Source organism: Streptomyces sp. NPDC057099 (assembly GCF_042671245.1).
Taxonomy (GTDB): Bacteria; Actinomycetota; Actinomycetes; order Streptomycetales; family Streptomycetaceae; genus Streptomyces; species Streptomyces purpurascens.
Window position 1 is genome coordinate 1 of the sequence record NZ_JBHUTX010000009.1, and the last position, 56403, is coordinate 56403.

Below are 56403 nucleotides of genomic sequence, written 5' to 3' on the forward strand. Positions count from 1 at the left end.
GCCCCGCCCTGCGCTGGCGGGGCCCGGCGGTACGGGTCGGTCCCGGTCAGACACTGACGCCGAAGTCGGAGGCGATACCGGCCAGCCCGGAGGCGTACCCCTGGCCGACGGCACGGAACTTCCACTCCTCGCCGTTGCGGTAGAGCTCGCCGAAGACCATCGCCGTCTCGGTGGAGGCGTCCTCGGACAGGTCGTAGCGGGCGATCTCCTGACCGCCGGCCTGGTTGACGACCCGGATGAACGCGTTGCGGACCTGTCCGAAGCTCTGGCCGCGGTTCTCGGCGTCGTGGATGGACACCGGGAACACGATCCTGTCGATCTCGGCGGGCACGGCGGCGAGGTTCACCTTGACGGTCTCGTCGTCGCCCTCGCCCTCGCCGGTGAGGTTGTCGCCGGTGTGCTCGACCGAGCCGTCCGGGCTCTTCAGGTTGTTGTAGAAGACGAAGTGCTGGTCGGAGGGGACCTTGCCGGAAACTTCCAGGAGCAGGGCGGAGGCGTCCAGGTCGTAGTCCGTGCCGGTGGTCGTACGGACGTCCCAGCCCAGGCCGACCAGGACGGCGGTGAGGCCCGGTGCCTCCTTGCTGAGCGAGACGTTGCCGCCCTTGGACAGGGAAACTCCCACGGGTACTCCTTCTTGAGGTGTGCGTTCTGGTTCTCGACGGGTGCGATCCGCGCCCGGGAAGAACCCGGAACTAGAATCTACAACACTGTAGAAGGTGAGGGGGTCGGTCCCGCGGATCTATACGATGTCGGCACGGGCAACGCAGGGCGGTGGAAGGGAGGCAGGGCGGTGACGGATCCCCGGCAGCGACCCCGGCGGGGGCAGGGCGAGCTGGAGGCGCTGGTGCTGGAGGCGCTGCGGGAGGCGGACGGTCCGGCGACGGCCGGCTGGGTGCAGGAACGCCTCGGCGGTGACCTCGCGTACACGACGGTGATCACGATCCTGACCCGGCTGCTGGGCAAGGGCGCGGTCACCCGGGAGCGGGTCGGCCGGTCCTTCGCCTGGACGCCCGCCTCGGACCAGGCGGGCCTGGCCGCGCGGAAGATGCGCAAGGTGCTGGACGCCGAGAGCGATCGCGAGGCCGTGCTGGCCAGTTTCCTCACCGGCCTCGGCCCGGACGACGAACGGCTGCTGCGCGACCTGCTGGATCAGGCACATGGCGAAGGGGAAGACTGAAGCCTCATGGGGGTCTTCGTCTTTATGCCACTGGTCCTGCCGCTCACGGCATGGCCGGTCGCCCGCCTGGCCGAACAACATCTGCATCCGCGCACCGCGACCCGGCTGCTGACCGCGATGGCCGCGGTGCTGGCGCTGTGCAGCACGGTGTGCCTCGGCCTCGTCATGGTGGTCGGCACCGCCCAGCTCCCCGGCAACCCGCTGCCCGACGGCTGGTCGGACCCCGAGGTCCGGGCGGCGGTGCCGTACGACGAGATCGTCGGCAAGGCCGCCATTCCCGCGCTCTGCGCGGTGCTCGTCGCCTGCGGCCGAACCCTGTGGCGGCACGCCCGGATACGCCACCGGGCCCACCGCGCCCTGTCCGGACTGCCGGACACGGAGGTGGCGGTACTGCCGGACGCCGTGCCGTACGCGTATGCGCTGCCCGGGCGTCGGGGCGGGGGTGCCCGTCGCCCTGTCCGTGGCCCGCGTGCGGGGCGCGTCGTGGTGACCACCGGTCTGCTGGACCAGTTGCGGTCGGCCGAGCGCCGGGCCCTGTTCGCGCATGAGCGGGCGCACCTCGCCGCCCGGCACGACCGCTTCCTGCTCACCGTGCAGCTCGCGGCCCGGGCCAACCCGTTCCTGCGCCCGCTGCGTACGGCCGTGGCCTACACGGCCGAGCGGTGGGCCGACGAGGAAGCGGCCCGGGCGATCGGCAGCCGCCGCACGGTGGCACGGGCCATCGGCACGGCCGCCCTCGTCTCCCGGGGCACCCCGGCACCCACGCTCGCGGGCCTCGCCGCCCCGGGCCCGGTCCCACGCCGGGTGGCGGCCCTCCTCGGCCCCGCCCCCGCCGTCCGCACCTGGCCCCCGGTGTTCACCTCGGTCGGCCTCGCGGCGTGGGGCGCGGCCGCGGGAACGGCCGTGTCGGCGATGTCGTCCGCGAACTCGGCCGTCACGATGGTGCTCATCCTGCATGCGGCGACGCCTTTGTGAGGCCTGTGGGAGGCGGGTGGGTCACAGCCCGGGGAGGTCGGCCGTGGCCCTGCGGTCAGCCCGGGCCACCTGCCCGGGTGCCGACGCTCGCGGGTATCGCCGTCTCTGGGCCAGCCGCCCCGGGCTAGTGCTGGCCCGGGTGGCCTGCCTGCCGGACTCTCGCCCGGGCCGCAGCAGCCCGGACACCGCGCCCTACGCGAACACCGGGCCCCGCCTCGGTCCGGCCTCAGCCCTCCGCGACGGCCTTGTGAGGCCCTCGGAGGCTGATGGGGCGCGGCCCGGCGGTCGTCCGGGGCTCTGTGACTCGGGCTGCTGCCCAGAGCGCCCGCCCTGGTGCCCGCGCTTGCGAGACTCGCCGCCCCGGGTCAGCGCCCCAGGCGAGTGCTGGTCCGGGTGGTCTGCCCGCCGGGCTCTCGCCGGGGATGCGGCATCGCGGGCACCGGGCCGTGAGGGGGCACCGGGCCTGCCTCGGTCCGGCCTCAGCCCTTCGCGATGCCTTTGTGAGGCCCGCAGAGACGGGTGGGCCACAGCCCGGCGGCCGGCCGGTGCCCTGCGGCTCGGGGTTTTGCCCAGGGCCCCCGCTCGTGGGACTCGCCGTCCCGGGTCAGCGGCCCCGGGCTAGTGCTGGCCCGGGTGGCCTGCCCGCCTGACACCGGGCCGACCCGCCTCAGCCAGGCCCTCGGACCCGCCTCAGCCCTCCTCTTCCTCCTCGCCCTCGAAGAAGTCCCCGACCTCGTCGATGACTTCGTCGGCGACCATGCCGCCGGCGACGCCGACGGCGAGTCCGGCCGCGCCTGCGGCGACGGCCGTTCCCATGCCGGGGCCTGAGCGGTGGCCGTCGTGATGATCCCCGTGACCGTGACCGTGACCGTGGCTGTGGCCGGCGGGGGCGAACGCGGTGGGGGAGCCGAAGCCCACCGGGGAGCCGTACGACGCCCGGTGTTCTACGAGTTGCTGGACCCAGCCGTCGACGATCGCGGGCCAGTCCTGGTGCTCGACACCCTCGTGGGAGACGTTGAAGCGGGTGAGCGCGTCGTGGCCGGAGGACAGGAAGCCGCCGCGCTTGTCCGCCTCCAGGACGACCTCCATGCCGCCCGGGTTCGCCAGGAACGTCAGCTCGATCTCGTTGATCTGCTGGGCGTACCGGGGTGACGGGAGGAGCTCGATCTCCTGGTAGAAGGGCAGCTGCTGGCCGGTGCCGCCGATGCGCCCGTACTCGAGGTCGGCCGACTTGAAACCGAACCCGAGCCCGCCGAGGGCTTCGAGCACGGCCTCCTGCACCGGCAGCGGCGCGACGACCAGCTGGTCCAGATCGCCCTTGTCCTTGGCGCCCGCCACCGACAACTCGGTGCGCACACCGAGGACGACGCCCAGGCTCTGCCCGTGCAACTGGGTGGCCGGCGTCTCCCACGGCAGGGTCACGCTGAACGGCACATCGCGCTGCTCGCCCTCGGCGAGCCGGAAGCCGCCGCCGACGGTGAAGCGGTCGAAGGCGACGACGCCCTCGCTCTCACCGCCCTCGTGCTCCGCCTCGACCCGGGCCACCAGCTCCAGGGTGATGTGCTCGATGTCGAAGTCGGCTTTGCCGCCAACGAGTTGGACCTGCCCGGTGAGCGTGCCACCGGGCAGGACGGGAGACGGGTCGAGGATCGTGTCGACGGTCGGGCCGCCCACACCGAGCGCGCCGAGCAGTCGTTTGAACACCATGGTGGCGTCCACTCCTTCGCATGCGTGTACTGATTCTCTACAAGCATGTAGAAGTATAGGGCTCCTCCGCAACCGCCTCCCGTCACGGCGCGGCTCAGCCCACGACCCGGCCCAGCTCGATCCGGTCGATGTTCGGCGCCCAGGCGCTCGCGTTGCCGAACGTCACCTTGTTGGCACCCTTCTTCAGATCGACCGGGACGCCGACCGTCCAGTAGTCGTCGAAGCTCCAGGTGTTCTTGAAGGTGACCTTCACCGGCGCCGCGGAACCGACCGTGACGTCCGCCGTACGGGACATGATGTCCGTGTTGTAGGCGTGGCCGTTGTCCCTGCGGTCGTTGTGCGCGTAGTGGACGACCAGCACATAGCGGCCGGACCGGGGCGCGTTCGCCGTGAACTCGGCCGTGCTGGAGGCGCTGTTGCCGAGCCAGCCGATGTACGAGCCGGCGGACGCGTGCGGGGAGTCGACGAGCTTGGCGCCGCCCGCGAGCGTGGCCGAGGCGCCCTCGTAGGAGAGGGTGCCGGAGGCCGAACCGTCCCCGGAGACGTCCAGGGAGCGCACGGCGGCGTGGCCCGACGTCATGGCGACCCGGTTGTTGCCCGCGACCAGGTAGAGCCGCAGCGGGCGGCCGGGCGCGGCCGTGACCGTCTCCCCGTGCAGCGCGAGCTTCACCGCCGCCGATGCCCGCGGCGTCACCGTGTAGTAGCCGTCACGCGGGGCGTACACGTCGAACACCGCCTTGTCGCCCGAGCGCAGCACCAGGGCGCCCGTGCCCACACCGGCCGAGGACGAGTAGTCGTACGACGGCTTGCCGCCGATGTCCGCCAGGGTGGCCTCGTACGACGCGGAGGCCGCGCCCGTCCGCGTGGTCAGGTCGATCCGGTCGAGCGTGACCTCGGCGTCGCCCTTGGACAGTGTCAACTGGTGCGTGCCCGCCTTGAGCTGGACTCCGACCTCCTTCTTGGCGCGGTAGGTCCAGTTCTCGGTGGAGGGGTAGCCGACCGTCACCGGGTCGCCCCCGTCGATCGACAGCTTCTGCGTGGCGGGGCCGCCGGACTGGTTGCCGTACAGGATCGCCAGGTCGTACGTGCCGTCCTTCGGCACCGTCACCGTGAAGGCGACCTTGCTGCCGGGCTGGTTGAGCGAACCGACGTCCTTGGTGCCGGAGGCCGCGTAGCCGTTGGCGTTCTGCACGGTGCCCTGGGTGTACACCTTGCCGTCGGTGATGGCCGCGTCCTCGGCCTCGTACGACGCCGACCAGGGGACGGACGCGGCGGACGGGGTGCCCGAGCCGCCGGGGGTGAGGACGATCCGGTACGCCGACATCTTGTGCAGTCCGCGCAGCGGGACGGTCACCGAACCGTCGTCCGCCACCTTCACCTTGGTGCGCGCCAGGACCCGCGGCGCCGCGTGCTGCCCCTCGTAACCGGACCAGGCCGCCTCGGCGACCGTAGCGGTGACCGTACGGCCGAACACCGACCGCGGGACGTCGCGCACGACCACGTCCGAGTCCGCGGCGGAGCCTCCGAGCAGCACCTGCGCCTGGCGGCGGGAGGTGTCGAGCGAGGCGAGGCCCTGGAGGGTGTCGATCGAGTCGGGCTGCGGCGGCGTCACCTTCACGGTGTTCCCGGTCATGCCCGCGTACCAGCGGAACAGCCACCAGCCGCCGTTGGGGATGTTCGAGCGCACCACATGGCCGCTGAGATTGCCGGCGGCGTCCCAGTAGGCCATGTTGGCGTACACCTTGTTGCGCTCGAACATGGACACCCACTGCACGAGCTGCCCGGGCACGGACAGGTCGCGGCGGTTGGCGTACTCATCGATGTTGATCTTCAGCGGGGCGATGCCCGCCTCGCGCTCCAGGGAGCGGTAGTCGTCGTAGTGCGCTTGGAAGTCGCGGAGCGACCCCGAGCCGAGCTCGTGCCAGGTCATCACCTGCGGCAGCACGTTCTCCCGCTTGGCGAAGGCGAGGAAGTCCTTCAACAGGCGTGTGTGGTAAGCCGCTTCATTGGGTCCGGCGATCCGGGCGTCCGGGTCGATCGCGCGGATCCGCTGGTACACCGTCTTCCAGTCCTTGAAGAACCGGTCGCGGTTCTTCTCGTACTGGGCCTGGTCCTGGACGTCGAGCTTGTACCAGATCTGGTCGGGCTCGTTGAACGGGATGTAGACGAAGCGGTCGCTGTTCGGGTCGGACGAGACCTCCTTGACGATCTTGTCGACCTTGGGGAGGTAGTCGTCGATGCCGAGGTCCTCGTACGGCCACTTGGCGTAGATGTCCTGCATCATCACGTTGACTTCGCCGCCGCCGTTGCGGAAGAACGACTTGGAGACGGTGAGCGCGTCGCCGTTGGGGTGCTGGGCGCCGCCCTCCGGCTTCTGCGAGACGCTGGTGATCTTCAAGGGTGCCATCGCGGCATCGCTGGGCACCCCGTCGTCGCTGAGCCCGTAGAGCGAGCCGTTGGCGCCCAGCATCACCGGGCCCTCGGAGGTCTTGAGGTCGACGGTGAGACGTTGGGGATCGGCAGCGGCGGCAGGGCCTGCCGCGGGGAGGGTGCCTGCCATGGCGGTTGCTCCAAGTAGTGCTGTGATCAAGGCGGTTCTGGTGCGGGATCTGGTGCGGGCGGGGGTGCTCACGCTGTTGGACCTCCAGTCACTTGACGGCTCCACTGGTGATTCCGGACACGATCTTTCGCTGGCCGACCAGGAACACGGCGACCATGGGCAGGCTCATCACCACGACGTACGCGAAGACGAGATGCCAGTTGTTGAGATAGAGCTGCGCGCTGGCGACCTGGTAGAGGTTGAGCGGCAGGGGCGCCCGCTCTCCGCCGCCGAGGACGAAGAACGCGTAGAAGACGTCGCTCCAGGCGTAGAGCATCACCATGATCGTCGCGGTGGCGATCACCGGCCGGAGCAGCGGAAGCACGATCCGCCAGAAGATCCGTGACGGCGTCGCCCCGTCCATCCGGGCCGCCTCCTCCAGTTCCGTGGGGATGGCGCGGATGAAGCCGGTCATGAAGAAGATCGACGTCGACAGATACATGCCGGTGTAGACGGCGATCATGCCCGGCCTGGTGTTCGCCAGGCCCATCTGCCGCAGCTCCATCACGATGGTGATGACGGCGGGCGGCAGCAGCAGGCCGCTGATGCACAGCGCGTACGCCGCCGAGACCAGCTTCGACTTGCGGCGGGCGAACACCCAGGCGGCGCCCGCGCCCAGGATCAGCACCAGGACCACCGAAGGCACCACGACCAGCAGCGAGTTGAGGAAGCCGCGCAGCATCTCGCCCTCGCTGACGGCGTCCACGTAGTTGCGCGCGGGCTGCCAGTGCCCGGGCAGGTCCAGGTTCGGCTCGATCGCCTCGGCCTGCGGCTTGGCCGAGGTGACGGCGACCAGCCACAGCGGCACACCGACGGCCAGTGCCGCGAGCAGGACGACGAGGGAAGGGCGGCCGTACCGCCACACCGCGGTCACAGCAGCTGCTCCCTTCGCCGGAGCCCGACGACCAGCGGAATCGCCACGGCGACCACCACCAGGAACAGCACGAGGCTCATCGCGGAGGCCTGGGCGTACAGGCCCTGTCCGAAGATCCGGAACATGTAGATGTTGAAGACCTCCGTGGAGGCCGCGGGGCCGCCGCCGGTCGTGGCCTGCACGATGTCGAAGGTGTTCATCGAACCGATCAGCGCCGTGGTGACGTTGAAGGTGACGGCCGGCGCGAGCATCGGCCAGCGCACCGACCAGAAGGTCCGCCAGGGCCCGGCACCGTCACACTTCGCGGCCTCCAGCATCTCGCCGGGGATGCCCTTGAGCCCGGCCAGATAGATCAGCATCGACAGGCCCATCCACTTCCAGCCGTGGATGAGCGTGACGATCACCAGCGTCCAGGTCGTCGAACCCAGCCAGGGGATGTCCGTGCCCAGCAGGGAGTTGACGGCCCCGTCCTGGTCCAGCAGCGCCTGGAAGACATAGCCGGTCGCGAGGGCCGAGATCAGCACCGGCAGGAAGAAGACGGCGCGGAAGAACCGGTTGAAGCGGCTGTCGTCCTCCAGCAGCAGCGCCAGCACGAGCCCGAAGCCGTTCTGGAACAGTGCGGCCAGCAGGGCGTACACCAAGGTCGTCCGGATCGCCCGCAGCAGCGAGCCGTCCTCGGCGATGGTCTTGAAGTTGTCCAGGCCCGTGAAGGCGATGTCCGCGTGGTACGAGGACCAGTTGGTGAACGGGTAGTAGAAGTTGAGCAGGTTCGGCAGCAGGAAGAAGCCCGCGAAGACGACGATCGCGGGCAGCGCGAACCACCAGGGGTGGTGCACGGCCGCGCGTGGCAGCCGCCCCACCTTCTTCGGCGCGCCCCTGACCGGCGCGGGCTTGGTACGTACGACCGTGTCCGCCATCGTCAGAACCCGGGCGCGCCCTGGGCCTTGGCCACCTGCGCGAACTGGTCCTGGATCGCCTGCGCGACCTGCTGCGGGCTCTTCTTGCCGAAGATCATGTCGGCCAGGTAGAGGTGGGTGTCCGGGGCGACGATCGCCTTGGCCTGGAAGACGCCGATGGCCTTCGGCAGCGCCGCCACCTGGGCCTTGGACGTCTCGGGCAGTCCGCCGGGGGTGGGCACGTCCGGCTGCACGGACGGGATCTTCATCGTCTTGATGTAGTCCGGGTAGTCCGGCCCGAGCCAGAAGGCGAGGAACTGCCGGGCCGCGTTCTGCCGCTTGTCGTCACCGGTCTTGAAGGCGACGACACCGTTGGTCTGGTCGGGGGAGTACAGGCCGGTGGCCGAGGAGTTGGCGACCGGGAACCAGCCGATCTTCTTGTCGATCTCGGCGGTGGAGTACTTGGCCTGCAACTGGCTCTGGAAGGAGGTGACGTTGAGGACCATGCCGGCCTCGCCCTTCCACAGCGCGTCGGCCTGTCCGGTGAACGTGCCCGTCCGGTAGTTCTTCTGGGCGAGCCCGGCGTCGAGCAGCTTCTCCTTGTACTTCTTGATCGCGCCGACGACGACCGGGTCGGTCCACTTCTTCTTGCCCGTGTTCAGATCGGCCCACCACTGCTGGTCGAGGTCGGTGAGCTGGACCTGCATCTGCCACTGCAGCGGCCACTTGTCGCCGCCGGCCTCGTAGAAGGCGGCGGCGTCGGACTTGTCGACGACCTCGCGGCCGAGGGCGAGCAGTTCGTCGTAGGACGTGGGGAAGTCCTTCTCGCTCAGCCCGGCCTTCCGGAAGACGTCCTTGTTGTAGTAGACGCCGAGCATGGCGGGGCTGGTGACGATCGCCGCGTACCGCTTGCCGTCGATCATGCCGAGCGACTTCTCGGTCCCGCCGAGCTTGGCCTCCCACGGCTCCCCGTCCAGGGTCAGGAGATTCTGCTTCGGCTGGATGAACGGCAGGGTGGAGATCGACGGCTGCCAGAACATCAGGTCGGGGCGGTCTCCGGACGCCAGCTTCGTCGGCACGTTCTGCTCGTAGAGGTCCGGGATCGCCTGGGTGTCGACCTTGGCGCCGGTGGCCTTCTCGAAGGCGTCGATGACCTGCTTGGGCGCGTTGACCGTGTTCTGCGCGGTCCACATGGTCAGCTTCACGCCGTCGAGGCGGGCGGTGGGGTCGACCTCCGCCTTCTTCCCGCCCGAACCGGAGTCGCCGGAGTCCCCGGCGGTCGGGTCACTGCACGCGGTGGCGGCCAGGCCGGCGGCGCATATCAGCGCCAGGGCGGGGAGAGCTCTTCTCTTCATCTCGTGCCTTTCCGGAGCAGGTGGTTCAGGTTCAGGTGGCGGGACTCACAACTGCTGTGCGGATGAGCGGTGTTCAGTGACCGGCGGGCGGTGGCCCCGAGCTCTCCCGCACCACCAGCTCGGGTACGGACACGGGATGCGGGGCGACCTGCGCCGACTCCTCCAGCACCCCGTGCAGCAGGGCGAACGCGGACCGCCCGAGGCCGGTGAAGTCCAGGCGTACGGTCGTCAGGGACGGGGTGAGGAAGGCGGAGTGCGGGGCGTCGTCGAAGCCGGCCACGCTGACCTCGCCCGGCACCGAGCGGCCGGCCTCGTGCAGGGCGCGGAGCACGCCGAGCGCGAGATCGTCGTTGCCGCACAGGATCGCGGAGACGGACGGGTCGCCCGCCAGCTTCAGCCCGGCCGCGTGACCGCCCGCCGGTCCCCAACTGCTCTGTACAGGACGGGATTCCGGGGCGCCGGCCTCCTTCAGCGCCTGCCGCCAGCCGCTGGTGCGGGCGCTGGTGCGGCGGGTGCTGGACGGGATGGCGACGTAGTGCACGGATTCGTGGCCGAGGGAGAGCAGATGCCGGGTCGCCTGGTAGGCGGCCTCGCGGTCGTCGGTCCAGACCCACGGGCGGTCGCCGCCGGGCGGGCTCGCCGGGGTCTCGACGACGCCGACGACCGGCAGCGTCGCGGGCACGGCTCCCAGCGCCCGGACACCGGCCGGATCGTAGGCGATCACGATGAGCCCGCCGCCCGCGTCCGCCGCGCGCTGCACCTCCGCGGCGACGGCCGCGTCGTCGGCGGACTCCAGGACCCCGATCCCGACCGCGTACGACGCGGCGCGGGCGGCCTCCTCGATGCCCTGGAGGATCGAGGCGTAGCCGTAGTGGGTGGTGTTCGCGGTGAGCACGGTCACGGCCCGGCTGCGGCCGCTGGCCAGGGCGAGGGCGGTCGCGTTGCGGCGGAAGCCCAGTTCGTCGATGGCGGCGAGCACCCGCTCCCGGGTGGACGGCCGGACGCTCGGATGGCCGTTGATCACCCGCGAGACCGTCTGGTAGGAGACCCCCGCCGCGGTCGCGACGTCCCTGATGCTCGCCGGGCGCCTTGTGTGACCGGTCACATTCATGCGAGGATTGTGACCGGTCACACTTGGGTCGTCAAGAGACCGTAACGAGGGATTCACGCGGACCGCCGTTCCCGGAGAACGGGGCGGGGTCAGGAGGGGGAGCACCTTGACCGGCACGGCGGATGCGGCGCACATGGCCTCCAACCAGGCGCAGAACGAGTTCACTTGGGGGCATGAGGCCCTTCGGGCGCGGTTCGCCGTCGCCGCCGACGGGACGCTGCGACTGGTCGAACTGGCCGGGCCCGACGACGACAGTCCCGCCACCTCTGACTCCGCGCTCCCGCTCGTGGAACTCACCGCGCTCGGCCACGGCAGCGGCTGGTCCGGCCCGCGCTTCACGGGCACGGCCTTCGGCGCACGGCTCGCCTACCGGGCCCACCGCACGGGCAGACGCGACGGCTGGGACTGGCTGACCGTCGAACTCCACGATCCGAGCACCGGCCTGACGGCGTTCGCCGAGCTGACGTCACCCACCGGCCTGCCCGTCCTGCGCTCCCGCGTCCGGCTCCGCAACGAGGGCCGGGAGCCCCTGGTCGTCCAGTCCGTCAGCAGCCTGCTGCTCGGCGGTCTGCCCTCACCGGACGCCCTCGACGTCCACCGGGCCCGCAATGACTGGCTCGCCGAGTGCCGTTGGTACGCCGAGCCGCTGCGCGCCGGTGTCGCCGACATCAACATGGACGTCCACGAGCACGACAGCCGGGCCGCCGTCGCCCTCACCGGGCGCGGCAGCTGGCCCACCGACGGCCATCTGGCCATGGGTGCGCTGACCGAGCGGGAGGGCGGCCGGGCCTGGGTGTGGCAGGTGGAGTCCCCGGCCGGCTGGCGCTGGGACGTCGGCCAGCGCGCCCACGGCACCTACATGGCGCTGAACGGCCCCACGGACGCGGAACACCAGTGGCGGGTCCGGCTCGCACAGGGCGAGGAGTTCACCACCGTGCCCGGGGCCCTCGCACTCGGCCCCAACGTCGACGCCGCGATGGGCGCCCTGACCTCCTACCGCCGGGCGATCCGCCGCCCCCACCCGGACCACACCGCCCTCCCCGTCGTCTTCAACGACTACATGAACACCCTCATGGGCGACCCGACCACGGCCAAGCTGCTGCCGCTGATCGACGCCGCCGCCGACGCCGGCGCGGAGTACTTCTGCATCGACTCGGGCTGGTACGACGACGACACCCGCGGCTGGTGGGACAGCGTCGGCGCCTGGCAGCCCTCGCCGCGCCGCTTCCCCGACGGAGGAATCCAGGCGGTCCTGGACCGGATCCGGGAGCGCGGCATGGTGCCCGGGCTGTGGCTGGAGCCGGAGGTCGTCGGCGTGCGGAGTCCCGTCGCGTCCGAACTCCCCGCAGAGGCGTTCTTCCAGCGCGACGGGGTGCGCCTGACCGAACAGGGCCGTCACCAGCTCGACCTGCGGCATCCGGCCGCCCGCGCCCACCTCGACAAGACGGTCGACCGGATCGTCGGCGACTGGGGCGTGGGCTATCTCAAGCTGGACTACAACATCCTGGTCGACCCGGGCACCAAGGCACCCGGCGACCTCGCACCGGGAGCGGGCCTCCTCGGTCACGCCCACGCGTACCTCGACTGGCTCTCCGCCGTCCTGGACCGCCACCCCGGCCTTGTTGTTGAGAACTGCGCCTCGGGCGGCATGCGCATGGACGGGGCCACCCTGGCCGTCGCCCAGCTCCAGTCCACCAGCGACCAGCAGGACCCGCTGCGCTACGCCCCCATCGCCGCCGCCGCGCCGACCGCGGTCCCGCCCGAGCAGGGCGCCGTCTGGGCCTACCCGCAGCCGGCGTTCGACGACGACCTGATCTCCTGGACCCTGGGCGGGGCCCTGCTCGGCCGCATCCACCTCTCCGGCCATCTGAACCACATGTCGGAACACCAACTGGCCCTCGTACGGGACGCGGTCACGGTCTACAAGTCGATCCGCGCCGACCTCGCACAGGCCCTGCCCTTCTGGCCGCTAGGCCTGCCCGGCTGGACGGACGAGTGGCTGGCCCTGGGCCTGAGGCTCCCCGACGACCGCACGTCCTACGTCTCGCTCTGGCGCCGCGGCGGACCGTCCGAACTCCACGTCCCCCTCCAGCACCTGGCGGGCCGGGCCGTCCAGGCGGAGGTCCTGCACCCGTCCTCCCCGGAGGCGGGCCGGGCCACCTGGGACGGGGCCGGACTGACGGTGTCGATGCCGCGCACGCCCGGTGTGCTGCTGGTTCGGCTCACGTGGGACGGCTAGGTCCGGCACGCTCGAAGGGGCCAGGTGACGACTGGCGGGCCGACCGCATCGGGAGTGCTCTGCGAGGTGAGAACCCCGCTGTACTGCGGCGCCTGAACGCGGGGTTCGCGGTGATCGGCGATGTGCAGTTCCTGCCGGGCTACTCGGTGCTCCTGGTGGACGACCCCCAGGTGGAGAGACTGTCGGACTTGCCCAGGGGGAAGCGGCTGGCCTTTCTCTCCGACATGGACCAGCTCGGGAGGCAGTCGAGCGAGTGTCCCGGCGCAGGGACGCGGCCTTCCGGCGGGTCAATCTTGAGATCCTGGGCAACACCGACGGGTACTTGCACGCTCACGTATGGCCGCGGTTCGAGTGGGAGCCGACCGAGCTGGTGGGCAAGCCGGTTTGGCTCTATCCCCGCGACAGGTGGGGCGACGAGCAGTTCGCCCTCGGTCCGCAGCACGACTTGCTTCGCAGGGCGATCGGGGACGAGCTGGACCAGCTGCGGTCGGGGAACTGAGTGCCCAACGGATGCTGGGAGCGGGGCGGCCCTGCCGCGGTCGGGGGACCGGTGGGCCGAGCTCGGTGCAGCCGGCGAGAACGTCGTTACCCGGCCGGAACCACTCGAACCGACCCCGCAGACCCACGAGGGCTTCGAGATCGGCGAGCGCGATCTCACGCTGTCGACCGGTGAGGCAGCCGAGTTCGACACGCCCTTGCCCCACTGGCTGGGCAGCGCCGACGGGGGAGTGGTCGAGCTTCTCATCCTGTTCGGCCTCGTTCCGGGCGGGGCGCCGAAAGTCACTCGCGGACAGCTGTCCGTTCGCGTACGGCGTTGCGTTCCCGGGCCTGATCGCGGGCGTCCCGGCGGAACGCCCATGCCATCTCGGGCTCCATCACCCAGCGGAACAGCCGCCGTACCGGTGGGGTGCACAGCGCGGTCACGACGACGGCCGCGACGGCCGTGACGACGAGTTCGCCCAGGGGACGGTGGATCCACGCCGGCTCGTACCAGCCCCAGAACTTGGACCCCTGGGCGACGAAGCCGTGCAGCAGATAGCCGTACAGCGTGCCCGCGCCCAGGACCGTGAACCATGCGTGGCGTCCCGGTACCCAGGAGAGGAAGCAGGCGACCAGGACCAGCGAGCAGCCGAAGATCACCAGGGTCATGAGGGGACCGGACCAGGAGGGCGCGGCGAGTTCCTCCGCGCTGTCGCGGTGGTAGAACCAGGCGCCGGTCATCCGCGGCACCGCCCAGTAGGCCACGGCGAGGGCGGCGGCGAAGACCGGCACGGCGAGGATGCGCACCTTGCGTCGGCGCACCAGCCGGAAGTGCTCCGGCTTCAGGCACAGGCCGAGGACGAAGTACGGCAGGAACTGCAGGGTGCGCTGCAGATCGAGGTCGTTGCCGACGTCCGGCGAGAGCGTCGCCAGCATCGCGATGGCGAGCGCGATCGGCAGTGGCCACCGCACATGCCGCCACACCGGCGTGGTCAGCCGCCAGACGAACAGCGCCACCAGGAACCAGGTCAGATAGAGCGGGTCCAGCAGGCTGATCGGCCGGTCGGGCTCCTGGTCGGTCCACCGGGTGAACAGGGTGTACGCCGTCTCGAAGACGACGTACGGCACGGCGAGTCCGGTGATCAGACGCCTGATGCGCCCGGGGCCGGCGTCGAAGGTGCGCGAGAAGTAGCCCGAGATGATGATGAACGCCGGCATGTGGAAGGCGTACACCACCATGTACAGCGCGCTCGCCGCCCGGCTGCCGTCCCGCAACGGCTCCCAGGAGTGCCCCATCGCCACCAGCACGATGGCCAGGTACTTGGCGTTGTCGAAGAAGGCGTCCCGCTGCCCGGACCGCCGCTCGGGGGCGGCGGTCTCGGACGCGTCCTTCCGCCCTCGCCCGCCGCCGGCCGGTGAGACGGCGCGCATGCGCAGGGTGTCCTCGCTCATCACACCCCCCGCGCTCGGTGGGGGAACCCGGGACGGGTGGGGGCGCATCCTGCCGGAGTGACGGCAGTGGGGTGCCGGTGAGACATCCCCGCCGCCTCACCGCTGCGGGGCCGGGTAAACCGCTTTCCGGCGTGATGTCGTATGGATCACAGCCGCAGCCGCAACCACGGCGACGGTACCGCCGCGCCGGACGCTCGGAAGCGCGCCGGCACCGTCGCACGCGGCGCGGTCAGCTCACCGAGCAGGCCGCGCCGTTCAGCGTGAACGCCGTGGGGCTGGGGTTAGCGGTCGACCGGGTGGCCGTGAAGCCGAGGGTGACCGAGCCCGCCGCGGGGATCGTCGCGGTGTACGAGGCCGCCGCGACGCTGACCTCGGAGCCGCTCTGCGTCGCCGTGCCGCCCCAGAGGTTGGTGACGCGCTGGCTGTCGGGGAAGGCCCAGCGCAGCGTCCAGCCGTTGATCGCCGACGTGCCGGTGTTGCGCAGGACGATCTCGCCCTGGAAGCCGCCGGGCCAGCTGCTCGTCACCCGGTAGCCGACACCGCAGGCCGACGGTGAGCCGCCGGAGGAGGTCGTGACCGTCACCGTGGCCGAGCGGGGCGACTTGTTGCCCGCGGCGTCACGGGCGTAGACGGCGAAGGTGTGGGAGGTGGACGGGGCGAGGCCGGTGACGGTGGCGGAGGTGCCCGTCGTGGTGGTGGCGGTGGTCTCGGTCGCGCCACTGACCCGGACGACGTCATAGCCAGTGACGCCGGTGGCGTCCGTGGCGGCGGCCCAGGCCAGCTTCACGGATGACGACGTCACGTCCGAGGCGGTCGGTGTGCCGGGAGCGGTCGGGGGAGTGGTGTCACCGCCGCCCGAGGAGTAGACGGTGGCTTCCTTCGAGGTCGCGGCGATGCCGTTGGCGCCGTTGAAGACGCGCTGGCCCCAGGAACTGAGCCGGTTGCGGTCGAACCCGATCGCCAGGTCGAGGATCGGGTCGGTGTTGCCGCTCCAGGACCAGGCCAGGTAGCCGAGCCGCAGCTGTTGGGCCACGGCCATCATGGTGTCCTCGTCAGGATCGCCGTACTGGTCGGCCGGTCCGCCGAACTCGCCGATGAGAATGGGGAGTTTGGCGTTGACGAAGGCGTTCAGATAATCGGTGATCTCCTGGGCGGTGTCGTAGACGCTGTACATGTGGATCGAGAAGATCAGGTTGCCGGTGGGGTCGGCCTCGTAGACGGACTTGGCGTTGGCGCGCATCACGCCTTGCCAGTCTTGGCCCCAGTTGGGCGCGTCCACCATGATCGTGTGCGTGAATCCGGCGTTGCGCAGCTTCTTGACGGCGGCGATGGTGGGATCGGTCCACCCCGCGGGATTGGTGTTGCCCCAGGGCTCGTTGCCGATGTTGATGATGACGTAGTCCTCTTGACCGGCGAGCACCTCTTTCAGGCCGATCCAGTAGTCGGCCGCGTGGTCGAGGGTCCCGGCCGCGGACTCCTCTCCGTAGCCGGTGGTGTCGTGCACCTCCAGCACGCAGATGAGCCGGTTGGCCTTGCACCGGGCGATGACACTCGCCACGTCCTGCGCGCTGTTCTTGGTCCAGCGGTGGCCGTCGGAGAGGACGACACGGACGGTGTTGGCGCCCAGCGACTTGACGTCGGCCAGCGACTGCGTCTCACCCGGATACCAGGTGTGGGCGTGGTTGACGCCGCGCATCACGAAGTCGTTCCCGGAGGCTTCCACGAGACGGCCGTTCGCGATGCGGAGGCCGGTGGCGGCGGCCTGTGCCGGTGTGCTGAAGGAGAGCAAGGAGAGCAGGAGTCCCAGGAGGGCGGCGGCCACTCCGGCCACTCGCGGGACGGATGCGGTACGAGATCTCATAGCGGCTCCAGAGAGGAGGAGTTGACGGAGAGTGCGGCCCGCGCCGGGTGTCAGGCGGCCGGGGTCTTCGCCGTGCACGTGACGGTCGCCGCCGGGGTCCCGGCCGTTGCCGGGGTGGTGGCGATGAAGCCGAACGTGGCGCTCGCGCCGGGGGCCAGCGCGCCGTTCCACGCCGCGTTCGTGACGGTGGCCGTGCCGTCGGCGGCCGTCGTGTGGGTGCCGTTCCAGACCTGGGTGAGACGCGCGCCGCCCGCCGGTACGACGGTCGCGGTCCAGCCCGAGGCGGCGGAGGCGGACGCGTTCGTCACCGTCACCTCGCCCTGATAGCCGCCCTGCCAGGAGGAGACGGCCCGGAAGCGCGCGGTGCAGGCCCCGGGTTCCTCGCCGGGGTCACCGGGATCGCCCGGGTCCTGCGGGACGCCCCCGTCGAGGACGGCCGCCAGGGCCGGGTACCAGCGGGCGGCGATCTTGTCGTCGCCGGAGGCGTTGGGGTGCACACCGTCATAGGTGTCGGCGGACGTGCTGAACCCCGTCCACTGGTCGACCACGGTGACCGGGGAGCGGTCGGTGCTGGTCGCCCGGGCCCAGGCGGGAATCGCCGCGTTGAAGTCGACGACACGCTGTGCGCAGGCCGCGCAGCTGCTCGGGTTCATCGGGATGAGCTGCGCGACGAGGATCCGCATGTCCGGATCGGAGGCCCGCATCTGCGTCACGAGCTTGGTGTAGGCGGCGAGGATGCGGTCGGGGGCGATGCTGCTCCACACGTCGTTCGTGCCGAAGTGCATGACAACGATGTCCGGACGGGTGGCGGCCAGCCTTCCCGGCAGCAGGTTCTGGTCGGCGACGTTCGTCACCAACTCGCCGCCATGACCTTCGTTGTCGCCGTCGTGCGCCTGTCCGCACCCCTGCGTGGGGAGGGTGCCGACGAAGTCGATGTCCTTGTAGCCGCTGTTCACGAGCCGGTTCCACAACACCGCCCGCCAGCAGCCCGGCGAGCCGGTGATCGAGTCGCCGAGCGGCATGACACGGACGGGGTCCGCGGCCGGGGCGGCCGTCGCGCGGGGTGTGACGGTCAGGCCGAGGGGGAGGAGCAGGGTGGCCAGGAGGCCGAGAACCGTGACGATCCGTAAGTGCGGGGACGAGCGGGCGGTTCTGTGCATGGTGGTCCCTTCCCTGGGTGAGGTGGGAGCGCTCCCATGACATCAAGCCATTGTTGTCATTGACGCGTCAAGAGGTGGGGCGGACCGGGCCGACCGCTCGGGGCGGGCCCGGCATGCCGAGAAAGCGAGCTGCCTAAGAGGACGCGCCCGATGTGTCGTCGAGGTCCGGCGGGTCTGTCGTGGTCGCCTCGTCGTCCGGTTCGAGCGGTGTGCCGGGGGCGCTCGGACCGGCCGTGCCGGGCGGGGGCGTGGTGGGCTCGGCCTGCGCCTCGCGCGGCCGGTAACCGCGGGGCCGGGACCGGAAGATGCCGTCGTTCATCGCTGCTCCGAGGTGACGAATTCCAGTACTTCGATGTCGTCGAGGCGGACGTAGAGACCCTGGGTCCGGTCCACCCTCGACAGGAACCTGCCGTCCGGGGCGAGCCGCCACGCCGACTCCAGGAACAGGTCGTACGAGGAGGCGGGGTGGGAGGACGCGTAGGAGCCTGCCCCGTACCAACCGCCCACCCAGGAACCGCTCTTGAGGCGGGCGCGCAAGAAGCACGGCCCCAGGCCGGCGAAGACGTGGTCCCAGGCAGAGGGTGCGGCGACGTACCGAGCCGGGCGACCCCGGCGCTGCCACAGCGACACCGCGCACGCCGCGGCGGCCGGGACGACGATGAGCAGCAGCAGCGCGAGCACGGCGGCCGGACGCGGGGACGCGGAGAGCTTCTCCCACCGTGCCGCCGACAGGGGCAGCCGGTCGGTGAGCACCCTCCCGAAGACCAGGACGTACGCGATGTCCAGGACGAGGGAGGCGGCGAGGGCCCGCAGCAGCCGCTCGCCGAGGTCGGCGTGCCGCACGGACGGGCCGCGGGCGTGTTCCCGGGTGAACTGGTAGGTCACGCCCGGCAGTACGGCGACGATCACGACAGCGAGCTGGACGAAGGTCGTGGGCACGCGGTCACCTCCAGTCGCCGTACAACTGGAAGGGCGCCCAGTGGTAGGGGTCGTCGAAGACGAGCCGGTCCGGGGGCAGGCCGTCGAGGTCGGCGAGCACCTGGTCCAGTTCCTCTCGCTCGGCCGGGACCGTGACCCTGGGCCGCCGGGACAGGCAGTACCGGCGTACCTCCCGTGCGGGGGTCCGGCGCAGGGCGAGTTGGGCCTGCCGCAGCGCGTCGGCCCGAGGAGTGCCTCTGCTCAGACGGGCGTAGAAGTCGTCCAGCAGCATGGCCGCCGACAGGTCGTCCACCTGCCAGAGCGTGGCCAGGACGGACCTCGCGCCCGCCTGGAGGAAGGCGCGCACCAGTCCGAAGCGTTCCTCGGCCAGGTCGAGGGAGCCCAAGCCGCTTTCGCAGGCGCCGATCGTGACCAGCCCGACGCGCAGCCGCAGAGCCACCACGTCGTGGGCGGTCAGCCTCTCGTCCCGGCCCAGGACGACGGCGGACGACTCGGGCCTGCCGTGCCGGAACTCCCCGTGGCAGGCCAGGTGCAGCACGTCGAACGGGCGGGCGGACAACTGCCCGAGCAGTTCCTCCTTGCCGGACACAGTGGTGGCGTCGGGGATGTGCGCGGTGACGGCCTGGGTCTCCAGGGAGGCGAAGGCCAGGGCGTCTTCGGAGGTGCGGTCCGCGATGAGCAGCGCGGAGGCGGGGGCGGTGGGTGGTTCGGCGTCGCCCAGGCGGAGTCGCATCAGGGAGGCGCTCGGCGAGAAGCACACCGGGTTGCGGTCGCTCAGGGCATCGCCGTCCGGCAGGCCGACGGCGTGCAGGGGCACGTGGTGGAGCAGCCCGTCGGGCACCAGCCACACCGTCTCCCCGGGACGGCTGTGCCGGACTGCCGCCTCCACCAGCGGACGGAAGGGCGCGTCCCAGGGCGTCGGGGCGAGGTGCCGTTGGTCCGGTTCGATGGCCCGGAGGGCGTCGCGCAGCGCGGCATGGTCCGCCGGGGTGTGTGCGAGGGTGACGAGTCGGGGCGCCGAGTCGTCGGCGCGCAGGAGGAAGACGAGCGTTTCGTCCTCGTCGTGCCAGTACGCCATGAGGAGCGTGTCCGGGGCGACCGTGGCGAGCAGCTCACTCACTTGCCGGAAGTCCGACACGCCGCGGTTCCGGTTCAGCTCCGTGTGCCCGAGGCTGCCTGTCTGAGCTTGGGCGATGGCCTGGGGGGTCAGCACGGCGCGAGCGGGGGCACGGTTGTCCCAGTGCTGTTGCTGGTAGGGGGACCGGGGTTGCGAATTCGACCCGCCGTCGGTCATGGTCCCCAGGGCCAGGTCGGAGCTGAGTTTCATGGCCCGTACGTCCTCGAGGTGGCTGAACGCTTTCCGTAGCCCCCTGTCCGCGTCGGGGTCGGACAGCAACAGGCGCAGGGTCTCGCCGGCGTAGAGACGTTTGGCGGCGAGACCGGACGGCTCCGAGGGGGCTGGGGTGCGCGGGGCGGGTGTCTTGCCGAGCGAGCGCAGATCCCGGTCGATCTGGTCGTGCAACCGGTCCAGGGCATGCACGGATTCCCCGAGCGCGATCATGCTCTCCGCCGCGCCCATGTGCTGCCGTTCGACTCGGGTCCAGGGCTGGTCCGGGCCGTAGCGCTCGATGATCCTGTCCAGCACCACGAGGGCCCGACGCGTCACGTCGGCCGGCCGCTCGCCCCGCGGTGTCCGCATCGTGGAGAGGCCCTCGGTCAGCCGTCGGCCGGTGCCGGGCGTCACCTCCACCCCTGTGGTGGACCGAGCGGTCCGGAAGTACGACGGCCCGCCCAGCGCCTCCCGGAGGTCGCGCTCGACGAAGTAGCGGTTCACGTCGTAGATGGCGGCGTCCCACAGCGCGCCCGCGACCCAGGGCGTCATTCCGTCGGTCTCCAGGTCGGCGAGCCCCGCGTTCGCCGGCAGACCCTGGAGGGAGGCGAGCAGTTCGAGCGCCTCCTCCCGCATGGTGACGTGGTGGGCCACCATGGCGGCCGTCAGCACCGCGTTGTGCTGAACCGGCCCGCCGTGCCGTCCGGCCGTCGTGCGTTCGCGCAGCAGGTCGCGCAGTTCGGCCGCCGCCCGATTGGGGTTGTCCCCGCGCCGTGCGCTCACGGCGGCGGCGCACACTCCGTACAGCGCCGCCCACTCCGGCTTTCCGAGCAGAGTGAAGTCCTGCGCCGCACCTCGCGCCTCCTCGTGGGCCTCCTCGGGCTGGTCGAGGTTGCCCCAGGTCAGGACCGCGGTGGCCTGTACGACGAGGGTGGCCGTGAGGTGTTCGCGCAGTATCGCGGGCCTGGCCCAGTGCGGTACGGCTTCGGGGTTCATCTCGACGGCGAGCAGGGCGTTGTCGGCCAGGATCAACCATTCGAGGGCCTCCTGGGCGCCCTCCCGCAGCAGGAACCCGGTCCGGGCGTCCGGCGTCTTCTCGGTCAGCGCGCCGCGGTAGGACTGCCAGGCGTATGTCGCCAGTGCGATGACGGCCCGGTAGTCGGGCCCGATCGGCCGTGCGAGCACACGGTCGAAGGCCCAGGCCGCCAGTGTGGCGTCGTACGCGGGACCGCTGCCGCCGCGCAGGCGGGCCCACGCCGGCCGCCACAGGACGCTGCGGTCCGCCCGGACCATGGCCCAGGCCGCGAGGACTTCCACGGCGAGGACGAAGACCGTGGCGATCAGCAGCTCACGGCGGGGCTGGAACACCCCGGCGAGCAGGAACATCGTGCTGCCCCGACCGAGGACGACGCGCGGCGCCAGCAGCAGCAACCGCCCCTTCCTGGACCGTACATGGGGTGCCGCCGCCGCTGACAACAGCAGCCCGATGAAGGCGGCGCCGGCCAGCAGCATGCCTCCGCCGACACCGGTCAGCACCGGAACGGAGGACCAGAGGTCTGCGAGCCACTCGCCTGCCGGGGTGGCCGCGACCGCGACGGCGGGGACGATGGCGAGCGGACGCAGTCGCCGCCGCAGGAGAGCCGGACGGAGCAACTCCCGGGTGGCCCAGGTGCTCAGCGCCATCCGCAGCGAGATCAGTACGGCGCAGATCATGGCAAGGGGGAAGAGGGGCGCGGGCAGCGTCGGCAGCAGCGGCACCGCGACGGGCGGTGTGATCGTGGCGAACAGGTGGGACCGGCAGGCCCACCGCAACCGCAGGGGAGGGGCGGCGGAGCGGGCGAGGGCCTTTCGCCAGCGTTCCGGCGCTCCGTCACGTGCCCGGCGGCGCATGACCGCCTCGAACAGACCGTCTTGCGGCAGCACTTGTTCCCCCGTCACCCGCATGGAGCTTGTGTAGTCGAGTCATCACACTCGGTCATCACCACTATAGGTTCGAACGCCGGGGCCACAACTACGACCGGGGCGTCGACGCCGTCGGCGACCTCGACATGGGCCCTGCCCGGCGTGCGCTCCTCTCCGGCTGGTTCGGCCGGGGACTGCTCTCGGCGTGAAGTCCCGGCTCTGTCAGAACTGTTGACCACGTCGTGAAAGCGTTTTAACTTCCCTTCACCGGACAGGCCGAGGTGAGGGGGAGCCGTGGCAACCGACTTACGGGAACGAGCAGGTGCGAAGGGGGTGAGTCCCTCCCGCCGTGGTTCCGACGGAGTGCGGCGTGAACGTAAAGGTTTTCAGAGCCGGGTCCTGTTCCTGCTCATGCTGCCCGGTGTCGCCTACTTCCTGCTGTTCCACTACGGCGCACTCGCCGGCAACGTCATCGCGTTCAAGGAGTACGTGCCGTTCGACGGCCTCCTGGGCAGCCCCTGGGTGGGGCTGGGCAACTTCCAGCGCATGTTCGAGGACCCGGCGTTCTGGGACTCGGTCCTCAACACCCTCTGGATCGCCGTCCTCCAGCTGGTCTTCTACTTCCCGGTGCCGCTCGGTCTCGCCCTGCTGCTGCACACCCTCACCTGGAGCTCGGTGCGCCGGTTCGTGCAGTCGGTGGCGTATCTGCCGCACTTCATCTCGTGGGTGATCGTCGTCGCGCTGTTCCAGCAGGTGCTCGGGGACACCGGCCTGCTCAACAGCGGCCTCGGCGGGGCCGGTCTGCACACCGTCGACATCATCGGCAACCCGGACGCCTTCCGGCCGCTCGTCGTCGCCCAGGTCATCTGGAAGGACGCCGGCTGGGGCACGATCATCTTCCTCGCCGCGCTCGCCCAGGTCGACGAGCAGCAGTACGAGGCGGCCGCCATCGACGGCGCCGGACCCTGGCGGCGCTTCTGGCACGTCACCCTGCCCGCCATCCGCCCGGTCGTCGTGCTGCTGCTCATCATGCGGCTCGGCGACATCCTCTCCGTCGGCTTCGAGCAGATGCTGCTGCAACGCGACGCGGTCGGACCGCAGACCGCCGAGGTCATCGACACCTTCGTCTACTACCAGGGCATCGTCGGCGGCGACTACGGCTTCGCGGCGGCCGCGGGCCTGTTCAAGGGGCTCGTCGGCGCCCTGCTCGTCTACGCGGCCAACAAGGCCGCCCATCGCCTCGGCGAACAGGGGGTCTACCGGTGAGCGCGTCCGCCCGGCCCGGCTGGATGGAGAAGCCCCGGCCGCTCACCCAGACCGCGAAGGCGCTCGCCCTGGCCACGGTCGTGCTGCTGGTGTGCGTGCCGTTCCTGGTGATCGTGTCGACGTCCCTGGCCTCCACGCAGGAGGTCGTCGACAACGGCGGCTGGGTGCTGTGGCCCAGCGAGCCCACGCTCGACGCCTACCGCGACATCTTCGACGGCGGCATCGTCACCCACGCCCTCGGCGTCAGCGCGGGCGTGACGATCGTAGGCACCCTGCTCAGCCTCGCCTGCACGGTGACCCTGGCCTACGCGCTGTCCCGCCCGGGCGTCTTCGGCGGCAGGCCCGTGCTGCTGCTGGTGCTGTTCACATTCCTCTTCCCGCCCGGCATGATCCCGAGCTTCCTGCTCGTCAAGGAACTCGGCCTGCTCGACTCGTACGCCTCGCTCGTGCTGCCCGTCCTGGTCAACGTGTTCAACCTGGTCGTGCTGCGCGGCTTCTTCCAGTCGATCCCCGAGGAGCTGTACGAGGCGGCCCGGCTGGACGGGGCGGGGGACTGGCGGGTGCTGGTGTCGGTGGTGCTGCCGCTGTCCAAGGCCGCGCTCGCCGTCGTCGGCCTGTTCTACGCCGTCGCCTACTGGAACTCCTGGTTCTACGCCTCGCTGTACCTGGAGAGCGACCACTGGCCGCTCCAGCAGGTGCTGCGCACCTACGTGGTGGCCGGGGCCGGGCTCACCGACGCGACGACCGGCGAGGCGACCGTCACCGCTCCGCAGACCGTGCAGATGGCGGTGCTCGTGATCGCCACCGTGCCGATCCTGCTGGTCTACCCCTTCCTGCAGAAGTACTTCACCAAGGGCGTGCTCACCGGCGCCATCAAGAGCTGACTCCAGCAAGAGCTGACTCGAGCCGACACGAGGTGATTCACCCATGCCCAGCATGTCCCGACGCACCCTGCTGCGTTCCGTGGCCGCCGGTGGTGCCGCCGTCTCCGTCCCCGGTCTGCTGACCGCCTGCTCCTCGGGCTCCGGCGACGGCGACGTATCCAACGCCGGGAAGAAGCTCGCCCCCTGGCCCGCCCACCGTCCCGCCACCGGACCGAAGCCGGACCTCGCCCCCACCCAGGAGGGCGTCCAGGCGGGATACACCTCCTACCCCTCCGACCTGGCCAAGTCGGTCTCCCGCACACCGGGCGACGGCTCCACCGTCCGTGTCATGACCGTCTCGTTCGGCACACCGCCCAAGCCCGCCTCGGCGAACCGCTTCTGGGCTGCCGTCGAGAAGGCCCTCGGCGTGAAGATCGAGTACACGATCATCTCCCAGGCCGACTACCAGAAGAAGATGGCGACGGTCATGGCGGGCGACGCCGACGCCCTGCCCGACATCATCAACATGTTCTCCGGCTTCACCCTGCCCCGCGAGGCACAGTTCGTGCGCCGGCGCGCCCAGGACCTCACCCCGTACCTGTCCGGCGACGCGGTCGCCGACTACCCGAACCTCGCCAACATCCCCGTCCACGCCTGGCGCGACATGGGCCGCATCGGCGGACGGATCTACGGCATCCCGCTGGAGCGCCCGCTGCCGGGTTCCACTCTGTGGATCAACCAGGACATGTTCGCCGACGCGGGCATGAAGGAGGGCTGGACGGCCGAGGACTTCACCGCCGTGGCACGGCGGGGCACACGCGGGAAGACGTACATGCTGGGCGCCGCCGCCCAGTCCCTGTTCGGCAACGGCTACCACTCCGCCGCCCACAACGCACCCCAGAGCTGGGCCGTCACCGAGAACGGCACCTTCCTCCCGGCGGCGGCCGACGAACGCTACAAGGCGTCGATCGCCTTCCGGGCACAGCTGCGCCGGAACGGCTCCTACCACCCCGACGCCACGTCCATCTCGCAGATCGACCTGACGACCCTCTACTACAACGGCACCGTCGGATCCATGCAGGACGGGTTCGGCGCCTACCTGCCCAAGTACCGTGAGTCCCAGGGCAAGATGAGCCCGGCGGCCGCCCTCCCGTACAGCGTCGGCGGCGAGCCCGGCGGCATCGTCGCCGCCCGCCGCTCCTTCGGCTACACGGTCCTGAAGCAGGCCAAGAAGGAGCGCGTCGAACTGCTGCTGCGCATCCTCGACTACCTCGCCGCACCCTTCGGGAGCGTGGAGTGGGAACTCACCCACTACGGCGTCGAGGGCGTGCACTTCACCCGCGCCGAGGACGGCTCGCCCGAGTACACCGATCTCGGCGAGGTGGAGAACAACACCAACCTGCCGCTGAAGTACCTCGCCGAAGGCCCCCAGGTGCTGTTCGTGCCCGGCATGCCCGACGCGGTACGCGCCCTGCACACCTGGCAGCGGAAGGTCGTACCGCACGCCGTCCGCAACGCCGCGTTCGGGCTTCAGTCCACGACGCACAATGCCCAGGGCGCCACCCTCCAGACCCTCCTCGACGACACCGCCACCGGGATCATCGCCGGGCGGCTGCCGCTCTCCGAGTGGGACGCGACGGTGAAGAAGTGGCGCAGCCGGGGCGGCGACAGAATGGCCGAGGAATACGCGAAGGACTACGCGGCCAACGCCTGAACAGCGGTGGGCGGAAGAGGAGACGCGGGGGATGGGGAACGACATGGTGTCCAAGGGGCGGGTCACGATCCGCGAGGTCGCCGAGCGCGCGGGCGTGTCGACGGCCACCGCCTCCCGCGCGCTCAGCGGCAACCACCCGGTGCCCGCCGCGACCCGGGCCCGGGTCCTGCGCGCGGCCCGCGACCTCGACTACGTGGCCAACGCGCACGCCCGCGCCCTGGTCGGCGGCGGCCGCAAGATGGCCGCCGTCGTGGTCCGCCAGGTCACCAGCCCCTTCTACGCGCAGGTCGCCGAGGGCGTGGAGGCCGAGGCCGCCGACCGCGGCTGGCTCTGCGTGGTCGGCGCCACCGGCGGGGACGCCCAGCGCGAGATGGAGTTCGTGCAGCTCATGCGGGAGGAGGGCGCCCGGCTGGTGATCCTGGTCGGCGGGGTCGTCGAGGACGACGCCTACCGCGAGCGCGTCGCCCACTACGCGCATGCCCTGGACTCCTCCGGAGCCCGGCTCGTGCTCTGCGGGCGTCCCGCGCCCGACCCGGAGATCCCCGCGCTCGTCGTCGAGTTCGACAACGAGGCCGGGGCCCGCGCCGTCACCGCCCATCTGCTCTCGGCCGGGCACCGCCGGATCGTCTTCCTCGGCGGACTGCCCGGCAACACCGCCCTCGACGCCCGCGTCTCCGGCTACCGCGCGGCCCTCGCCGAGCACGGGCTGCCGCCCGAGGCCGCACATGTCGTCGACTGCGGGCTCGGCCGCGCCGCAGGCCACCGCGCCATGACCGAACTCCTCAAGCAGACAAGGGAGTTCACCGCCGTCTTCGCCGGGGACGACATGGTCGCCGCCGGTGCCCTGCGGGCGATCGCCGAGAGCGGGCTGAGCGTCCCCGGTGACATCTCCGTCGTCGGCTACAACGACATCCCGCTCGCCGAGGACTTCAACCCGCCGCTCACCACCGTCCGCACCCCCGCCGAGGAACTCGGCCGCGCCGCCGTGCGGATCGCGCTGCGCGACCCGGAGCACGCCGCCGGGGCCCACCATCTGCTCGGCACCCACATCGTCGTCCGCGACAGCGTCGGCGCGCCCCCGCCCGGGCGTGCCCTGTGACCAACGGAGGAACCGCACCCGTATGAGCGCGCCGCATGTGTCGCTCCCCGACCCGACGCACTTCCCCCACCTTCCGCAGCTGCCGCCCCCCGACCCGCTGACCTCGCCCCTCACCGGCTGGACCCGGGCCCACTGGGAGGCGATCGCCGACCGCCTCCTGGACGCCCTGCCGCCCTACGCCTCCCCGGGCCTGGCCCAGTACCGGCTCCCCGGGCCGCCCAGCCACTCCGGGCCCTGGTCGGACGGTCTCGAGGGCTTCGCCCGCTCCTTCCTGCTGGCCGCCTTCCGTATCGCCGGATCGGGCGGACAACAGCCGGCACTCATCGACCGGTACGCGGCCGGGCTGGCCGCCGGCACCGACCCGCACAGCCCCGACCGCTGGCCGCCCATCGCCGACCGGGGCCAGCCCATGGTCGAGGCCGCGTCCCTCGCGATCGCCCTGCACGAGAGCCGCCCGTGGATCTGGGACCGGCTCGACGACCGGGTACGGCAGCGGATCGCGGACTGGCTGGGCGGCTTCGTCGGAGCGGTCGTCAACGACTCCAACTGGCGGTTGTTCCAGGTCATCACCGAGGAGTTCCTCGCGTCCGTCGGCGCACCGCACAGCCGCCGCGAGATCGACGCCGGGCTGGCCCGCCTGGAGGACTGGTACCGGGGCGACGGCTGGTACACCGACGGCGACGGCCGCAAGTTCGACTACTACAACGCCTGGGCCCTGCACCTGTATCCGGTGCTCTGGGCCCGTATCGCCGGGCCGCGCGCCGACCCGGCGGCGGTGGCGGCCCACCGGGCACGCCTGCGGTCGTTCCTCCACGACCACCAGCACTTCTTCGGCGCCGACGGGGCGCCCGTCCATCAAGGCCGCTCGCTCACCTACCGATTCGCCACGACCGCGCCCCTGTGGGCGGGTGTCCTCGCCGACGCCACTCCGTTGCCGCCCGGCCGCACCCGCCGCCTCGCCTCGGGGGCGCTGAGGCACTTCGCCGAGCGGGGCGTGCCCGACGCGCGAGGGCTGCTCACGCTCGGCTGGTACGGCCCCTTCCTCCCCGTCACCCAGCGCTACTCGGGCCCGGCCTCCCCGTACTGGGCGAGCAAGGCCTTCCTCGGCCTGCTCCTGCCCGCCGACCACCCCGTGTGGACCGCGACCGAGGAACCCGGCCCGGTCGAATCGGCCGACGTACGCCGCGCGTTGCCCGCCCCGGGCTGGCTGCTGCACTCCACCGCGACCGACGGGATCGTACGGCTCGTCAACCACGGCAGCGACCGCCTGCCGCCCCCACCCGCGCAGGCACAGGACAGCCCGCACTACGCCCGCTTCGCCTACTCCAGCGCCACGGCCCCCGAGACCCCTCCGGCACCGCACACGGGCCCCGACAACCACATCGCCCTGCTCGCCCCCGACGGCACACCGACCCCGCGCGGCCGCATCCACCCCCTCGGCACCGAGGGCGCTCATGCCGCCTCCTGGCACCGGGCCCTCCTCCCGGGCAGCGGCGAAGGGCACCGCATCGAGACGGTCAGCGTGGTGCACGGCCCCTGGGAGATCCGGGTGCACCGCGTCGACGCGCCCCCCGGCACGCCCGTGCGCGAGGGCGGCTGGGCCGTGGCCGACGACACCGGGCCGCCGGCCGCCCGGACCGGCCCTGGCTGGGCATCGGCCCGGCGCGCGGACGGCCTGACCAGCGTGCTGGTCGCACTGCACGGCTGGAGCGACGACCCGGGGACGGTCGTAGCGGCCGAGGGCAGCAACGCGTACGGGCACCACTCGGCGACGCCGCAGTTGACGCTGCCGTCCCACCCCGGCGGGACGCGGCTTCTGGTGACGCTGGTCGTGCTCGGCGCCGATCCGCGCGTACCGGTCACAGGGGCCCGGATACGGGCCGGCGCCGACGGGTCCGTGGAGATCCGGTTCCCCGACGGCACGCGGGAGGCGGTGTCCTAGGACAGGCCGAGGGGGCGCGGCCCGGATGAGCCACGCCCCCACGGCCACCGCGCGTCAGGCCTCCACCCGCCCCCGCGTCACCGCCTTCTTCAGCAGCGGCCAGGCCAGCAGGACCAGGATCACCGCGTACACGGTCACCGCGAACGGTGTGTTGACCAGGCCCGTCACGCTGCCGTCGCTGATCTGCAGGGCACGCCGGAGTTGCTGCTCGGCGTTCGGGCCGAGGATGACGCCGATGACGGCGGGCAGCACCGGCAGGCCGTAGCGGCGCATGCCGAAGCCGATCAGGCCGATGATCAGCAGGATCACCAGGTCGATCACCTCGCCGCCGACCGCGTACGCGCCGACCGCCGCGAAGAACATGATCCCGGCGTACAGGTACGGCCGCGGAATGCGCAGCAGCTTCGCCCACACCGGCGCCAGCGGCAGGTTGAGGGCGAGGAGCAGCACCATGCCGACGAACAGGGAGGCGATCAGACCCCACACCAGGTCGGGTTCGCGCTCGAAGAGCAGCGGGCCGGGCTGGATGCCGTACTGCTGGAAAGCGGCCAGCATGACCGCCGCGACCGCCGTGGTCGGCAGGCCCAGGGTCAGCATCGACACCAGGGTGCCCGCCGCCGAGGCGGACGCCGCTGACTCCGGTCCCGCGACGCCCTCGATCGCGCCCTTGCCCCACTCGTCCTTGTGCTTGGACAGGCGCTTCTCCGTCACGTACGACAGGAAGGTGGGGATCTCGGCGCCGCCCGCCGGGATCGCGCCGAACGGGAAGCCGATGAACGGGCCGCGCAGCCACGACTTCCAGGTGCGGTTCACATCCTCGCGCCCCAGCCACGGCCGGCCCACCGGGATCGGCTCCGGCGCACGGCGCCGCAGATGGGCGGCGACCCACAGGGCCTCGCCGATCGCGAAGAGACCGACCGCGACGATCACCACGTCGATGCCGTCGGCCAGTTGCAGCGAGCCGAACGTCAGACGCTGCTGGCCGGTCATCTGGTCCAGGCCCACCAGGCCCAGGGTGAGGCCGATGAGCAGGGAGGCGAGGCCGCGGATGCGGGACGAGCCCAGCACCGAGGTCACCGCGATGAACGCCAGCACCATGATGGCGAAGTAGTCCGGCGCGCCGATGTCCACGGCCAGTTTCGCGACCGTCGGCGCGAGCGCCACCAGCAGGAGTGTGCCGATCAGGCCGCCCGCGAAGTGCCCGACGGCGGCCGCCGCGAGGGCCTGGGCGCCGCGCCCGGACTTGGCCATGGGGTTGCCCTCCATGGCCGCCACCACCGCCGCGCTCTCACCGGGCGTGTTGAGCAGGATGGAGGTGGTCGAACCGCCGAACATCGCGCCGTAGTAGATGCCGGCGAACATGATGAACGCGCCGATCGGGTCGAGCCCGTACGTCACCGGCAGCAGCAGCGCGACCGCCATCGCCGGGCCGATGCCCGGCAGCACACCGATCGCCGTGCCGAGCAGCACACCGATGACGGCCCACAGGAGATTGATCGGCGTGAGGGCCGTACCGAAGCCGTCCAGAAGGGAGTTGAAGGCATCCATGTCACAGCACTCCCATCAGCGGACCGCCGGGCAGGGGCACTCCGAGCAGATTGTTGAACACGGTGTAGGTCACGAGGGACAGCCCGGCCGCGATGAGCGGATCGCGGTCGATCCTGCGGCTGCCGAGCGCGAACGCCGCGCCCCAGAACAGCAGCGCGCCCGCGACGGGGAAGCCGAGCGGCTCGATGAGGACGGCCGCGCCGAGGAACACCCCGGCGAGCAGCAGCACCGTGCGCCAGTCGGCGGGCTCGGACAGGTCGACGTCCTCGCCGGTCTCGGCCTGCCCCCGGCCGCCGCGCAGGACGTCCACGGCGAGCAGTGCGGCGATCACCAGCAGCCCGGCGCCGACCACGATCGGCACGGTCTTCGGGCCGACGGGGCCGCGCTGGGCGATGTCGACGTCCATGGTGAGCGCGTCGGTCAGGACGAGCACGCCCAGGGCCAGCAGCAGCGCACACACGCCGAGTTCGGAGTGCTCGCGCAGCCACGAGCGCCGTCCGCCGCCGGTCTCGGCGGGGGGAATGTCGGTCCGCGTCGTCACAGTCCCAGCTCCTTCAGCACCGAAACCACGCGCTTGTCCTCGGCGTCGAGGAACGCGCCGAACTTGTCACCGGTGAGGAAGGCGTCGTCCCAGCCGTTCTGCTTCATGGACTTCCGCCACTCGTCGGAGCCGTGCAGCTCCTCGACGAGCCGCACGAGCTTGTCCCGCTCGCCGTCGGTGAGGCCGGGCGGGGCGACGATGCCGCGCCAGTTGGTGAAGTTGACGTCGTAACCGGCCTCCCGCAGCGTCGGCGCGTCGAGCCCGTCGACCCGCTTCGGGCCGGTGACCGCGAGGAGTCGCAGCTCGCCCGCCTTGATCTGGTCCAGGTACTCGCCGACACCGGAGACACCGAAGGCGACCTTGTTGCCGAGGATGGAGGCGAGCAGCTCGCCGCCGCCGTCGAAGGGGATGTAGTTCACCTGCTTCGGCGGGATCCCCCCGGCCCGCGCCATCAGCATCGGCGCGAGATGGTCCGGCCCGCCGGGGGAGGAGCCGCCGCCCACCGGGAGCTTGCCGGGGTTCTCCTTCCAGGCGCCGATCAGATCGTCGATCGTCTTGTACGGGGAGTCCTTGGCGACCACGACGACGTCCTGCTCCTCGGTGAGCCGGGCGATCGGCGTGGTGTCGCCGAGGGTCTTCGGCGCGTCGTTGGAACGGACGGCACCCACGACCCCGAGGCCCATGGACATGGCGAGCTTGCCGTTGCCGTGCTCGCTCACCAGCCGGCTGAGGCCCACGGTGCCGCCGGCTCCGGGCAGGTTGAACACCTCGATGTTGTGGGTCAGTCCGGCGTCCTCGGCGTTCTTCGCGGCCGTACGGGCCGTGATGTCGTAGCCGCCGCCGGGCGTGTTGGGGACCATGAAACGCAGGCCCGGGATCTGTGTGCCGGTCTCGGAACCGCTGCCGGTGGTCAGCAGCGGTGGTCCGACGAGCACGAGCACGGCGGCCCCGAGCAGGGCGAGGGGAGTGCGCAGGCGCACGAGTGCCACCACCTGTCGGTACGTCGATGCGGGTAGGTAAGGGCCCTGTGGGGGAGGGTGATGTGGGCCACATGCTGCCCGGGCGCCGACGAGCTGTCTCTCTTGCGGAACCAACGGAGGTTTTGGTCTTTGCGGTCGCCGGAACAGCCGTGCGCACCCCCGGCCCCGTGGACCGCACCCGTGCACATCTCTTTCCCTCACCGCAGGTGGACGCCATGATGGGCGGCCCCGGCACGGAAGGAGCGACCCGATGACCAGCGAGCCCCGCACGTCCGCCACCACCGGCACGATCGACGTCCTCGTGGTCGACGACGACTTCATGGTGGCCAAGGTCCACCGCGCCTTCGTCGAGCGCGTCGACTCCTTCCGCGTCGTCGGCGTCGCCGGGACCGGCGCACAGGCCGTCACCGCCGCCGACGCGCTCCGCCCCGACCTCGTGCTGCTCGACCTGCACCTGCCGGACGTCTTCGGCCTGGACGTCATCCCCCGGCTGCGTTCCGCGGGCCACGACTGCGACGTCATGGTCGTCAGCGCCGCCCGGGAGGCCGAGACGGTCCGCGGCGCCGTCCGGCACGGGGTCGTCGACTACCTCCTCAAACCCTTCGAGTCCGAGGAACTGCGCGCCCGGCTCGAGCGCTACGCCGACCGGCGCGGCCGGCTGCTCGGCACGGTCGTGCGCAGCCAGGCCGACGTCGACCGGGTGCTGGCCGGAGCCGCCGGAGGAGCCACGCCCGTCGCCGCCCTGCCCAAGGGCATGAGCGTGGAGACCGCCGAGCTGGTCGAACGGGCCCTGCGCGAGACGGACGGCACCCTGTCCGCCAGCGAGTGCGCCGCCCTGACCGGCGTCTCCCGTGTGAGCGCCCGCCGCTACCTGGAGCACTTCCACACCGTCGGCCGTGTGGAGGTCTCCCTGCGCTACGGCGTGGCGGGCCGCCCGGAACGCCGCTACCGCTTCCGCGGCCCCGCCGTGCTCCGGCCCGGGGGCGAGGCGCGGGCCTAGGCCTGTCGGGAGCGGCCGCGCAGGGAGAGCGGCGGCACCGGGTCAGCACAGGGCGCGACGACTCCGAGCGCCCTGCCGAGCCGTAGGGTCGCTCCGTCGGCCCGAGAGGCCCATGGCCCGGAGTCACGCGCGCTGTCCTGGTCGCCTGCCGGAGCAGCGGCGAGCGTCCCGCTACCTCGCCGCGCAGTCGACGTCCTTCGCCGGCAGGCGCCCCGTCGCGAGGTACGCGTTGACCGTGTCGTCGACGCACGGCGCACCGTAGACGCCGTACACCGCGTGCTGATCGGCACCGTTCAGCGTCACCAGACGCGAGGACGGCCACATACCGCGCACGGTCCTGGCGCCGTCCTGGTCGGTGCGCGGGTCCCCGGTGGCGTTGACGAGGAGGGCGGGCAGGTCGTCGCGGATCGTCGTCGGGCGCTCGCGCGGCCGGTCCCAGAACGCGCACGGGTTGATGTTGTGCGTGACGGGCGCGAACAGCGGGTCCTGTGCCCGGCCGCGCTGGACGTCGCGCCAGTAGACCTCCGGGTCACGGGGCGCGGCCCCGTCGCCGCACAGGATCGCCGTCTGCGCGCTGCCGTAGGGGGAGTCGGTGCCCGTGAGCACGAAGTCGAGCACCCCGGCGAGCCAGGGCGACGGCGTGACCCGCTGCGCCTCGGACGCCCGCAGCATGTCCCTCACCCCCTGCGCGAAGTCACCGTAGGCGGCGTCGTTGTGCTGGGAGAGGCCGTTGAAGACGACCATGGGCATCACATGCTCGTCCAGCCGGTGGCCGCCGAGCCGCAGCGGTGTACGGGCCGAGGCCTTCCGGATGCGGTCCACGGCGGCCAGGACCTCACCCCGTGTCCCGCCCAGCCCGTAGGTCGCCTCGCGCGCGGCGGCCCAGGACGCCCACCCCTCCAGCGCGTGCCGGTTGGCCCGCTCGACGCCCCGCAGCAGCCTCGGCCCGTAGCGGTCCGGGTCGATCACACCGTCCAGGACGACCCGGTCGGTGCGGCCGGGGAACATCGTGGTGTACACCTCGCCGAGGTAGCTGCCGTACGAGTAGCCCAGGTAGGAGATCCGCCGCTCGCCCAGCGCGGCCCGGACGACGTCCATGTCGCGCGCGGTGTTGCGGGTGGTGGCGTGGGGCAGGACGTCGCCCGCGTTGGTGCGGCAGCGCTCGGCGAGGTGCTGGGAGAACGCGGTCATGCGGTCGAACCCGGCCCGGTCCGCGCCCGCCCCGCGCCAGGCCGAGCCGGTCGGCCAGCGGCAGTCCAGCGGTGTGCTGCGGCCGATGAAGCGGGGGTCGACGCCCACCACGTCGTACCGTGCGGCGACGTCCTTCATCGCCTTGCGCACCCACGGCGGGTCGCCGAGCGACGGCCCTCCGGGGCCGCCGCCGTTGAGCAGCAGCGGGCCGACGCGGCGGTCGGTGTCGGTGGCGCGGATCCGGGATATCGCGACGGTGATCGTGCGGCCGCCGGGGTTCGAGTAGTCCAGCGGCACCGTGACGTCGGCGCAGCGGGCGCCCGCCTGCTCCAGTTCCTTGCCGGTCGTGTCCTGAGGGCCGAGCACGCAGCTCTTCCAGGTGAGGCGCTGCTGCTCGTAGCGGGCGAGGGGGTCGGAGCCGGGGGCCGCCTCGGCCGTGGCGGGCAGCACGGTGAGGGCGAGGGCGGCGGCCGTCAGCGCCAGGGCGGCTCGTCCCGGGGCTGCCGGGGAACGGGGTAACACGTGGGTGTCCCTTCTGTGGCGAAACTCCCCTCGGCCGTCCGACATGGACATGCGGAAGGGGCTGCTGTGCGACAGAACGCTAGGGAAGGGCCGCCGTCCGATCACTCCGGCTGGCAGCCCGTTCAGGGTGGGGCCAACCCCCGGGAGCAGACGGGGGAATGCCGTTTCCATGGCGGCGACAACAACCGGAATATCCGCCCCAAGCTGGGAGAACGCTCGCGCAGACCTTGTGCAGGTCGCCGCAGGGGGGTTGTCCAGACATGGTCCCGCGCCTAGGGTCACCTTCCGAGTGCAAGCGCTTTCCAAGCGTGAGTCCACCGGCCGTCCGAGGAGCGCCGCATGTCCGTGTCCCCAGGGTCTCCCACCCGCCGCCGCGTGGCCGTCGTCGGCACCGGAGCCATCGTCAGTGGCAGCCACCTGCCCGCGCTGCGGGCCCACTCCGACCGGGTGGAGCTGGTCGCCGCCGTCGACGTGGACCAGGAACGGCTCGACACCTTCCGCGAGCTGGCCGGCGACCAGGTCGCCGGGTACACCTCGATGGACGCGATGCTGGACGCCGTACGCCCGGACCTGGTCCTGATCGGGACACCGCCCTCCCTGCACCGGGAGCAGACGGTGGCCGCGCTCAAGGCGGGCGCCTGGGTGCTGTGCGAGAAGCCGCTCACCCTGTCACTCGCCGAGTACGACGAGATCGCCGCCGCCGAGGAGGCCTCCGGGGCGTACGCGGCGGTCGTCTTCCAGCACCGCTACGGCTCCGGCGCCGTGCACGCCCGCGAGCTGATCACCAGCGGCGAGCTGGGCGCCCCGCTGGTCGCGCACTGCCAGACCACCTGGCACCGGGACGCCGCGTACTACGCGGTGCCGTGGCGCGGCAAGTGGGCCAGCGAGGGCGGCGGCCCGACCATGGGCCACGGCATCCACCAGTACGACCTGCTGCTGCACCTGCTCGGCGAGTGGGAGGAGATCCAGGCCATGGCGGCCCGGCTCGTCCACGACACCGAGAGCGAGGACGTCTCCACCGCGCTGGTGCGCTTCCGCGGCGGCGCCCTCGCGACCGTCGTGAACAGCGTGCTGTCCCCGGACGAGGTGAGCCGCATCCGCGTCGACTGCGCGGACGCCACCATCGAGCTCACCCACCTGTACGGCCACAGCAACGACAGCTGGGCCTACACCCCGGCCCCGCACGTCGCCTCCGACCGCGCCACCGCCTGGCGCACCCCCGCGCACGACGTGCCGAGTTCGCACACGGCCCAGCTCGGCACGCTCCTCGACGCCTACGACACCGGCACCCGACCACCGGGCAGTGGCCAGGACGCCCGCGCCACCCTCGAGTTCGCCGCCGCCCTGTACAAGGCGGCGTTCACCGGCCGCTCGGTGCGCGCCGGGGAGATCGGCCCCGGCGACCCCTTCTACGAGGCCATGCACGGCCAGTACCCCGACTGGGCCCCCAAGGAGCGCGCATGAGCATCCGAGTCACCCACACCCACGGCGAGGACATCGCCGTCACGGCTGCAGGCGGCACGGAGATCCTCCGCTACGTCTACCGCCCCGACCCGGATCCCTTCGAGTCCCGCAAGCCGTACGCCCACCCCGTACGCACCCTCTCCGGCCGCACGGTCACCGGCTACCGCCCGAACGACCACCGCTGGCACAAGGGCCTGCAGATGACCTCGAGCCATCTGTCAGGCCAGAACTTCTGGGGCGGCAACTGCTATGTCCACGGCCAGGGCTATCTGCCCCTGCCGGAGCGCGTCGGCTCGATGCGGCACGACGGTTTCCCGGACTTCACGGTCGAGGACGACCGGCTCGCCTTCACCGAGAACCTCACCTGGGTCGAGAACGGTGGCGAGGAGTGGGCCCGCGAGGTGCGGGGGCTGACCGTCCACTCGGTGGACGAGGAAGCCGGATCCTGGGCCCTCGACTGGTCGATCCGCCTCACCAACCTCCGTTCCGAGCCCCTGGCCTTCGGCTCCCCGACCACCGCGGGCCGTGAGATGGCCGGCTACACCGGACTGCAGTGGCGCGGCCCGCGCGACTTCACCGGCGGCACGGTCTTCGCCCCCGACACCGACGCCGACGCGGGCAAGCTCATGGGCACCCAGGGCCCCTGGCTCGCCTTCACCACCGAGCACGACGACGTCGACGGCCACTCCACACTCGTCTTCGCGCACGCGCCCGAGAACCTCGACGAGACGTCCGCGATCCACGAGTCGCACTGGTTCGTCCGCGCCGAGCCCTTCCCCACGGTCGCCTTCTCCTGGGCGTTCTTCGAGGAGTTCGCACTTCCGCCGGGCGAGTCCTTCGCCTACCGCTACCGGCTGGTCGTCGCCGACGGCGCCTGGGACCGCGACCGGGTCGGCACCCACATGAAGAGCCTGCCGTGGTGAGCGACACCAAGCCCGCCCTGCCGCACCCGCTGCCCGGCGCGATCGGCCTGTCCCATCTGAGCGCCTACGACTGGGAGGCCGCCGACGGCGTCTGCGGCGGCAGCCCGCATCTGCACCTGGTGTGCACCGAGGCGTACGTCGTCACCGGCGGCCGGGGCGCGGTCCAGACGCTGAGCCCCGACGGCTACCGGGACATCCCCCTCGCGGCCGGCTCCATCGCCTGGTTCACACCGGGCACCGTCCACCGCATGGTGCAGGGCGGCGACCTGCGCATCACCGTCCTGATGCAGAACAGCGGCCTGCCCGAGGCCGGGGACGCCGTGTTCACCTTCCCGCCCGAGGTGCTCGCCGACCCGGAGAAGTACGCCGCCGCGGCGAAACTGCCGCCCGGCACGGGACCGGAGACGGCGGCTGCGACCCGGCGCCGCAGGGACCTCGCCGTCGAGGGCTACCTCGTCCTGCGCGAGGCCCTCGAAGCCGGCGACAACGGCCCGTACCTGGAGTTCCAGCGGGCCGCCGCACGCCTCGTGCGCGACAAGGTGCCCACCTGGCGCGAGCTGTGGCGGGCGGGTGCGCTGGCCACCGCCGAACGCACCGGCGCCCAGCTCGACGCGCTGGAGGCGGGGGAGTCGGCACACCTCGACGAGGCCACCGCCCACGAGGCGGCGCCCACTCGGCTCGGCGGCTTCGGCATGTGCGGCCGGCGAGACGAGTACAACCTGCCGGGCACCACGCTGCCCTACCAGGGCGAGTAACCCGGCCGAGGGGGGCCGAGGGGGGCCAACAGGAAGTCCGAGGAAAGGAGAGGTGACCTCGGCATGCCCGGACACAGGACAAAGGGGTTCTGCGCGTCGGCCGCCGCACTGGCACTGTGCGCCGTGCTGGCAGGCTGCTCAGGATCCGGGGAAACCGCCGGCGGCGGCGAGGTCGTGCTGCGCTACACGTGGTGGGGCAACCCCGACCGCGCGGCACGCACCGAGCAGGCCGTCGCGCTGTTCGAGAAACAGCACCCCGGCATCGACGTCACGACGTCGTTCTCCGGCTACGACGCCTACAAGCAGAAGCTCGCCACCCAGGCCGCCGGCGGCGACGCGCCGGACGTGATGCAGCTGGACTACCGCCAGATCGACCAGTACGCCTCCGGCGGAGTGCTGCTCGACCTGGCGAAGCAGAAGTCCGTCCTGCGCACCTCCGAGATCGACCAGGGACTGCTCGCCACCGGCCGCGTGGACGACGTCCAGTACGCCATCCCGCAGGGCCGCGGCACCGAGACCGTCGTCCACGACGTCGCGACCTGGAAGAAGTCGGGAGTTCCGCTCCCCGGCGAGAGCTGGACCTGGAGCGAGTGGGCGGACGCCATGCGCGCCCTCGCGAAGAAGACCGGCAGGCCCGGGGCCACCGACCCCGGCCAGAGCGAGGACGCCTTCGAGGTCTGGCTGCGCGGTAGGGGCAAGTCCCTCTACACCGAGGACGGCGGGCTCGGTTTCACCGCCGGCGACCTGACCCGCTGGTGGACCTTCACCGACAAGCTGCGCCGCGAGGGCGCCGTCTCGCCCGCCGAGCAGACCACCCAGCTCGACGGCTCCGTGGAGAACACCCCGCTCGGCCGCGGCAAGGCGACCTCCGACACCAACTGGGACGCCCCGTCCAGCGGTTACCTGGCGCTCGTCCCGACCGGAGTCGCCCTCGCCCCCATGCCGTCCGGCGAGGACGGCACCCCCGGGCAGTACTTCAAGCCGTCCATGTTCCTCGGCGTCTCGGCCAACACCGGCCACCCCAAGGAGGCGGCCCGGCTCGTCGACTTCATGATCAACGACCGGCAGGCCGCGAAGATCCTCGGCGCCGGCCGCGGCATCCCCGTCAACGAGACCATCCGCGACGAAATCGGCCCGGAGCTCAAGGACTTCGACAAGACCATCGCCGACTTCCAGGCGTCCCTCGACGGCAAGCTCAAGGACCCGCCCCAGGCCCCGCCCTCGGGGGACAACGCCCTGCAGACCACCTTCCAGCGCGACTACGACCAGGTGTCCTACGCGCGCATGTCGCCCCGCGAGGCGGCCGAGAACTACATCACCGAGGCGAAGGCGGAGCTGAGGTCATGACCACCACCGCGATCCCCCCGGAGGCGAAGCCCGCCCCCGCCGCCGCCCCGAAGCGCCGCCCCAGGCGCGAACGCCAGGGCGCCGCCTGGGTGTTCCTGTCCCCGTGGGTGCTCGGCGCGACCGTCCTGACGCTGCTGCCGATGGCCGTGTCGCTGTACCTGTCGTTCACCGACTACGACCTGTTCAACCCGCCGAAGTGGGTGGGCCTGCGCAACTACGTCCAGATGTTCACCGAGGACCCGCGCTACTGGCGCTCGGTCGTGACGACCCTGACGTACGTCGTCATCGCCGTGCCCCTGCAACTCGCGCTCGCCCTCGTCGTCGCGCTGGCCCTGAAGGGCATGAAGCGCGGCAAGGGCTTCTACCGCTCCGCCTTCTACGCGCCCTCGCTGCTCGGCGCGTCGATGTCCATCGCCCTCGTCTGGCGGGCCGTCTTCAACGACGGCGGCACGGTCGACAACCTGCTCGGCACCGGCGGCTGGGTCAACAAGCCCGGCTTCGCGCTGCTGGCCGTGGCGCTGCTGACGGTGTGGCAGTTCGGCGCGCCGATGGTCATCTTCCTCGCCGGGCTCCAGCAGATCCCCGCCGAGCTGTACGAGGCGGCGGCGGTGGACGGGGCCGGGAAATGGCGGCAGTTCCTGTCGGTCACCGTGCCGATGCTGTCCCCGGTGCTCTTCTTCAACCTGGTCCTGCAGACCATCCAGGCCTTCCAGGTGTTCACCCCCGCCTTCGCGGTCAGCGGGGGCAAGGGCGGACCGGCCGACTCGACCCTCGTCTACACCATGTACCTCTACGACCGGGGCTTCGTCGCCTCCCACATGGGCTACGCCTCCGCCATGGCCTGGGTGCTGCTCGTCGTGATCGGCGTCGTCACGGCGGTGCTGTTCCGCACCTCGCGCTCCTGGGTCTTCTACGCCTCCGAGGGGGACCGATGACCTCGACTGCCGTTTCCCACAAGCCCGTTCGCTGGGGCCGTGTCGCCGTGCACCTCGGCTGCCTGGCCGCGCTGCTGGTGATGCTGTACCCGCTGGCCTGGCTGCTGGCCACCTCGCTGAAGCCCGCCGACGAGGTCATCGCGAGCCTGAACCTGCTCCCCGGCCACCTGGAGTGGTCGAACTACTCCACCGCCCTGGACGGCGTCAACGACGTCTCCATCTGGCGGCTGCTCTCCAACTCGCTGCTGATCGCGGGCGGCGCGGTCCTCGGCAACGTCCTCAGCTGCTCGCTCGCCGCCTACGCCTTCGCCCGCCTCAGGTTCCGCTTCCGCGGGCCGCTGTTCGCCTTCATGATCGCCACGATCATGCTGCCGCACCACGCGGTGCTGATCCCGCAGTACATCATCTTCAACCAGCTCGGCCTGGTGAACACCTACTGGCCTTTGATCCTGCCGAAGTTCCTCGCCACCGAGGCGTTCTTCGTCTTCCTCATCGTGCAGTTCATGCGCGGACTGCCGCGCGAGCTGGAGGAGGCGGCCCGGATCGACGGCTGCGGCCCCTTCCGCAGCTTCTTCCAGGTGGTACTGCCGCTCACCCGGCCGGCCCTGATCACCACCGCCATCTTCACCTTCATCTGGACCTGGAACGACTTCTTCACCCAGCTCATCTACCTCTTCGACCCGGACAAGTTCACACTGACCCTCGCGCTGCGCTCCTTCGTCGACGCCTCCAGCACCTCCGCGTTCGGCCCGATGTTCGCGTTGTCGGTGATCGCGCTGCTGCCGATCGTGCTGTTCTTCCTCGCCTTCCAGCGGTTCCTGGTGGAGGGCATGGCCAGCTCCGGAGTCAAGGGGTGAACGGGATGCGGACCCGTGAGACCGGCGAGGTGTTCGGGCCGCGCATGGCCCTGTTCGCCGACGTGCTCAGCGTCGGCCTCGCCACGGCGGCGGCCTGTCTGCCGCTGGTGACCGCACCGGCCGCCCTGTCGACGGCCTGCGCCGTACTGCGCGGCGCGGGCCAGGACCGGCCCGTCACTGCGGGGCGGTACTTCACCCTGCTGCGACGGCGGCTCCGCGCCGGTGACCTGCTGGCGGGAGGCATCGCGCTGGCGGGACTGCTGCTGCTCGCGGCCGATCTGGCGCTGGCCGGGGCGGGGCTGCCCGGGGCGCGGCTGTTCGCGGTGGCAGCCGCCTTCATCGGCGCCTGCGCGGCGGTCGTCGGCCTGCGGGCCTGCGGACGCCCCGAGTCGCTCACCGACTGGCGCGCGGCGGTACGCGGGGCCGCCCGGGACGCCGTGGCGGACCCGGGCGGCAGCGGACTGGTCCTGCTCGCCGTGGCTACGGCCGCGCTGTGCGCCTGGATGCTGCTGCCCCTGGCCTTCCTGGTCCCGGGGCCGCTGGCCCTCGCGCTCACGGCCGTCGACGTACGCCGGTCGGCTGCCGTTCTCGTTCAATAGCCAAGAATCAAGGGGCCATTGGGGCACCTCAGGTGTGAGTGCCCCTGCGAGGTGGTCATCCTCTTGTCATGGACCTGCGGCTCGATCGGCGGGCCGCGGCCTCATGGAGGTGTGGGATGCACCGAAGACTCGCCACCGGTCTTGCCGCCTCAACCCTGTCCCTCGTCACCGTCGTCGGCACCGCGACCCTCGCGAGTGCCGCCCCCGCCGACAAGCCCCAGGTGCTCGCGAGCTGGACGCAGACCAGCGCGTCGAGTTACAACGCCTGGGCCGCCGCCCGCGCGAACCAGGCCGCCTGGGCCGCGTACGCCTTCGACTGGTCGACCGACTACTGCTCCTCGTCGCCGGACAACCCGTTCGGCTTCCCCTTCTCGATGTCCTGCGCCCGCCACGACTTCGGCTACCGCAACTACAAGGCCGCAGGCACCTTCAGTGCCGACAAGTCCCGTCTCGACAGCGCCTTCCACGAGGACCTCAAGCGCATCTGCGCCGCCTACACCGGCGGCACGAAGAACGCCTGCGACAGCACGGCGTGGACGTACTACCAGGCGGTGAAGGCCTTCGGCTGAGGGCCTGTCGGTCGCGTGGGGCCGGGCGCGGGGCGGCAGCCTCCCGCCCGGCCGACGGCCTCAACGGCCTGCGGATCCGATGCTGATCCGCGGCCACGACTTGGCCGACGTCAAAAGCGCCTGTGCCCGTGCCGGCGGAGTGGCCGCCGCCGTGGCCAGTGCCGCCGCGGCGCTCGCGATGCCGAGGACCGCGCCCGCGGCCACATCGCCCGGATAGTGCACGCCCGTGTGGATGCGGGAGTAGCCGACGGCGCTCGCCAGCGCCCCGAGCGGTACCGCCGCGGGCGGCAGGACCACACCGACGGCGGTGGCGAACGCGACCGCCGACGCCGTGTGCCCGGACGGGAACGAGGCCGACGTGGGCATCCGGACATGCCGGTCCACCGTCACCCGGGCCGCCTCCCGGTCCGGCCGGGCCCGGCGCACCAGGCGCTTGCCGAGCAGGTTGGCGGAGGCCGACGCCACGGCGATCGCCCCGACGCCGACGACCGCGGCCCGGCGCGGACGCTTCCCGGCCAGCGCCAGGGCGGCGGCGATACCGAACGAGATCTTGGAGTGGTCGGCCGCGTGCGACAGATGGCGCAGCGTCCGGTCGAGCGTGGGCGTGGGCGTGGCGGCCACCGCCGCGTACAGGGCGCCGTCCACGGCCCTGAGATCGCCGAGTACGGCGGCCAGGAGCCGGCCGGGTCCGCTCGCGGGCTTCCCTCCGCCCGGCAGCGGACGGGGGGCGTCCGCGTCTGTGATCGTCGGATCGGTCATGTGCTTCTCCCCGCAGTGGCCTTTCCCCAGCAAGGTACCGGCTCACGCCGGGCGCACGCTCGGCGCCCCCGCGGGCCGGTACCCGCCGAGTGCCCACGCGGCGGACCGCCATCCGTGAGCCGGACCCGGCACGGCCGTCCGGGCGACCTGGTGAACTGGCGGCATGACGTCACCGCCGCACCGGGCCCTGCGCGCACTCGACCGCTTCCACTCGGCCCGACCTTGGGACCACAACGCCCACTTCCACCGCTGGATCCTGCGGCAGCTCCCCGCGCGTGCGGAAAGCGCCCTGGACGTGGGGTGCGGCAGTGGTGACCTCGCCCGGCTGCTGGCGGCCCGGGACGTACGGGTGCACGGGATCGACGCCGACCCGGCGATCACGGCCCGGGCCCGGGAGCTGACCCCGGCCACGGTCCCGGTGACCTACGGGGTGGCCGACGCGCCGGCCGGGCTTCCCGACGGGCCGTACGACGTCATCACCTGCGTCGCCGTGCTCCACCACCTGCCGTTCGCGGAGACCCTCGAGGCCTTCCGCGAGCGTCTGGCCCCCGGCGGCACGCTGGTCGTCGTCGGGGTCTCCCGGGAACGGACCCCCGTCGACCACGTCCTCGGCATCGCGTCGATCCCGCTCAACATCGTCATGGCGCTGGTCAAGAACCGCGGCCGCCGGGCAGCACGCCCGGCCTCGATGACCGCCCCCACGAGACCGGCGGACATGACCTTCCCCGAGATCCTCCGCGAGGCCCGTGCCGTCCTGCCCGGTGCCCGTCTGCGCCGCCGCCTGTTCTGGCGCTACACGCTGGTGTGGCACCACCGCTGACCCTCGTTCTCAGCCGGCGGCCCGGAAGGTGCGCAGCCGCAGCGAGTTGCCGACGACGAAGACCGAGGAGAAGGCCATGGCCGCCCCGGCGATCATCGGCGTGAGCAGTCCGGCCGCGGCCAGCGGCAGGGCCGCCACGTTGTAGGCGAAGGCCCAGAACAGGTTCGAGCGGATGGTGCCGAGGGTGCGGCGGGAGAGGCGGATGGCGTCCGCCGCGGCCCGCAGGTCGCCCCGCACGAGGGTCAGATCCCCGGCCTCGATCGCGGCATCCGTGCCGGTGCCCATGGCCAGCCCCAGATCGGCCTGGGCGAGGGCCGCCGCGTCGTTGACACCGTCGCCGACCATCGCCACCGAACGGCCCTCGGCCTGAAGCCGCTTGACGACCTCGACCTTGTCCTGCGGGAGCACCTCGGCGACGACGTCCTCCGCGGCGATACCGACCTCGCGGGCGACGGACCGGGCCACCGCCTCGTTGTCGCCGGTCAGCAGGATGGGGGTCAGCCCCAGTGCGCGCAGCCGTCCGACCGCCTCCGCGCTCGTCTCCTTCACCGCGTCGGCGACCTCCAGCACCGCACGCGCCTCGCCGTCCCAGGCGACCGCGATGGCGGTGCGGCCGGCCTCCTCGGCCGCCGCCCTGGCCTCGGCCAGGCTCTCCGGCAGCTCCATCGCCCAGTCGGCGAGCAGCCGCTCCCGCCCGACGAGCACCGCGTGGCCCTCGACGACACCCTGGACGCCGAGCCCGGGCACATTGGCGAAGTCCTCCGGCGGGGGCAGCACGCCGCCCAGCCTCTCCAGCGCCCCGTCGGCGACGGCACGGGCGATCGGATGCTCGGAGGAGTGCTCCAGCGCCCCGGCCAGCCGCAACACCTCGGCCTCGTCGGTACCGTCGGCGGTGTGCACGGCCAGCAGGGTCATACGGCCCGTGGTGACGGTGCCGGTCTTGTCGAGGACGACGGTGTCGACCCGGCGCGTCGACTCCAGCACCTCCGGGCCCTTGATGAGGATGCCGAGCTGGGCGCCCCGCCCCGTTCCGACCATCAGCGCCGTCGGCGTGGCCAGGCCGAGGGCGCACGGGCAGGCGATGACGAGGACGGCGACCGCGGCCGTGAAGGCGGCCGTCAGACCGGCACCGTTGCCGAGCCAGAAGCCCAGCGTGCCCAGCGCGAGGGCGATCACGACCGGCACGAACACGGCGGAGATCCGGTCCGCGAGCCCCTGCGCCGCGGCCTTGCCGTTCTGCGCGTCCTCCACCAGCCGGGCCATGCGGGCCAGCTGGGTGTCGGAGCCGACCCGCGTGGCGCGCACGACGAGCCGTCCGCCGACGTTGATCGTGGCGCCCGTGACCGGGTCGCCGGTGCCGACCTCCACCGGCACGGACTCGCCGGTGAGCATCGAGGCGTCCACGGCGGAGGAGCCCTCGACGACCGTCCCGTCGGTGGCGATCTTCTCGCCGGGCCGGACCAGGAAGCGGTCACCGACCCTCAACTCCGCCACGGGAACGGTCTGTTCACGGCCCTCGTCCCGCAGCACGGTGACGTCCTTCGCGCCCAGCTCCAGCAGCGCCCGCAGCGCCGCCCCCGCCCTGCGCTTCGCGCGGGCCTCGAAGTACCGCCCGGCCAGGAGGAAGGCCGTCACGCCCGCGGCGGCCTCCAGGTAGATGTTCCCGGCGCCGTCCGTGCGCTCGATGGTCAGCTCGAAGGGGTGCGTCATGCCCGGCGTGCCCGCGGTGCCGAGGAACAGCGCCCACAGCGACCACAGGAACGCGGCCGAGGTGCCCACCGAGATCAGCGTGTCCATGGTGGCCGCGCCGTGCCGGGCATTGGTGAACGCCGCCTTGTGGAAGGGCCACGCCGCGTAGGTCACGACGGGCGCGGCCAGCGTGAGCGACAGCCATTGCCAGTACGCGAACTGCAGCGCCGGGGTCATGGCCATGGCCACGACGGGGACCGCCAGCACCACGGCCGCGACGAGCCGCTCGCGCAGCGGACGGAGCTCGTCGGTCTCCCCGGGCTCGGTGTGGCGCTCGGGCGGCGCCGGCTCCTGAGCGGTGTATCCGGTGGCCTCGACGGTGGCGATCAGATCCCCGACCGAGACGTCACCGGAGTAGCTGACCTTCGCCTTCTCGGTCGCGTAGTTGACGGTGGCGGTGACCCCGTCCATGCGGTTGAGCTTCTTCTCGATGCGCGCAGCGCAGGAGGCACAGGTCATGCCTCCGATGGCGAGTTCCACTTCGGCGCCGACGCCGATGGTTTCGGTGGTCATGAATCCTGTATACCCCCGAGGGGTATGTGACGCAAGCGCGGAGACGGCTTGACTCATTACCCCCCAGGGGTATGGTGAGCTGCATGGAGGCCCCGCAGTCGAGCGGGAGGCCCGCTTCTTGGAGGAGTCGTCGGCCATGAACACCGGACTGAAGATCACCACCTTCGCCGCCGCCCTGGTCGCGACGTTCGGAACGGCTTACGGAGTGGGGCAGGGCATCGATCCCGTCGTCGCCGACCGACCGCCGAAACACGAGGGCGACGAGCACACCCGGCCCTCACCGGAGCCGAAGGAGGGCGGCCACACCGGGCACGAGGTGCCCCCGGCCGGCGGCCTCCAGATCTCCGAGGGCGGCTACACCCTCGACCTCGAGACCCCGCGCGTCACCGCCGGACAGCGGGCCGACCTGCGCTTCACCGTCCGGGACGGCAGCGGCCGGGCCGTCACCGCCTACCAGCGCGACCACGACAAGGAACTCCACCTCATCGTGGCCTCACGCGACCTGGTCACCTACCGCCACCTGCACCCCACCCGCGCCGCCGACGGCACCTGGAGCATCCCCGTCGACCTGCCCCGCGCGGGCGGCTACCGCGTCTTCGCCGACTTCACCCCGGCGGCGAAGGGCGCCCGGAACCTCACCCTCGGCGCGGACCTCGCCGCCCCCGGCCCGTACCGGCCGGAGAAACTCCCACCGGCGAGCACCACGGCCGAGACCAACGGCTACGACGTCCAGCTGGTCGGCGCCCTGCGCCCGGGCAAGGCGAGCGAACTGAAACTGAAGGTCTCCCGCGCCGGCAAGCCCGTCACCGACCTCCAGCCCTACCTCGGCGCCTACGGCCACCTGGTCGCCCTGCGCTCCGGTGACCTCGCCTACCTCCACGTCCACCCCAACGGCGAACCCGGCGACGGCACCACCCGGCCCGGCCCGGACGTCTCGTTCACGGCCACGGCACCCAGCGCCGGTTCCTACCGCCTGTTCCTCGACTTCAAGCACGAGGGAAAGGTCCACACGGCGGCGTTCACGGTCCGGGCAGGCGGGCCGGCGGCCGACGGACCGGGTACCCCCGAGGGGCATGCGGACGACGGCCACGGGCACTGAGTCTCAGCCGAGCGCCCGGTCCAGGTTGAAGGCCGCGCTGATCAGCGCGAGATGCGTGAACGCCTGCGGGAAGTTGCCCTGCTGCTCCCCGGTGTGGCTGATCTCCTCGGCGTACAGGCCGAGATGGTTGGCGTACGTCAGCATCTTCTCGAAGGCGAGGCGCGCCTCGTCGATCCGGCCGGCGTGCACCATGGCCTCGACGTACCAGAACGAGCAGATGGAGAACGTGCCCTCGTCGCCGCGCACCCCGTCCGGGCTGGACTCCGGGTCGTAGCGGTAGACCAGCGAGTCCGACACCAGCTCCTCGGTGAGGACGTCCAGCGTCGACAGCCACTTGGGATCCGTCGGGGCGATGAACTTCGTCAGCGGCATCATCAGCACGGCCGCGTCCAGCACGTCGCCGTCCTCGTGCTGCACGAAGGCCCGGCGCTCCTCGGACCAGCCCCGGCTCATGATCCGCCGGTAGATGGTGTCGCGGCACTCCCGCCAGCGCGGCAGATCGGCGGGCAGCCCGCGCCGGTTGGCCATCCGGATGGCCCGCTCGATCGCCACCCAGCACATCAGCCGCGAGTACAGGAAGTTCTTGCGGCCGCCCCGGGTCTCCCAGACCCCCTCGTCGGGCTGGTCCCAGTGCGCGCACACCCAGTCCACCAGCGCGCACACGTCGTCCCACTGGCCGCTGGAGATGGGCTTGGCCCACTTGTCGTAGAGGTAGATGGAGTCGATCAGCGCGCCGTAGATGTCGAGCTGCAGCTGGTCGGCCGCCGCGTTGCCGACCCGCACCGGTGCGGAGCCCTCGTGGCCCTCCAGATGGTCGAGGGTGCGTTCGGGCAGGTCGGCGCGTCCGTCGATGCCGTACATGATCTGCAGCGGGCCGGAGTGCTTGCCGTCGCCCGGGCTGATGTGCCGGGTCACGAAGTGCATGAACGCCTCGGCCTCGCCGGTGAAGCCCAGCCGCAGCAGGGCGTAGACGCAGAACGCCGCGTCGCGCACCCACACGTACCTGTAGTCCCAGTTGCGTTCGCCGCCGAGCCGCTCGGGCAGGCTCGTCGTCGGCGCGGCCACGATCGCCCCGGTCGGCGCGTACGTCAGCAGCTTCAGCGTCAGGGCCGAGCGGTGCACCATCTCCCGCCAGCGGCCCCGGTACCGTGATGCCGCCAGCCAGCGCCGCCAGTACGCCACCGTCGCCGCGAACTGCTCCTCCGCCTCCGTGTGCGCACACCGGCGGGGCGTCACGTCGCCGCCGACCTTGTCCAGTGCGAACACGGCCGACTCGCCCTCGCCGAGCTTGAAGTCGCCTCGCACGTCCGGCCCGTCGGCCTCCAGCGGCACGGTCGAGGTCAGCGCGAGCGCCATCCCGTCGGCTTCGAAGACCGCCGTCTCACCCATCAGCCGGACGGTGTGCGGCCGGGCCCCGTAGTCGAACCGGGGAGCCACACGCGTACGGAACGGGATGGAGCCGCGTACGCACACCACCCGCCGGATCAGCCGGTGCCGCTCGGCCTCGGCCGGCTCACCGTCCAGCGGCATGAAGTCCTGCACCTCGCCGACACCGTCCTCGGTGAAGAACCGGGTCATCAGGACGTTGGTGTCGGGGAAGTAGAACTGCTTGGTCCGGGCCGGCACGGTCGCCGCCAGCTCGAAGCAGCCGCCGCGCTCCGCGTCCAGGATCGAGGCGAACACACTCGGCGCGTCGAAGGCCGGGCAGCAGTACCAGTCGATCGTCCCGTCGGTCCCCACCAGGGCCACACTGCGCAGATCGCCGATCAGCCCGTGCTCGGCGATCGGCAGATACCGCCGCTCGTCCGCTGTTCCCCGCATGGCAGCCTCCCTGCCCCGGTGAGCGCCTGGATTTCAGCTTAGGCCCGCCGAGGGGAAGCGGCCGGGTGTCACACCGTGACGACCCGCAGCCCGGCCTCCTCGAAGCGCCGCAGCGTCTCCGGGTCGGCCGCCGTGTCCGTGACCAGCGTGTCCACCGCCTCGGCCGCGCAGATCCGGGCGAAGGCCCGCTGCCCCAGTTTGCTGGAGTCGGCGGCCACGACCACGCGCTCCGCGCGCTCGCACAGCAGCCGGTTGATCGCGGCCTCGGCCTCGTCGTGCGCCGCCGCCCCGTGCGTGACGTCGAAGGCGACCACGCCGAGCACCGCCACATCGACGGTGATCTGCCCGAGCACCCCGTCCGCGAGCGGCCCGACCAGCTCGTACGACTGGGCCCGGGCCACCCCGCCGGTCAGCACGATCTTGAACTGGGGACGTACGGCCAGCTCGTTGGCGATGTTCAGCGCGTTCGTCACGATGGTGAGCGCGGGGGACCCGGACGTCAGGTCACCGCGCACGGCCAGAGCCCGGGCCACCTCGGTGGTGGTCGTCCCGCCGGTCAGCCCCACCGCCTCGCCGGGCGCGACCAGGTCCGCCACCGCCTTCGCGATGCGCTGCTTCTCGGAGGCGTGCCGGGCCGTCTTGTAGCGCAGCGGCAGCTCGTACGACACACCGTGCACGACCGCGCCGCCCCGCGTGCGCACCAGCATCTGCTGCTCGGCCAGCCCGTCGAAGTCGCGGCGGATCGTCGCGGCCGACACCCCGAGCTCCCCGGCCGCCTCCTCGACGTCCAGCCGGCCGCGCTCCACGAGCAGGTCCAGCAGCGCCTTCCAGCGGGCGTCGCGCGACATCCGCACCTCCACGTCTCGATCTCCGGGCGACCCTAGCGCACCCGATCCCGCCCGATGCTTGATGTTGCTCGAAAGGTGGCGATATCTTGCAGGAACAATCAGAGCGGAGAGTGTGGCATGACGCATGTCGAGGACGAGCTGATCAGCCAGCCCGAGTGCTGGGCCCGCGCCGCGTCGGAGGCGGCGGGATACGCGGAGGTGTTGCCGGCGGCGGGGGAGCGGGTCGCGATCGTCGGCTGCGGCACCTCGTACTTCATGGCGCAGGCCGCCGCGGCCCTGCGCGAGGACACCGGCCAGGGCGAGACCGACGCGTTCGCCGCCTCGGAATTCCCGTACGGCAGGGGCTACGACCGGGTCGTCGCCCTCACCCGCTCCGGCACCACGACCGAAGTCCTCGACCTGCTCGGCCGGTTGAAGGGCCGTACCCGCACCACCGCGATCACCGCCGACCCGGACACGCCCGTGATGACGGCGGCCGATGAACTCGCCGTGCTCGACTTCGCGGACGAACGCTCCGTCGTACAGACCCGGTTCGCGACCACCGCCCTCACCCTGCTCCGCGCCCATCTGGGACTCCACCCCGACACGGCTGTCGCCGACGCGCGCACGGCCCTGGCGGAGCCCCTGCCCGAAGGCCTGGTGGAATGTGCCCAGTTCGCCTTCCTGGGGCGTGGCTGGACCGTCGGCCTGGCCAACGAGGCCGGGCTGAAGATGCGCGAGGCATCGCTGTCCTGGGCCGAGGCCTACCCGGCGATGGAGTACCGGCACGGGCCCATCAGCGTCAGCACCAGCGGCACCGCGACCTGGATGTTCGGGGACGCGCCGGACGGTCTCGTCGAACAGGTGCGCGGCACGGGCGCGTTGTGGATCGCCGGAGCCCTGGACCCGCTCGCCGAACTCGTCCGCGCCCAGCGGCTCGCCGTCGCGGTCGCCGCCTCACGCGGCCTCGACCCGGACAGCCCCCGCCATCTCACCCGCTCGGTGATCCTCACCGACTGACCTCGGCGACCCTCGTCCACCGACCCCGGAGGCACCGTGCCCCTCACCACCACCGGCGACCTCGTCACCCGCGCCGCCGCGGCCCGCTCGGCCGTCGCCTCGTTCAACGTCATCACACTGGAACACGTCGAGGCCGTCATCGCGGGCGCCGAGTCCGCGCACGCCCCCGTCGTGCTGCAGGTCAGCGAGAACGCGGTCAAGTTCCACGGCGGGCAGCTGCTCCCGCTCGCCCGAGCGGCCGTCGCCGCGGCCGAACGCGCCGCCGTACCGGTCGCGTTGCACCTCGACCACGTACAGAGCGACGCGCTGCTGTACCAGGCGGCGGAGGCCGGCTTCAGCTCCGTGATGTACGACGCGGCCCGGCTGCCCTACGCCCAGAACCTCGCCACCACCCGGGCGGCCGTCGACTGGGCGCACGCGCAAGGGCTCTGGATCGAGGCCGAGTTGGGGCAGATCGGCGGCAAGAACGGCAGGCCCCCGCTGGACGCGCACGCCCCCGGCGCCCGCACCGACCCCGACGAGGCCCGGGCCTTCGTGGCCGACTCGGGGGTGGACGCCCTGGCCGTCGCCATCGGCAGCTCCCACGCCATGACCACCCGCACCGCGGCCCTCGACCACGCCCTTCTCAAACGCCTGTCGGCCGCCCTGGACGTCCCGCTCGTCCTGCACGGCTCCTCCGGCGTCCCGGACGACGAACTCACCGCGGCCGTCGCGGGCGGCATCGCCAAGGTCAACATCGGCACCGCCCTGAACATCGCACTGACCGGCGCCCTCCGGGACTTCCTCGCCGAGCGCCCCGAGGCCGTCGACCCGCGCGGCTACCTCACGGTGGCGCGAGAGGCGATGACACGGGCGGTGGCGAGAGCCCTGAGGACCCTGGGGCCCTAGGCCCGGCTACCGCTTGACGGCCTTCAGCACCACGAACTTCGAGTCGCTGGCGACCAGGCGGCTGTTGCCGAAGATCCGCCGCAGCGTCACGTGGTAGCCCAGATGCCGGTTCCCGATCACCCACAGCTCACCGCCCGGCCGCAGCACGCGCCGCGCCCCGGTGAACATCCGCCGGGCCGTGGCGTCCGTCGTCGCCTGGTGGGAGTGGAACGGCGGATTGTTGAGCACCAGGTCGACACTGCCCGACGGCACACCGGCCAGCCCGTCGCCCACCCGGAACTCGGCATGCCCCGGCACGCCGTTCGCCTTGTACGTCGCCTCCGCCGATGCCACGGCCTGGAACGACTCGTCCACGAACAGCACCTCGGCCTCCGGGTCGGCCAGCGCCACCGCCGTACCGACCACGCCGTTGCCGCATCCCAGATCGACCACTCGTCGGCCCCGGCTGCTCGGCAGATGCCCGAGGAAGAAGCGGGTGCCGATGTCGAGCCGGTCGGCGCAGAACACACCCGCGTGGTTGACGACGGTGCCTCCCGCGGCCGGGCCGATGCCGTCCGGCAGCGTGTAGACGTACGGCCATGGACTGGCGGGCCGCTCCAGCGCGGGATCCGGCGTGCAGAAGATCAGCCGCGCCTTCCTCTCGGCGAGCGAGGTACGGGTCGGGCCGAGGATCCGCTCGAACAACTGGAGCGTCGAGGTGTGGATCTCCTTCACCATCCCCGTGCCCACGACGACCGTCCCCGCATGCACCGCCGGCGCCAGCCGCAGCAACTGGTCCTCCAGCAGCGCCAGGCTCTTCGGCACCCGCACCAGCAGGACGTCGACGCGGTCGGGCGGCGGATCCTGCGTGGTGAGCAGTCCGACCGCGCCGGGCTCGACGCCGTGCCGCGCCAGGTTGGCCCGGGTCGCCTCCTGGGTCAGATGGGAATCCGTGATCTGCGTCGGCCGGTGCTCCGCGAGCGCCGTCACCAGCGCGCCCCACCGGTCCCCGACGGCCACGACCGTGCCCGACAGCGGGACCCGTTCCTGCGCCAGATGCCTCAGCAGGTACTCGTCGGCAGCGTCCCAGGCACGCAGCCTGTCACGCGGATCCTCGGGGAAGCGGGTCAGCGCGAACTCGCCCCACGGCGTCGTCATACGGTCGTTCATCGTGCGTCAAGGCTAGCCGAGCCGCAGCTCAGGCCGTGTCGGGCAGGATGGGAGGCATGGACGGCGAGCTGTTCCCCAGGGCCCGTACGCAGGTGGCACCCGGCGCGGTGCACCTACCGGACTGGCTGGACGCCGAACACCAGCGCGCGCTGCTCGACGCCTGCCGCGCGTGGGCCCGCCCACCCGCCGGACTGCGCACGGTCCGCACACCCGGCGGCGGCACGATGACCGCCCGGCAGGTGTGCCTGGGCTGGCACTGGTACCCGTACGCCTACGCCCGCACGGTGGCCGACGGCGACGGCGCCCCGGTCAAGCCGTTCCCCGAGTGGCTCGGTGAGCTGGGCCGCCGAGCGGTGCGGGACGCGCTGGGCGACCCGGAGACGGCGGACTACGACATCGCACTGATCAACTTCTACGACGGCGACGCCCGCATGGGCATGCACCGCGACAGCGACGAGAAGTCGGACGCGCCGGTGGTGTCGCTGAGCCTCGGCGACACCTGCGTCTTCCGCTTCGGCAACACCGAGACCCGCACCCGGCCCTACACCGACGTCGAGCTGCGCAGCGGCGACCTGTTCGTCTTCGGCGGCCCGTCCCGGCTCGCCTACCACGGCGTTCCCCGGGTACACGGGGGCACGGCACCGCCCGGATTGGGCCTGACCGGACGGCTCAACATCACGCTCCGGGTCAGCGGTCTGTAGGCCGCAGGCCCGGCGGATCATGGGAGACTCGCCCACATGAGCGGGAAGGCGGACCCCCGGCAGGCGGGGGATGGGAGCACCTCGAGGACGCGGCTGGACCGGGGGCGCGGAGCGCTCGGACCCGCGCTGGAACTCGTCCACACCGGACGCGCGCCGACCCGGGCCGTGCTCACCGCCGAGCTCGGAGTGACCCGGGCGACGGCGGGCGCGGTCGCCGCCGAGCTGGAGGCGCTCGGGCTGATCCGGGTCGACGCCCGGCCCGGCGCGGCGGCCGGATCCCAGGGCAGGCCCTCGCACCGGCTGGCGGTCGCCGAGAACGGTCCCGTCGCGCTCGCCGCGCAGGTGCACGCCGACGGGTTCCGGGCGGCGCTGGTCGGGCTGGGCGGCCGGATCGTCGCCACCGCGCCCGGCTGCGAGGTCGTCGACGCGGACCCGGCGAAGGTGCTGGCCTCCGTCGTCACGGCGGGCGCCGAACTGCTGCGCGAGACGGGACGCCGATGCGTGGGGGCCGGGCTCGCCGTCCCGTCCGCGGTCGCCGAACCCGAGGGCCTGGCCCTCAACCCCCTCCACCTGGCCTGGCCCGCGGGCGCGCCCGTCCGCGACATCTTCGCCGAGCAGGTGCGCGCGGCCGGCATCGACGGACCCGCCTTCGCCGCGAACGACGTCAACCTCGCCGCGATCGCCGAGCACCGGCACGGCGCCGGCCGCGGCGCCCGCGACCTGCTGTGCGTGGCCACCGGCCACCGGGGCGTCGGCGGCGCACTCGTCCTCGACGGCCGCCTCCACAGGGGCAGTTCGGGCCTCGCCCTGGAGGTCGGACACCTCACCGTGCACCCCGAGGGCCGCCCCTGCCACTGCGGCAGCCGCGGCTGCCTCGACGTCGAGACCGACCCGCTGGCCTTCTTGACGGCGGCGGGACGCGACCCTGGCCCCGAGGTGTCCCTGCTCCAGCAGTCCATCGACCTGGTCCGCCACCACTACGACGACCCGGGCGTACGCACCGCCACCGAGACCCTCATCGACCGGCTCGGCCTCGGACTCGCCGGCCTGGTCAACATCCTCAACCCGGACCGCATCATCCTCGGCGGCCTCCACCGCACCCTCCTGGACGCCGACCCCGACCGCCTCCGCGCCGTCGTAGCCGACCGCAGCCTCTGGGGCCAGAGCGGCGGCGTCCCCATCCTCCCCTGCACCCTCGACCACAACAGCCTGGTCGGCGCGGCCGAACTGGCGTGGCAGCCGGTGCTGGACGACCCGCTCGGGGCGCTGACCTAGAGGGCATGGCCTTGAGGAGTGCCCGCGCCGCTCCCGGGCAGGCGAGCCCCCAGCGGGCAGGCTGGTCCACAGGCAGTACGCCCGCCGCACCGCACCACCGAGGAAGTTGACGCGCAATGACCGACAAGCTCACCGTGAGCGTCCTGGGCACCGGCATCATGGGCGCGGCCATGGCCCGCAACCTCGCCCGGGCCGGACACACCGTCCGCGCCTGGAACCGCACCCGTGCCAAGGCCGAGCCGCTGGCCGCCGAGGGCGTGCGGATCGTGGACTCGCCGGAGCAGGCGGTACGGGACGCCGATGTCGTCCTGACCATGCTCTACGACGGTCCGGCCGCCCTGGAGACGATGCGCGAGGCCGCCCCGGCCCTGCGTCCCGGCATCGCGTGGGTGCAGTCCACCACCGCCGGCATCGAGGGCATCGCCGATCTGGCCGCCTTCGCCCGCGAGCACGGACTCGTCTTCTACGACGCGCCCGTCCTGGGCACGCGTCAGCCCGCCGAGGCCGGACGACTGACCGTGCTCGCCGCCGGGCCCGCCGACGGGCGGGACCGGGTGACGCCCGTCTTCGACGCCGTCGGCGCCCGCACCGTGTGGACCGGCGAGGACGGGGCGGCGGGCGGGGCCACCCGGCTGAAGCTGGTCGCCAACAGCTGGGTCCTCGCCGTCACGGCCGCCGCCGGTGAGGCCCTGGCGCTGGCCAAGGCCCTCGACGTCGACCCGCACGGCTTCTTCGACCTCGTCGCCGGTGGCCCGCTCGACATGGGCTATCTGCGCGCCAAGTCCGAGCTGGTCCTCGACGACCGGCTCACACCGCCCCAGTTCTCGGTGACCACCGCCGCCAAGGACGCCCGCCTGATCGTCCGGGCCGGTGCGGACAACGGCGTCCGCCTGGACGTCGCCGAGGCGGCCGCCACCCGCATGGAGCGCGCCGCAGCCCAGGGCCACGGCGACGAGGACATGGTCGCCGCCTACTTCGCCAGCTTCGACGAGAAGTCCAACTCCTAGGAGGTTCCCTTCATGTCCAAGCCGCCGCTGCCGCCCGAGGCCGACGCCCTGCTGAGCCGGCCCAACCCGTGCGTCATGGCCACGCTGCGCTCGGACGGCACCCCCGTCTCCACCGCCACCTGGTACGTGTGGAATGACGGCCGTGTCCTGATCAACCTCGACGAGGGCCGCGTACGCCTCAAGCACCTGCGCCGCGACCCGCGCGTCACCCTCACCGTCCTCGCCGACGACAACTGGTACACCCATGTCACCCTCATCGGCCGGGTCACCGAGATGTACGACGACGAGGGCCTGGCCGACATCGACCGCCTCGCCCGGCACTACATCGGAAAGCCCTACCCGGACCGCGTACGCCCCCGGGTCAGCGCCTGGATCGAGGTCGACCGCTGGCACGGCTGGGGCGAACTGAAGGACAGCGACCAGGCCGGAGGCTGATCCCGCCGACCACACCGGTCAGGGCCACTCCACCGCGAACGCCCGGCCCGGGTTCTCCGTGAGGACGCGCCCCACCAGGTCCTCGCCCACGGCGTGGACCAGCCGGGGCCGCACCCGGCGCAGCAGATACGGCATCCCGGGGCCGCCGCCCACCGAGCGGGCGGCGGC

49 protein-coding genes and 3 pseudogenes (1 of these 52 only partly in view) are annotated in these 56403 nt (G+C 72.0%); 28 read left to right on the forward strand and 24 right to left on the reverse strand.

Going from position 1 to position 56403, the window contains the following annotated elements:
* Window positions 1-46: 46 nt before the first annotated feature.
* Window positions 47-622: a TerD family protein gene (locus ACFT4A_RS14795; protein WP_382829757.1), complete on the reverse strand. Its 576-nt coding sequence runs from the start codon at window positions 620-622 to the stop codon at window positions 47-49.
* A gap of 168 nt (window positions 623-790) precedes the next feature.
* On the opposite strand from ACFT4A_RS14795, the gene ACFT4A_RS14800 reads away from it, so the two are divergent.
* The gene (locus ACFT4A_RS14800; protein ID WP_189730484.1) at window positions 791-1177 is read left to right on the forward strand and encodes a BlaI/MecI/CopY family transcriptional regulator; all 387 of its coding nucleotides are present in this window, start codon (window positions 791-793) and stop codon (window positions 1175-1177) included.
* A 6-nt stretch (window positions 1178-1183) separates the two neighbouring features.
* Complete coding sequence (locus ACFT4A_RS14805; protein ID WP_382829760.1) at window positions 1184-2152, forward strand: M56 family metallopeptidase; 969 nt, start codon at window positions 1184-1186, stop codon at window positions 2150-2152.
* A gap of 690 nt (window positions 2153-2842) precedes the next feature.
* Here ACFT4A_RS14805 and ACFT4A_RS14810 read toward each other — a convergent pair.
* The 6 genes from ACFT4A_RS14810 to ACFT4A_RS14835 all read right to left on the reverse strand — a co-directional run bounded on the left by ACFT4A_RS14810 (window position 2843) and on the right by ACFT4A_RS14835 (window position 10694).
* Entirely contained in the window at window positions 2843-3859 is a 1017-nt protein-coding gene (locus ACFT4A_RS14810; protein ID WP_382829762.1) for a sporulation protein, read from the reverse strand.
* Window positions 3860-3953: 94 nt separating this feature from the next.
* Window positions 3954-6419 (reverse strand): carbohydrate-binding protein, encoded by a 2466-nt coding sequence (locus ACFT4A_RS14815; RefSeq protein WP_382829765.1) that lies wholly within the window; start codon window positions 6417-6419, stop codon window positions 3954-3956.
* 88 nt (window positions 6420-6507) lie between these two features.
* The gene (locus tag ACFT4A_RS14820; protein ID WP_382829768.1) at window positions 6508-7332 is read right to left on the reverse strand and encodes a carbohydrate ABC transporter permease; all 825 of its coding nucleotides are present in this window, start codon (window positions 7330-7332) and stop codon (window positions 6508-6510) included.
* Window positions 7329-8249, reverse strand: a complete 921-nt coding sequence (locus tag ACFT4A_RS14825; protein WP_382829771.1) for a carbohydrate ABC transporter permease — start codon at window positions 8247-8249, stop codon at window positions 7329-7331. Before ACFT4A_RS14825 ends, ACFT4A_RS14820 begins: the two co-directional genes overlap by 4 nt.
* 2 nt (window positions 8250-8251) lie before the next feature.
* Window positions 8252-9583: an ABC transporter substrate-binding protein gene (locus ACFT4A_RS14830; protein WP_382829774.1), complete on the reverse strand. Its 1332-nt coding sequence runs from the start codon at window positions 9581-9583 to the stop codon at window positions 8252-8254.
* Between the two features lie 73 nt (window positions 9584-9656).
* Window positions 9657-10694 (reverse strand): LacI family DNA-binding transcriptional regulator, encoded by a 1038-nt coding sequence (locus tag ACFT4A_RS14835; RefSeq protein ID WP_382829777.1) that lies wholly within the window; start codon window positions 10692-10694, stop codon window positions 9657-9659.
* Window positions 10695-10827: 133 nt separating this feature from the next.
* On the opposite strand from ACFT4A_RS14835, the gene ACFT4A_RS14840 reads away from it, so the two are divergent.
* Both ACFT4A_RS14840 and ACFT4A_RS14845 read left to right on the forward strand, forming a co-directional pair.
* Entirely contained in the window at window positions 10828-12933 is a 2106-nt protein-coding gene (locus ACFT4A_RS14840) for an alpha-galactosidase (RefSeq protein WP_382830261.1), read from the forward strand.
* A pseudogene (locus tag ACFT4A_RS14845) lies at window positions 12921-13432 on the forward strand (HIT family protein). Before ACFT4A_RS14840 ends, ACFT4A_RS14845 begins: the two are co-directional and overlap by 13 nt.
* On the opposite strand, the pseudogene ACFT4A_RS14850 reads toward ACFT4A_RS14845, so the two are convergent.
* Window positions 13428-13520 (reverse strand): annotated as a pseudogene (locus ACFT4A_RS14850) (mini-circle protein); the annotation flags it as partial. The pseudogenes ACFT4A_RS14845 and ACFT4A_RS14850 sit on opposite strands and share 5 nt — an antisense overlap.
* Between ACFT4A_RS14850 and ACFT4A_RS14855 the strand changes: the two are divergent.
* Window positions 13515-13691: pseudogene (locus ACFT4A_RS14855) on the forward strand (XRE family transcriptional regulator); the annotation flags it as partial. The pseudogenes ACFT4A_RS14850 and ACFT4A_RS14855 overlap by 6 nt on opposite strands.
* Before the next feature lie 22 nt (window positions 13692-13713).
* On the opposite strand, the gene ACFT4A_RS14860 reads toward ACFT4A_RS14855, so the two are convergent.
* The 6 genes from ACFT4A_RS14860 to ACFT4A_RS14885 all read right to left on the reverse strand — a co-directional run bounded on the left by ACFT4A_RS14860 (window position 13714) and on the right by ACFT4A_RS14885 (window position 22099).
* Window positions 13714-14865 (reverse strand): acyltransferase family protein, encoded by a 1152-nt coding sequence (locus ACFT4A_RS14860; RefSeq protein ID WP_382829779.1) that lies wholly within the window; start codon window positions 14863-14865, stop codon window positions 13714-13716.
* Between the two features lie 229 nt (window positions 14866-15094).
* Window positions 15095-16726: a cellulase family glycosylhydrolase gene (locus tag ACFT4A_RS14865; protein WP_382829782.1), complete on the reverse strand. Its 1632-nt coding sequence runs from the start codon at window positions 16724-16726 to the stop codon at window positions 15095-15097.
* A gap of 50 nt (window positions 16727-16776) precedes the next feature.
* Complete coding sequence (locus tag ACFT4A_RS14870) at window positions 16777-17886, reverse strand: GDSL-type esterase/lipase family protein (RefSeq protein ID WP_382829784.1); 1110 nt, start codon at window positions 17884-17886, stop codon at window positions 16777-16779.
* Window positions 17887-18019: 133 nt separating this feature from the next.
* Window positions 18020-18205, reverse strand: coding sequence for a hypothetical protein (locus ACFT4A_RS14875; RefSeq protein WP_382829786.1), 186 nt, complete (start codon window positions 18203-18205; stop codon window positions 18020-18022).
* A complete protein-coding gene (locus ACFT4A_RS14880) occupies window positions 18202-18825 on the reverse strand; it encodes a DUF6338 family protein (protein WP_382829789.1) in 624 nt (207 codons plus the stop codon). The genes ACFT4A_RS14875 and ACFT4A_RS14880 overlap by 4 nt, the downstream gene beginning before the upstream one ends.
* A 4-nt stretch (window positions 18826-18829) precedes the next feature.
* Window positions 18830-22099 carry a CHAT domain-containing protein gene (locus tag ACFT4A_RS14885; RefSeq protein ID WP_382829791.1) on the reverse strand — a complete coding sequence of 1090 codons (3270 nt, stop codon included), beginning with the start codon at window positions 22097-22099 and terminating at the stop codon, window positions 18830-18832.
* A 5-nt stretch (window positions 22100-22104) separates the two neighbouring features.
* On the opposite strand from ACFT4A_RS14885, the gene ACFT4A_RS14890 reads away from it, so the two are divergent.
* The 6 genes from ACFT4A_RS14890 to ACFT4A_RS14915 all read left to right on the forward strand — a co-directional run bounded on the left by ACFT4A_RS14890 (window position 22105) and on the right by ACFT4A_RS14915 (window position 28941).
* The gene (locus tag ACFT4A_RS14890; protein ID WP_382829793.1) at window positions 22105-22266 is read left to right on the forward strand and encodes a hypothetical protein; all 162 of its coding nucleotides are present in this window, start codon (window positions 22105-22107) and stop codon (window positions 22264-22266) included.
* 202 nt (window positions 22267-22468) lie between these two features.
* Entirely contained in the window at window positions 22469-23323 is an 855-nt protein-coding gene (locus tag ACFT4A_RS14895) for an ABC transporter permease (protein WP_382829794.1), read from the forward strand.
* On the forward strand, window positions 23320-24207 hold the full coding sequence (locus ACFT4A_RS14900; protein ID WP_382829797.1) for a carbohydrate ABC transporter permease: 888 nt from the start codon (window positions 23320-23322) through the stop codon (window positions 24205-24207). The genes ACFT4A_RS14895 and ACFT4A_RS14900 overlap by 4 nt, the downstream gene beginning before the upstream one ends.
* Before the next feature lie 43 nt (window positions 24208-24250).
* On the forward strand, window positions 24251-25900 hold the full coding sequence (locus ACFT4A_RS14905) for an extracellular solute-binding protein (protein WP_382829800.1): 1650 nt from the start codon (window positions 24251-24253) through the stop codon (window positions 25898-25900).
* Between the two features lie 31 nt (window positions 25901-25931).
* Window positions 25932-26999: a LacI family DNA-binding transcriptional regulator gene (locus tag ACFT4A_RS14910; RefSeq protein WP_382829803.1), complete on the forward strand. Its 1068-nt coding sequence runs from the start codon at window positions 25932-25934 to the stop codon at window positions 26997-26999.
* Between the two features lie 22 nt (window positions 27000-27021).
* Window positions 27022-28941: a DUF2264 domain-containing protein gene (locus ACFT4A_RS14915; RefSeq protein ID WP_382829804.1), complete on the forward strand. Its 1920-nt coding sequence runs from the start codon at window positions 27022-27024 to the stop codon at window positions 28939-28941.
* 54 nt (window positions 28942-28995) lie between these two features.
* On the opposite strand, the gene ACFT4A_RS14920 is transcribed toward ACFT4A_RS14915, so the two are convergent.
* From ACFT4A_RS14920 to ACFT4A_RS14930, 3 genes are read right to left on the reverse strand one after another with little or no spacing between them, the layout of a single operon-like run.
* Window positions 28996-30489 (reverse strand): tripartite tricarboxylate transporter permease, encoded by a 1494-nt coding sequence (locus tag ACFT4A_RS14920; RefSeq protein WP_382488027.1) that lies wholly within the window; start codon window positions 30487-30489, stop codon window positions 28996-28998.
* A 1-nt stretch (window position 30490) separates the two neighbouring features.
* Window positions 30491-31030 carry a tripartite tricarboxylate transporter TctB family protein gene (locus ACFT4A_RS14925; RefSeq protein ID WP_382829807.1) on the reverse strand — a complete coding sequence of 180 codons (540 nt, stop codon included), beginning with the start codon at window positions 31028-31030 and terminating at the stop codon, window positions 30491-30493.
* Window positions 31027-32010: a Bug family tripartite tricarboxylate transporter substrate binding protein gene (locus ACFT4A_RS14930; protein WP_382830263.1), complete on the reverse strand. Its 984-nt coding sequence runs from the start codon at window positions 32008-32010 to the stop codon at window positions 31027-31029. Before ACFT4A_RS14930 ends, ACFT4A_RS14925 begins: the two co-directional genes overlap by 4 nt.
* Window positions 32011-32260: 250 nt before the next feature.
* Between ACFT4A_RS14930 and ACFT4A_RS14935 the strand changes: the two genes are divergently transcribed.
* Entirely contained in the window at window positions 32261-33010 is a 750-nt protein-coding gene (locus ACFT4A_RS14935; protein WP_382829810.1) for a response regulator, read from the forward strand.
* 171 nt (window positions 33011-33181) lie between these two features.
* On the opposite strand, the gene ACFT4A_RS14940 is transcribed toward ACFT4A_RS14935, so the two are convergent.
* Window positions 33182-34723: an alpha/beta fold hydrolase gene (locus ACFT4A_RS14940; RefSeq protein ID WP_382829813.1), complete on the reverse strand. Its 1542-nt coding sequence runs from the start codon at window positions 34721-34723 to the stop codon at window positions 33182-33184.
* 339 nt (window positions 34724-35062) lie between these two features.
* On the opposite strand from ACFT4A_RS14940, the gene ACFT4A_RS14945 reads away from it, so the two are divergent.
* From ACFT4A_RS14945 to ACFT4A_RS14980, 8 genes are all read left to right on the forward strand, one after another.
* A complete protein-coding gene (locus ACFT4A_RS14945) occupies window positions 35063-36187 on the forward strand; it encodes a Gfo/Idh/MocA family protein (protein ID WP_382829815.1) in 1125 nt (374 codons plus the stop codon).
* Window positions 36184-37110 (forward strand): PmoA family protein, encoded by a 927-nt coding sequence (locus tag ACFT4A_RS14950; RefSeq protein WP_382829818.1) that lies wholly within the window; start codon window positions 36184-36186, stop codon window positions 37108-37110. The genes ACFT4A_RS14945 and ACFT4A_RS14950 overlap by 4 nt, the downstream gene beginning before the upstream one ends.
* Window positions 37104-37865, forward strand: coding sequence for a cupin (locus tag ACFT4A_RS14955; protein ID WP_382829821.1), 762 nt, complete (start codon window positions 37104-37106; stop codon window positions 37863-37865). The genes ACFT4A_RS14950 and ACFT4A_RS14955 overlap by 7 nt, the downstream gene beginning before the upstream one ends.
* 63 nt (window positions 37866-37928) lie before the next feature.
* Window positions 37929-39212 carry an ABC transporter substrate-binding protein gene (locus ACFT4A_RS14960; protein WP_382829823.1) on the forward strand — a complete coding sequence of 428 codons (1284 nt, stop codon included), beginning with the start codon at window positions 37929-37931 and terminating at the stop codon, window positions 39210-39212.
* Window positions 39209-40147 carry a carbohydrate ABC transporter permease gene (locus ACFT4A_RS14965; RefSeq protein ID WP_382829826.1) on the forward strand — a complete coding sequence of 313 codons (939 nt, stop codon included), beginning with the start codon at window positions 39209-39211 and terminating at the stop codon, window positions 40145-40147. The genes ACFT4A_RS14960 and ACFT4A_RS14965 overlap by 4 nt, the downstream gene beginning before the upstream one ends.
* Window positions 40144-41004 carry a carbohydrate ABC transporter permease gene (locus tag ACFT4A_RS14970; protein WP_376384979.1) on the forward strand — a complete coding sequence of 287 codons (861 nt, stop codon included), beginning with the start codon at window positions 40144-40146 and terminating at the stop codon, window positions 41002-41004. The genes ACFT4A_RS14965 and ACFT4A_RS14970 overlap by 4 nt, the downstream gene beginning before the upstream one ends.
* Window positions 41005-41009: 5 nt before the next feature.
* Window positions 41010-41603: a hypothetical protein gene (locus tag ACFT4A_RS14975; protein ID WP_382829828.1), complete on the forward strand. Its 594-nt coding sequence runs from the start codon at window positions 41010-41012 to the stop codon at window positions 41601-41603.
* Between the two features lie 116 nt (window positions 41604-41719).
* Window positions 41720-42172, forward strand: coding sequence for a phospholipase (locus ACFT4A_RS14980; RefSeq protein WP_382829830.1), 453 nt, complete (start codon window positions 41720-41722; stop codon window positions 42170-42172).
* 60 nt (window positions 42173-42232) lie between these two features.
* On the opposite strand, the gene ACFT4A_RS14985 is transcribed toward ACFT4A_RS14980, so the two are convergent.
* The gene (locus ACFT4A_RS14985; protein WP_382829832.1) at window positions 42233-42931 is read right to left on the reverse strand and encodes a phosphatase PAP2 family protein; all 699 of its coding nucleotides are present in this window, start codon (window positions 42929-42931) and stop codon (window positions 42233-42235) included.
* A gap of 163 nt (window positions 42932-43094) precedes the next feature.
* On the opposite strand from ACFT4A_RS14985, the gene ACFT4A_RS14990 reads away from it, so the two are divergent.
* The gene (locus ACFT4A_RS14990) at window positions 43095-43751 is read left to right on the forward strand and encodes a class I SAM-dependent methyltransferase (RefSeq protein ID WP_382829834.1); all 657 of its coding nucleotides are present in this window, start codon (window positions 43095-43097) and stop codon (window positions 43749-43751) included.
* A gap of 9 nt (window positions 43752-43760) precedes the next feature.
* Here ACFT4A_RS14990 and ACFT4A_RS14995 read toward each other — a convergent pair whose 3' ends face one another.
* On the reverse strand, window positions 43761-46013 hold the full coding sequence (locus ACFT4A_RS14995) for a heavy metal translocating P-type ATPase (RefSeq protein WP_382829837.1): 2253 nt from the start codon (window positions 46011-46013) through the stop codon (window positions 43761-43763).
* Between the two features lie 136 nt (window positions 46014-46149).
* Between ACFT4A_RS14995 and ACFT4A_RS15000 the strand changes: the two genes are divergently transcribed.
* Window positions 46150-47112: a hypothetical protein gene (locus ACFT4A_RS15000; protein WP_382829838.1), complete on the forward strand. Its 963-nt coding sequence runs from the start codon at window positions 46150-46152 to the stop codon at window positions 47110-47112.
* Between the two features lie 3 nt (window positions 47113-47115).
* Here ACFT4A_RS15000 and ACFT4A_RS15005 read toward each other — a convergent pair whose 3' ends face one another.
* Both ACFT4A_RS15005 and ACFT4A_RS15010 read right to left on the reverse strand, forming a co-directional pair.
* Window positions 47116-48933 (reverse strand): glycoside hydrolase family 15 protein, encoded by a 1818-nt coding sequence (locus ACFT4A_RS15005; RefSeq protein WP_382829841.1) that lies wholly within the window; start codon window positions 48931-48933, stop codon window positions 47116-47118.
* Between the two features lie 68 nt (window positions 48934-49001).
* Window positions 49002-49781: a DeoR/GlpR family DNA-binding transcription regulator gene (locus tag ACFT4A_RS15010; protein ID WP_382829843.1), complete on the reverse strand. Its 780-nt coding sequence runs from the start codon at window positions 49779-49781 to the stop codon at window positions 49002-49004.
* Window positions 49782-49898: 117 nt separating this feature from the next.
* On the opposite strand from ACFT4A_RS15010, the gene ACFT4A_RS15015 reads away from it, so the two are divergent.
* Complete coding sequence (locus tag ACFT4A_RS15015) at window positions 49899-50780, forward strand: SIS domain-containing protein (protein ID WP_382829844.1); 882 nt, start codon at window positions 49899-49901, stop codon at window positions 50778-50780.
* 36 nt (window positions 50781-50816) lie between these two features.
* Window positions 50817-51668, forward strand: a complete 852-nt coding sequence (locus ACFT4A_RS15020) for a ketose-bisphosphate aldolase (protein WP_382829846.1) — start codon at window positions 50817-50819, stop codon at window positions 51666-51668.
* Between the two features lie 6 nt (window positions 51669-51674).
* On the opposite strand, the gene ACFT4A_RS15025 is transcribed toward ACFT4A_RS15020, so the two are convergent.
* Window positions 51675-52805, reverse strand: a complete 1131-nt coding sequence (locus ACFT4A_RS15025; protein ID WP_382830265.1) for a methyltransferase — start codon at window positions 52803-52805, stop codon at window positions 51675-51677.
* A gap of 68 nt (window positions 52806-52873) precedes the next feature.
* Between ACFT4A_RS15025 and ACFT4A_RS15030 the strand changes: the two genes are divergently transcribed.
* From ACFT4A_RS15030 to ACFT4A_RS15045, 4 genes are all read left to right on the forward strand, one after another.
* Window positions 52874-53518, forward strand: a complete 645-nt coding sequence (locus tag ACFT4A_RS15030; protein ID WP_382829849.1) for an alpha-ketoglutarate-dependent dioxygenase AlkB family protein — start codon at window positions 52874-52876, stop codon at window positions 53516-53518.
* 36 nt (window positions 53519-53554) lie between these two features.
* Window positions 53555-54793, forward strand: coding sequence for an ROK family protein (locus ACFT4A_RS15035; protein ID WP_382829851.1), 1239 nt, complete (start codon window positions 53555-53557; stop codon window positions 54791-54793).
* A 116-nt stretch (window positions 54794-54909) separates the two neighbouring features.
* Window positions 54910-55800, forward strand: coding sequence for an NAD(P)-dependent oxidoreductase (locus ACFT4A_RS15040; RefSeq protein ID WP_382829853.1), 891 nt, complete (start codon window positions 54910-54912; stop codon window positions 55798-55800).
* 12 nt (window positions 55801-55812) lie between these two features.
* Window positions 55813-56235 (forward strand): PPOX class F420-dependent oxidoreductase, encoded by a 423-nt coding sequence (locus ACFT4A_RS15045; protein ID WP_382829855.1) that lies wholly within the window; start codon window positions 55813-55815, stop codon window positions 56233-56235.
* Window positions 56236-56253: 18 nt separating this feature from the next.
* On the opposite strand, the gene ACFT4A_RS15050 is transcribed toward ACFT4A_RS15045, so the two are convergent.
* On the reverse strand, window positions 56254-56403 hold the end of the coding sequence (locus ACFT4A_RS15050; protein ID WP_382829858.1) for a phosphotriesterase. The gene runs 759 nt beyond the window's last position; only the last 150 of its 909 coding nucleotides appear in the window; the start codon falls outside the window, past its right edge; the stop codon is at window positions 56254-56256.

Excerpts from the sequence above, each read along its gene's own strand:
- ACFT4A_RS14830 (WP_382829774.1), bottom strand. The coding sequence starts at position 9,583 with ATGAAGAGAAGAGCTCTCCCCGCCCTGGCGCTGATATGCGCCGCCGGC.
- ACFT4A_RS14810 (WP_382829762.1), bottom strand. The coding sequence starts at position 3,859 with ATGGTGTTCAAACGACTGCTCGGCGCGCTCGGTGTGGGCGGCCCGACC.
- ACFT4A_RS14875 (WP_382829786.1), bottom strand. The coding sequence starts at position 18,205 with ATGAACGACGGCATCTTCCGGTCCCGGCCCCGCGGTTACCGGCCGCGC.
- ACFT4A_RS14895 (WP_382829794.1), top strand. The coding sequence starts at position 22,469 with ATGCTGCCCGGTGTCGCCTACTTCCTGCTGTTCCACTACGGCGCACTC.
- ACFT4A_RS14945 (WP_382829815.1), top strand. The coding sequence starts at position 35,063 with ATGTCCGTGTCCCCAGGGTCTCCCACCCGCCGCCGCGTGGCCGTCGTC.
- ACFT4A_RS15035 (WP_382829851.1), top strand. The coding sequence starts at position 53,555 with ATGAGCGGGAAGGCGGACCCCCGGCAGGCGGGGGATGGGAGCACCTCG.
- ACFT4A_RS14870 (WP_382829784.1), bottom strand. The coding sequence starts at position 17,886 with ATGCACAGAACCGCCCGCTCGTCCCCGCACTTACGGATCGTCACGGTT.
- ACFT4A_RS14825 (WP_382829771.1), bottom strand. The coding sequence starts at position 8,249 with ATGGCGGACACGGTCGTACGTACCAAGCCCGCGCCGGTCAGGGGCGCG.
- ACFT4A_RS14920 (WP_382488027.1), bottom strand. The coding sequence starts at position 30,489 with ATGGATGCCTTCAACTCCCTTCTGGACGGCTTCGGTACGGCCCTCACG.
- ACFT4A_RS14980 (WP_382829830.1), top strand. The coding sequence starts at position 41,720 with ATGCACCGAAGACTCGCCACCGGTCTTGCCGCCTCAACCCTGTCCCTC.
- ACFT4A_RS14865 (WP_382829782.1), bottom strand. The coding sequence starts at position 16,726 with ATGAGATCTCGTACCGCATCCGTCCCGCGAGTGGCCGGAGTGGCCGCC.
- ACFT4A_RS14815 (WP_382829765.1), bottom strand. The coding sequence starts at position 6,419 with ATGGCAGGCACCCTCCCCGCGGCAGGCCCTGCCGCCGCTGCCGATCCC.
- ACFT4A_RS14905 (WP_382829800.1), top strand. The coding sequence starts at position 24,251 with ATGCCCAGCATGTCCCGACGCACCCTGCTGCGTTCCGTGGCCGCCGGT.
- ACFT4A_RS14835 (WP_382829777.1), bottom strand. The coding sequence starts at position 10,694 with ATGAATGTGACCGGTCACACAAGGCGCCCGGCGAGCATCAGGGACGTC.
- ACFT4A_RS14975 (WP_382829828.1), top strand. The coding sequence starts at position 41,010 with ATGCGGACCCGTGAGACCGGCGAGGTGTTCGGGCCGCGCATGGCCCTG.
- ACFT4A_RS14805 (WP_382829760.1), top strand. The coding sequence starts at position 1,184 with ATGGGGGTCTTCGTCTTTATGCCACTGGTCCTGCCGCTCACGGCATGG.
- ACFT4A_RS14960 (WP_382829823.1), top strand. The coding sequence starts at position 37,929 with ATGCCCGGACACAGGACAAAGGGGTTCTGCGCGTCGGCCGCCGCACTG.
- ACFT4A_RS15025 (WP_382830265.1), bottom strand. The coding sequence starts at position 52,805 with ATGACGACGCCGTGGGGCGAGTTCGCGCTGACCCGCTTCCCCGAGGAT.
- ACFT4A_RS15015 (WP_382829844.1), top strand. The coding sequence starts at position 49,899 with ATGACGCATGTCGAGGACGAGCTGATCAGCCAGCCCGAGTGCTGGGCC.
- ACFT4A_RS15045 (WP_382829855.1), top strand. The coding sequence starts at position 55,813 with ATGTCCAAGCCGCCGCTGCCGCCCGAGGCCGACGCCCTGCTGAGCCGG.
- ACFT4A_RS15000 (WP_382829838.1), top strand. The coding sequence starts at position 46,150 with ATGAACACCGGACTGAAGATCACCACCTTCGCCGCCGCCCTGGTCGCG.
- ACFT4A_RS15030 (WP_382829849.1), top strand. The coding sequence starts at position 52,874 with ATGGACGGCGAGCTGTTCCCCAGGGCCCGTACGCAGGTGGCACCCGGC.
- ACFT4A_RS14885 (WP_382829791.1), bottom strand. The coding sequence starts at position 22,099 with ATGCGGGTGACGGGGGAACAAGTGCTGCCGCAAGACGGTCTGTTCGAG.
- ACFT4A_RS14935 (WP_382829810.1), top strand. The coding sequence starts at position 32,261 with ATGACCAGCGAGCCCCGCACGTCCGCCACCACCGGCACGATCGACGTC.
- ACFT4A_RS14990 (WP_382829834.1), top strand. The coding sequence starts at position 43,095 with ATGACGTCACCGCCGCACCGGGCCCTGCGCGCACTCGACCGCTTCCAC.
- ACFT4A_RS15040 (WP_382829853.1), top strand. The coding sequence starts at position 54,910 with ATGACCGACAAGCTCACCGTGAGCGTCCTGGGCACCGGCATCATGGGC.
- ACFT4A_RS14910 (WP_382829803.1), top strand. The coding sequence starts at position 25,932 with ATGGGGAACGACATGGTGTCCAAGGGGCGGGTCACGATCCGCGAGGTC.
- ACFT4A_RS14970 (WP_376384979.1), top strand. The coding sequence starts at position 40,144 with ATGACCTCGACTGCCGTTTCCCACAAGCCCGTTCGCTGGGGCCGTGTC.
- ACFT4A_RS14965 (WP_382829826.1), top strand. The coding sequence starts at position 39,209 with ATGACCACCACCGCGATCCCCCCGGAGGCGAAGCCCGCCCCCGCCGCC.
- ACFT4A_RS14985 (WP_382829832.1), bottom strand. The coding sequence starts at position 42,931 with ATGACCGATCCGACGATCACAGACGCGGACGCCCCCCGTCCGCTGCCG.
- ACFT4A_RS14950 (WP_382829818.1), top strand. The coding sequence starts at position 36,184 with ATGAGCATCCGAGTCACCCACACCCACGGCGAGGACATCGCCGTCACG.
- ACFT4A_RS14840 (WP_382830261.1), top strand. The coding sequence starts at position 10,828 with ATGGCCTCCAACCAGGCGCAGAACGAGTTCACTTGGGGGCATGAGGCC.
- ACFT4A_RS14995 (WP_382829837.1), bottom strand. The coding sequence starts at position 46,013 with ATGACCACCGAAACCATCGGCGTCGGCGCCGAAGTGGAACTCGCCATC.
- ACFT4A_RS14915 (WP_382829804.1), top strand. The coding sequence starts at position 27,022 with ATGAGCGCGCCGCATGTGTCGCTCCCCGACCCGACGCACTTCCCCCAC.
- ACFT4A_RS15005 (WP_382829841.1), bottom strand. The coding sequence starts at position 48,933 with ATGCGGGGAACAGCGGACGAGCGGCGGTATCTGCCGATCGCCGAGCAC.
- ACFT4A_RS15010 (WP_382829843.1), bottom strand. The coding sequence starts at position 49,781 with ATGTCGCGCGACGCCCGCTGGAAGGCGCTGCTGGACCTGCTCGTGGAG.
- ACFT4A_RS14860 (WP_382829779.1), bottom strand. The coding sequence starts at position 14,865 with ATGAGCGAGGACACCCTGCGCATGCGCGCCGTCTCACCGGCCGGCGGC.